Origin of the sequence: Desulfosporosinus sp. FKA (genome assembly GCF_002196785.1) — a bacterium.
GTDB classification, from domain to species: domain Bacteria; phylum Bacillota; class Desulfitobacteriia; order Desulfitobacteriales; family Desulfitobacteriaceae; genus Desulfosporosinus; species Desulfosporosinus acididurans.
Genome location: NZ_NAHZ01000029.1, coordinates 173015 through 217216, shown reverse-complemented (window position 1 = coordinate 217216; position 44202 = coordinate 173015). Strand labels below are relative to the sequence as shown.

Below are 44202 nucleotides of genomic sequence, written 5' to 3'. Positions count from 1 at the left end.
CCCATCAACCTTCTTTTTACTTCCATCACAATGGTGAGAACTTTTGTTATATAGTGACTACATCAAAAAAGCGGCCTCAGCAATATATAAGCTGAAGGTCGCTTTCGCATATTTATTCCAAATGATCTAACCACTGATAATACTCATTTTCTAACTGTATTACGGTAAACTTATTTCTTGCATCCCAAAGCTGCTCATTAATGCTACATTTGTCTCCGTCACGAAGAAGGATAATCCTTATTGGTGCATCCATAAAGATTCACTCCTTTAATATTCTAAGTCGGCTCTTGCACTATAAAGTGTAGTTGACTAAACGGGCTGCGACAGGGTATTGTGATACAAGTTAAGTAAAGAATCAATAATTTGACTAAGTTTTATTACCTCCGGATCAATAAGAGATCTTTGGACCGCTATTCTGTTTAATTTTTCTCGCATCTCCTCAATCAAATATAATAGTTCATCTAAACTCATTCACTTCACCCCCAAAATTCATACCTTTGTAATTATGGGAGTATTCTTCGTAAATAAAAATATTCCTTCTTTGTAATTAAAATTACGTTTTGCAAAGATTAAAGGGGTCTCATTAATTTATACGATGAGAAAGTTTACATAATTATTCAAAGGACAGAAAAAAAACCTCACCGAAGTGAGGGCATGCTTTTATAAAACTATTCTCAGCATGAGCAACATCTCACATGCTATAATATGCATTCAATAATAAATCGAGCCTCTGGCTAAGTTGAATAACTTCAGGGTCGACAAGTGGTTTATTTGACCCCAAAGTATTTAATTTTCCTCGTAAAATCTCAATAGAATTCAGTATTTCGATGGCACTCATTCATCGTCTCACTCCTAATGGTAATTTTTGGACAATATCTCAGCACGATTGCTATTATATTCCAAGTGTTGACTAGAATCAATGAATCCGACAATATTTGTCATCTTAATAAAATTCATAAACCAATAGAAAAAATTCATGGTTCTTATGTTATTGGACATTCTGCGATTCCTTTGATTGCGAGGACAGAAACCAAACTTTTCCACTCTCATCGTTATGAGTAAAAGGATTTCGAAGGTTTATGTTGAATATTTTAAATATTATGTTAATACCCACTAATTCCCTAAATCATAGTACCGATTAGAAAAGAAACAGCTCACCCAATAAGGACTATCTAAGAAATCTTTTGAAAGAGAGATGGATGCCTGTTGAAACAGTGTTCTTTACTAGTGGTTGATGACAATCCGGGAATTCGAATACTTTTAGAAGACCTCTTTTCCTCTAAAGGTTACAAAGTAGGCACAGCTGCTTCAGGACTTGAAGCCTTAGAATTGGCAAAAAAACAGTTTCCAGATCTAATAATATCGGACCTCAGAATGCCGGGGATTAGCGGCATCGAGCTTCGGGAGAGATTATTTAGTTTTAATCCAAATATGAAGGTTATCTTGATGTCTGCTTACGCAGACAAGCAAGAAATGGATGAATTAGCCCGTCATTACGAAATTGATTACATGTTGAATAAACCGTTTGATTTGGAACATTTAAGTGATGTTGTTGATGGCCTATTGAATAAGACGAGTGCCGTTAGTATTTTAACTAAATAAATCGGAACCTTTTTTCAATGTATAACTATTATGCCGCCCTTGCTGTGGGGCGGCTTTTATAATGGACTTTTGGAAAACACTCGTCCTAAACGTGCTCCGCTTATTATATAATTGCCTTCAGCAAGGCATCACAGAGTTTGCCCGCTTGATTAGAAAGACATATTTTTATCCCTCTATCAGCGCTGCAATGCTCTTACCCCCTCTCAATGCATGACTATATGTAGTGGGGGTTGTTGAGGGAGTTTGTCCATTATAAACGGTTGATAGTAACTTGTTCTCTCAAGTTAACAACATATATAAAATATTAACCAAACTTATAAACAAAAATATAATATATTCAAGATTTGTAAGTTATAAGTACAATTAAACCGAAAATATATAACTTAAAATATAATATCCTCTGGATAAACTATAACTTTTATGTTAAAATAATAACATTCTAAACGGGGAGGCTAACAGATTATGAACGAAAACGTGTTCCTGGGATTTTGTCTAACACTTGTAGTAGTAATATTGCTACTTCATAGATGAGGCAAATATGGGGTAATGCTGAAGAAGCATTATCTCCCAAGGAACACTAAAAGTATAAATAATATATTTCCTAAAAGGAGCTTTTAAAAAAGGCTTCTTTTTATTTTTTTGCAAGCTTAGGTAAATATCAAATAGCAAAACAACAAGTCAATATTATTCCTTTTTGGGAAACAGAAGGATTATTACCAAGGGAGTAATAATCCAAAAAATAATATTTTAAAACCAAGTTAGCTTTACACACCTTCTCATCTTAGCGTGATCTAGGCAGCCATAATTCACCTAAGCAATTTGTCACCTTTTGCAGGTTTCCGCTTTTTAGGCTTTGCGGGATTATTTCTAGATGCCAATAAAGATTTCAGCGCCCATTCCGCTAACTGTTCTCTGTTTTCCAAAATATCAACAGGAACCTCATAATATGGCATTACCATGGACTTATCATCAAATGGTTTGAATGGTTTCATTCCTGCCATTATATAATCTGACTTATTAGAGTCATCCACCTTAAAATAAAGGGTGTCATCGGCAAGTAAACCGAAAATCAAACCGTCATAGTAAATACCAGCCCCACCAAACATCTTTTTGACCGTAACATAACCCAACTTTCCAAGTTGGTCTACTACATATTCTTTGAAGCTTTCGCTAATTACCATGATGTTCCTCCAGTATTAGTCTTAGTCTAGAATCTTCACACAACAACTCCGCTCCCTCGGCCCATCGAATTCACAAAAATAAATCCCCTGCCAACGGCCTAGGAGTAATTTACCGTTATGAATAATCACGGTTTGGGATGGTCCAACAGTGCTGGCTTTCTGGTGAGCAGCGGAGTTACCTTCGATGTGACGGCCTTTTGGAGTATTTCAAAGGTTAACGCATCGCAGATCAAAACCATTCGAATTACTCCCAAATATCATATACCTCTTCGTCCTCATCGGTTATAAAGTAAGCATAGTTTTTTCCGGCTTCCTCATCTTGTGTGATTATTTTTCTTGCATATTCCTTAGCCTTTTCTAAATCGTTAAAGGTGCATGTAGCAATTAAATCTTCCTTACCCTCATTCGAATCATCCCATACCTCAAAGATAAACATGTTAATTCCCCTTTGTTAATTTATTTTAGGGTTCTCATTTTAACTATTTACAAGACCCAATTTTATGTTTCTTTTCACCCTGAATATCTCTAAGCTTCCCAAGCTCCGCTCTAGTAATCGTTATTCCCTTGCCCATCTTAGTGTGATCCGGCGACCATTCGCGGATATTATTCGTTAAAACAATATTCTATTCCCAGTTTCTCAAAAAATGGTTCATAGTGACTTTTTTTCATTTGTTCAATTATCTTTTTTGGCCTGACATATGATTTCCTCTTCATTAAGAATACATCTTCGTTTTGAAATTTGCACAACAGGGCTAAAATAAAGACGGCTGAATCTATCCAATCAACATCTTCTGAAAAGCCAATTACTCCTAACGCTCCAGAAGTTTCTAAGAAGTCTTGCAAATTTGATCCTACTGAGCACGAATCTAAAATTATAATAGTCCTATGTAATAATTCTTTAATTTTATTATTTTCTATATTTAAGTTGATTTCGCCATCAATAGCAGACAATTTTCTATAATGTACATTATGCTCTTTAAGTTTAACTTTTTTGATACGACCATGAGCACTCAGAATTACAATATTTATGCCTATTGTTTTATTTGAATCAAGATCAATAAATTGTTCGATATCTTTAACAAAGCGAGATCGCAATAATGGTCTCTGAATAATTTGAACCGGACTATCATTTACAGACAACAGAGTTTCAATCGAAGTATATATTTTAGTTGTTGACCGAGAGTCTTTTATATAACTATCGTCATCTTCTGCCCAATTAGATTCTAATATTAGTAATCTTCTGTTCATTCTAATCATCCTTCATTCCGTTCCCTTAACCTACAACCTTAACCGCATTCTCCCTAATCTGCTTAACAACTTCAACAATCAGTTTTTGCTTAGTACTATCAAACAGTTTCATCAAGCTTTGCGGTTTATCAAATGGCGGCTTCATTAGCTCTAATGGATTTTCAATATACCCATTTTGCACAATGTAATCGATGACTTTCTTCACAAAAACAATTTGAGCTTGACTAAGGGACTGGTCATTGATGAATTCGGAAAATGCTTTATGCGCAGCCTCATAATCCATTTTAGCGATTTTACGCACAAGTAATCCAAACGGCGTATCTTTGAATTCTCTCTTATAATCCTCTGCTGTCCCAAGTTCTCCGGTGAAAATACGCTCCAAACTCTGATAGTCTAGAGCTGTAAGAGGAATGTTATTACGCAGTTTATATATAGCAATCTGGTCACGGTTATTTTCAATGTAACGGTTGACCTTTAGTTTATAGTCCTCAAAGTCATAGGCTGGATCTATACCTTCCCCTTCTTTAACCATAAGTATTTCATCAGCAAGGTTTGTATAAATTGGGCTTCTCTTGCCATCATCGATAATAAATTTGATCAAGTCGCGCAGCTCCAGTCGGACCTTCTCAAACGTCAATACGTCCGGGTTCTGCCAAAACTCATCGGTCCCTATGGTATTAATAAGCTCCAGCTTCTCTTTAATTTGCGGAATGGTAGCCCGGCTTGCAAGAGCAAAGCTTGTATTAATAAGTTGCTTTTTACCTTTCTTGAACTGGGGCAACCCTTCAATTTGGGTCAGCATTATTCCGTACATAAAATTGTCAAATCGTTTGGCGGACTCGTCCGTGTCATCCATATAAACAATTGGTGCCAGCTGAGCTATCAAGTTGTGTTTGTCGATATCCGAAAGACTAACAAAGGCATCCGCATGTTTATATTTTTCTATATGTTGTAGCTGCAATTTCACCGATACAAGTTCAGTATTTAATGCATTTATTTGCTGCAAAACCGTTTCAATCAATCCTGAACGCATTATCTGATACGGCTCATCAATAAATGCAGATTGCTGCAGGTGATGAATCAAGCGTACCCGTTTTGCAAAAATAGCTTCAGAAAGGCTCTGAGTTTCGTTACCCAGTAAGCCTTCTTTATGTTGCCGGAAAAACTCAAAGTTTCCGAGATAGTCAAAAATAACAAAGTGAGTCTTGTCCTGTCCGTCTCCAAACAGGCTTTTACATAACCTTGTGCCACGGCCTATCATTTGCCAGAACTTTGTTTTGGAGCGAATTCGCTTAAAGAATACCAAATTGACGAGCTCCGGTACATCAATGCCGGTGTCCATCATATCCACCGAAACGGCAATGTGGGGATCTTTTTCAGCCACTTTAAAATCGTCAATAATGCTTTGGGCGTAACTATCATCGCATATAACACGCTTTGCAAGGTTGCCGTGATACTGAGGATAAAGTTTATCAAAACGCTGGATGATGTATTCAGCGTGTTTTTTGTTTTGGGCAAAGATGATGGTCTTCCCTAACCTATCGCCGCCTGCAACTTTTATACCTTTTGTCATTAAATCTTCCAGGACCATATCAACTGTCGCTTGGTTAAAGATGAACTCATTAACCGCTGGTGAGGGAATAAAATCAGGCATCTCGCCATCTTCATCAGCGAAATCTTCCTCGTAACGTGCCTTATCCTCATCAGAGAGTTCATCGTAGACAATGCCCTTCTCCAAGAACTTTGTTTTAACTTCAATATTATAGTAAGGTACTAAAACATGATCCTTTTCTACTGCAGTTTCGTAATCATAGGCATAAGTCGGGACACCTTTTTCCATCTCAAAAAATTCGTAGGTATTACGATCAACCTCAGTCTTTGGGGTCGCTGTCAAACCAACTAATAGTCCATCAAAATACTCAAAGATAGCCCGGTACTTCTTAAAGATACTTCTGTGAGCTTCGTCAATCACTATCAAATCAAAATGGGCAGGCGTAAACAGACGCTTGCCATCGTCGCTCTTTGCAGAATCGATGGAATTAAGTATCGTTGGATAGGTTGAAAAGACAATTCTTGAGGTTTTATCATCTTTATTTCTTAGAAGGTTGCATAGAGACATATCCGGCAAATAGTTCTTAAAATCATCCTTGGCTTGTTTTACCAAGGCCGTTCTGTCTGCCAAGAATAATGTATTGGTTACATACCCAGCACGGGACAAAACATCGGTTAAGCTGGATGCGGTTCTTGTTTTACCCGTGCCTGTCGCCATAACAAGCAAGTTTTTTCTATGGCCGGTTGTAATGTTTTCACAAACTGCCCGAATCGCTTCTTTTTGGTAATACCGGTCGGTAATCTTATCGTCAATGACAATTTCATCTAAAGCTTTTCGTTCACTTCGACGATTCATTAGCTTTTCGAGGTCAGCTTTGGAGAATATACCGCTCACTTTGCGCTGCGGTGAAGTTACATCATCCCAGAGATAGGTTTCGAAGCCATTGGTTGTAAACATCATGGGCCGTCTACCCGTCATTTTTTTCAAACAGTCGGCATATAACTTGGCCTGATGGGTACCAATCTTTGGATCTTTGGAAGTACGCTTGGCTTCAATAATGGCTAGAGGCAATCCGTCTTTACCATAAAGTACATAATCAGCATAGCCTTTTCCCTCAGGATTAGGCATACCATAAAGCTCCACTTCTTCACGTACATCATCGCCGAATACCCAACCTAGAAGTTTTAGATCTACATCGATGTATTTTTTACGGGTGAGAAATTCTGAAATATCCTGGGCAGTAAACTTACGTTCTTCTTTATGTTGCTCCTTTTCAGCTGTTAGCCGCTCACTCATGGCGGCGATTTTAGCTCGTAAAGCTTCGATTTCGGATTCTTTTTCCTTGATTTTCTCTTCATCAATTATGACCTTTTCAGAAGGAATACTTTTTTCATCGAAATGGCGTTCTTGATAATTTGAACCATAGTAATAATCAATCCACTGCACGAATTCAAATAATGAAGAAAGTGACAGGATAGCATCACTACTGCTGATGGCTTTTTCAGTATGTACAGCAAGGTTACCCAGTTTAATAATATAAGGCAGCTTGCTCCAGGTTTGAATATCCACCGCAAATTCAAATGACGGCTCATGAATCAATGCCTGCAAGTTGTCCTTATAAGGCATAAAGATAGTGTTATCGGCTGAATAGACCCATTTCACAGCAAGTTCTAAAGCCTTACGGCTTCCCACTGCTGCCATTGCAGGTGATGTGGTAAACACTCGCTCAGCTTCAATGCAAGCAGGTGCAAATAGTGTATATTCAGTTTGTCCCTTTAGGAAATCAAAGTTTGCAGACATTAAATCACCTCAGTATTTAATCAAAATACTTGCTCATCAAGCTGTCAAACAGGTATTGGGTTTCGTCGATTGTCTTTTTAACGAGAGCTTTTTGTTCTTCGATTTTAGTGACGATGGAAGCGAATTGGTTCTGTAGTATAAGCGGTGGTAAAGGAATCTCAAAACTTCTTATCATACCTAAATTTAAATTCTTTTGACGCACTCCTCGTCTGTTTTTAAGAAAATATTCTCGCATTATCTGAGCGCAGTCATATAACCATTCAATATTAGCCATATTCTTTTTGACATCAATATTAGCACAAGCCTGATTAGATGATGAGTTATCTGTTAGGATTCCTAATTTAAAAGCAGCTGTATCGTACATTCCTATAAGCATACTTCCTTTTTTGAAAACCTTTGCTGCACTATTTGATATTGCTTCCTCTGTCAGCTTTTCTTTTGACCCTTTAAGATACCTTTCATTTAATTCACCTGCTGAGTACCAATCTATATCACCTAAAAAATATTCCCGGTTAGTTCTTGTAGGCGTACCCCCACTATTAAGTTCGCCTATATCACCTAACCTTACTAATTTCCATTTTTGGGGGTTAGTTATAGGATCTCCAAACATATCGTAGAACACTGATTTAATAAGATTATCCATCTCTACCATCTGCTGTTTGCGCTTGGCAAGCAGTTCTGCGGCGGTGTCTAAGGTTTTTGCAATGTGCTTTTGGGTTTCGAGGGGTGGGAGGGAAATTTGTAAAGGAGCAATATCCCCATTGTTTATTTGAGGAACAGATGATCCACTCCCGAGCATACCTAAGTCAACACCTTGAAAATAAAAGTATAAAAACTCAGGAAGTATTTTCGAGCCAGGAATTACTCCCATAATATTTAGGTCAGCGCAAATTTCACAAGTGGTAAGTCGCTTTTTGTTCGTAGCAATGGCCCCACCCCTTTTAGGGAATATTGTTGTACCTACGGGAAAAAGTTGTCTTCCTACATCTTTTCGGTATGCATATCTTGTGGAACGTGTGATTCGAGTCTCATTATTTTCTATCGATAAATCCGAGACCTTGATATAAGGGATTTCTCCGTCTTTTAGAACTATCTCCTCAGCTAATGAATTACCGCTTTTTAGTGAACAAATATCTCCTAGCCTAACCATTTCCCACTTACTCACCAATAAGCCCCCTCAACTCCTCCATCTTGGAAGCTATATCGAGGTTCAGCTTATCGAGTCGATCCATAATCACTTGCGGTGGATCATACTCCACCTTTTCATAAACAACCTCTTTATATCGATTTATGGACAAATCGTACCCATTCTCTTCGATGGCAGACTTATTAACAAAAAAGCTCTGTTCGGTAGGCTTACGATCAGTTTCACCCTCAAGATTATGAAAACGGGCAATAATATCTGGAATATCATTAGCTTCAATAGCCGTACGCTTATCGTCCAAGGAAAAACCATCGGCTTTCATATCATAAAACCATACTTTATCAGTACCTCCCGCACCTGTTTTGGTAAACACAAGTACGGCAGTGCTGACGCCAGCATATGGTTTAAATACACCACTGGGCATGGAAATAACTGCTTGAAGCATATGATTTTCAACTAGCTCTTTTCGAAGGGCTTTATGTGCCTTAGTTGTACCAAACAAAACACCGTCCGGTACAATACAAGAACAGCGGCCACCTTTTCGTAACATCCTTAAAAATAGAGCCACAAATAGAAGCTCTGTCTTCTTGGTATCACAAACTGCCTTTAAGTTATCGTTAATACTCTCAGCATCAACAGTACCTGTAAAAGGTGGATTGGCGAGGATTATATCATAAGTAGAAGAAACGCTGTTTTGTTTAGAAACACTGTCAACATAGTCAATATGAGGCTTAGTAATTGAATGAAGCATTAGATTCATAGCTGAAAGGCGAAGCATAGTTCTGTCAGTATCAAAACCTGTAAACATATCGCCCGCAAAATCTTCCCATTGCTTACCTGTCATTTCAGCTTCAAAATGCTCACGAATGTACTCCGCAGAAGACACCAAGAAACCAGCAGTACCACATGCCGGATCACATATTTTATCTTTCGGGGTCGGGGCAAGCAATCGCACCATCATATCTCGAATGTGTTTAGGAGTTCTAAATTGGCCATTTTGACCTGCGGTCGCCAGCTTTCCAAGCATATATTCATAAAGATCGCCTTGCATATCAAGGTCTTTGATATCATGTTCGTAAAGTTCGTCTAGCCCTGTGATGATCTTTTGCAAAACTTGAGGAGTTGGAATTAAAAACATTGCATCTTGCATGTATCGAGAGAAAGCAGTGGTATTTTCTCCATTCATCCCCTTGATAAATGGAAATACCTTTGTACCAACAATATCATAAATCTCACGAGAATCTTTAGTTTTGAATTTACTCCAACGCATAGACTGTCCAATTTCATCTTGTGTGAAGATCTTTGGCATGTTTTCACCACTAAGAGCTTCGAAGCTTTCGTTTTCCAGTTCTTTTTCATCCAAAGAGCGAATGAACATCAAATATGTTAGTTGCTCAATGACAGTTAACGGATTAGTAATACCTCCAGCCCACATATCCGTCCATATTTTATCAACCTTGTTGCGAATTTCTCCTGTTAGCACTTCTTTTGCTCCTATCTCTGTTGAATATAAATTTAATTATACCACTGCTTCTGGACAAATTGTTATAAAAAGGCATCAGTACTTTCTGCCTATAATAGTAAAAATCCAGAGCAACACGCCCTGGATTCGCAAAGCCGTTTAGATTGTTTGGTTTTTCATGGGTGAGGGGGAGATTAAATTTGTTGTATTAAATAGCAATCTTACGCGAGTTAGATAGTAGGCAAAGCTTATAATTTCTGACAAAAGTGATTTGGGGAGCTTTGTCCTCAAGAACTATATCTCTATTTATGTTATCCATGATAACATGTTTGTTGGTATTGGACCTTGAAGAGTCTAGATATAATGGTTTGTTCCATCCGCACGCCGGATCTTGGCATTGGATATAACCTCCATCATAAATTAAGGTATCTCCACACAAAGGACACGTGTTTTTATGATCCACCATAGTCTTCACCTCATTTTCACTTATCACTAAGCAAAATATTTTTTCTCTTCATGTTTAAATCTTAGCATAAAGTTCTTAATAAATTTTGAAATACGCGTGAACATTAGCTGAATATTTGGTGATAATTTTATTAACACTTGCCAAAGCTCTGGTGGATGGTAGTATATACTGAAAAATTACGCCTCTATGCCCGGACGAAATATTGTTCGACCTCACCTATTTTATAAGCAAAAACCCAGAGCAACACGCCCTGGATTTGCAAAGCCGTTTAGATTATTTGGTTTTTCGCAGTCGGGATTTATTTTGTCTTCCGCTAGCAGTGGAGGTCTGACCTAATCAGCCTGCACTTGACTATTGGCTAGATTGTTTTTTGCAATCGTTTAACCAACACAGCTTAATCTTCGTGGTAGTATCTGTTTCCAGTTTGAGGATTGTAATAGACTCTAAGTTTTTTACCGCTAACAGGGTCAATAAAAACTTCATCCGTAACTACGTAACCATTGGGAATTTCTCTTCCATGATTCCTTCGATAGCGTTTATCCCAAATAAACCATGAAAGTAATGCAATAATGAGTAGTCCTCCATAAATTAAAAAATTGAAGCCCAAGACTATTCCCATGCTAATTTTCTTTCTCCACCACTACTGCAGTCCCATAGGCGACAATCTCACTCATTGTCTGTCCAATTTCGCTAGAATCGAATCTCATCATAACAACCGCGTTAGCTCCCATGGCTTGGGCATTCATAACCAACCTGTCAATCGCTTCTTTTCGGGTGTCCTCCAACAATGCTGTGTATTCATGGATTTCCCCGCCAACAAGACTGCGCAACCCTGCTACCACATTTCCGCCTAAACCCCGGCTACGAACAACAACTCCAAATACCTGGCCTTTAACATCAATGACTTTGTACCCTTTGATATTCTCAGTGGTAACAATTAGCATATTTTCGCCCCCTAAAATTTCTAATACTATTTTACTTCATCTCAACTTAATAAATGTAATAATTTTGCGCAAATTTACATACCATTCGAGACTCGGTACTTGACTGCTGGCTAGGCATGGCGGCTATTTCTTCTTGAGGTTTGCAAGGCGCGTGGGGGAGTTGGTGTATCCGTAATAAGCCAAGATAGAAAATGCTTGGATACAAAGTCCGGAGTTCCATCTTAATGCACAGTATCAGAATAATGTACCCTAACTTCAACTACTAATTATGTAGATAATCTCATAGATAAATTGAAATTTGTCGCTCTTTTAAAGTTCCGCGAAAGTATTAGGCTTTATTACATAAACATCAACAATCCTTCCAATGCTCCATTGGCTTTATTTCAAGAATATCCATAGGCGGTATCTGAATATGATTTTTTATCAGAAGTATATTTTCACTCGGTTCACCAAAGGCAGTCAAATATGCCTTTGTCAAATAGTTGAGAACCTTATCCTCTTCGTTTTGATCGTCATCACTATCATAGATAACCTTTTCGCCACTTACCTTGGCTACTATCTCATAAGAATCATGAGTAGACATCCACTCTCGGGACAAATTCAATCCGAGAAGATTATCGATATCCATCAAAATTTCTGGTCTACGATGAACTTGTCCGCGATATGTCAGTATTCGTTCATCCAAATTGATATGGATATCGTGCTTTTCCAAGAACTCTCTCAGCTCAGAGTCATGGCACGAATAAGATTGCTTTAGATCTAATATTCCATACTCCCGAAAAGATGCGCATCCGTTAGCGCTTGTCGTTACATGAAAGTAGACAAATTCGAAATCTCTGTAGCTACGGGGAAGATTTCCATGAGAGTTGATCACGTCTGCCACAAGATAGTCTGTATATTTATATTCGCGCTCGTGCCCAAGATATTGCTTCCACACTGGGATTGGTACGCCTGTGAGATTGGTCAATGTCTGTTGAGCGTATTCAGTTGTGCGAATATCGTAAATCATATTAGGCATAATCATCTATTTTTCTCCATTCCTTCATCCAGTTTCAAATAGACAAATTCCTATTTTTTGGTATGATAAACAGTTGTTAGTCCTTAACTTTTTACTGTTGAACACGTGCAATACCGCCTAATCAGACTCCCTTCCCACCGCCTTCCCCTATCCGTCAGGTAACTTCATCCCTGCGGGATTGAAGGAGTCCGGTGGCTTGACCGGCGGGCTGGAGGGTTATAGGTGTTTGGGGTGTGAGGTGGGGGCGAAATTTTAACAAGGAATTATATGTAAATAACACTATCATTCTAATTCAAATCTGAATACATACACTGAATCGTTATCGCTAATCAAATCTTTAAATGCAGTTACTTCTCCTGTAAATACGGTCTGCGGTATAATCGGGCAAACTGATTGATTGTGTGTCATCACCGCTAAAATTACAGGTTTACCTTTAACTATGTCTGAGCCGTTTGTATTCGCTGATGTTGTTGCTCCATCCTTATCTATTGGTATGCTTGATTTTAATCCGCTGGAGCCACTATTACCGAAGTAAGAAATAATCCATTTTTGCTCATTTGCACCTTGATCAGCCTCTAATGTTGCCAAAACTATCTTTTCGGTATTATCTCCATTGGTATTAAATAAGCTATTTCCATCCATTATTCTTTTAATTACACCCTTATGATGATAATCTATCCAACAATGGGCTTGACCACTTTCCCCTTTTGGCAAACTTACCTGAAAAACAAAGTATTTCTGCACTCCAACCGCATTGAGCAATTGTTTTTCGTCTTTTGACAGTTCTACTGGTACAATCTTTCCATTTTCGGTTTCGGTTGAGGCCTTATTGTTTGAACATCCAGACACAATTAAAATAATGCTGAACACTGTCAGGACAATAAAAACTTTCGCAAATTCTTTAATATTTCTCTTTATCATGTTCAGAACCTTTCTTCCGAGTGGTGCTGTGACCCGATATAACGCATCCCTTCCCCTATCCACCAGACAACCACATCCCATCCTGCGGGATTGAAGGAGTCAGGTGGCTTAACGGGTGGCTAGGGTTATGTCATGGAGGGTATTTCACGGGCATAATAAGTTATTCTCACATGTTAAAAACTTTAACTTCTTATATAAACAATCATTTCCACGTTGCTTGTTCTCACTCTTTAGGCCAAACTAACTCTAATCGTTCTTGCCAAACTTAAGTAAATAGATATTGTACAAAGTTAACGATGTGATCATCACCACAAGATATGAATATTTTCTAAAAGAGGAATCAACAGCTACAAAAAATGTTAACAGTGTAAAAAAATAGCTACACACAAAACCTCGCTTAATAGATTTCCTAGATTCTCTTCTAGTTAATATGATTCCTATACATAAATAGAGTAACGATATCGAAATCAAATAAATATAAAAACTCACATACACCCGCCTCCTATTTTTCTGTGAATAATGCTTTCATATTATTCTACATCTTAGTAAGTCCCCGATTCATGGTAGAACACTTAGCTATCGAATGCAAAACATCCCCCACCTTCCCCAGGGTATCCACTAGGTCAGCACATCCATCCTGCGGGATTGAAGGAGTTCGGCGGGTTGACGGGTGGCTTGGGGTTTATGACTTGACGGGTTTTGGGGCTTGAGAATAGCGAAGGCGATTGGTGGCTGAGGGATTTTCATCGAGATTAATTAGCAATCAATTTTCTCCAGCTTAAAAACCACTGGTCTAATTCCGTCGGTGCAACAAGCTATCATGGATTTATCATCTTTCATCCAATCTTCAAAAGCATCTGTTGAAAAGTTACCGCCTGAAAGCAATACCACGACATATTTGTGAATATCATTCCATGCCCAATCACAGAAATTTTGAGGTTTTTCAAATCCCGCTATAAACTCTTGTCCTTCTTCAAGACAAGGGCAGGTCGAAATATTGGCTTCACAATATTGTTGCGCTAATTCATAATTAAGCGTTTTCTTTAAAACAGTGATTTTACATTTCCGCATAGTAACCTCCAAACCATATTTTATTTGGTATGTTATTTAATCCAATAATTCTGTACTCTCCACATCATATGCCGCATCTTCCACCCTCCCCGGTATCCACCAAGCAACCACATCCACATCCTGCGGGATTGAAGGAGTTCGGTGGTTGACTGGTAGCTGTGGTTTATCTTGGCGGCTATTTCTATATGAGGTTAGTGGGAGTGCAGGGTAATGTAGTGCGGATTGGCAATTCCCGGTAGCAGAAACCTGAAGTTCCATCTTAATGCACAACATCAGAATAATACAGTAATAACATTACAGATTTACTTTTTTACTAGCTTTATAATCATTTTTAATTCTTTTAAAGTCAAAAATAAATATAATCACTTGATTAGTCAATGCTACTATAAAATCTGTAGAGAGCTTATTGTCTACAAAATAATATAAAATCAAGGTCAATATACCGACATATATACCAGCTTTAATAAGTTCCTTCAAAATAAATGGCATGTGTATCCTCCTCCCATAACTATTGCACTAAATCCTACAAACGTGCAATACCGCCTAATGAGACTACCCACCACCTTCCCCGTATCCAGCAGGTAAGTTCATCCATCCTCCAGGATTGAAGGAGTTCGGCAGGTTGACGGGTGGCTTCGATTTATTGGCGGAAACTTGGGGTTAAGGGGTAGCAGACGGTACAGGTGGCGAGAGTTGAGAAATTGAGATCTGTTAATCCGAGTATCTTTTGATTGCTATGATTGTCTGCTAGTTATGACTTTCAAAATTTCCTTTAAAGTTTTATCAATACTGTTTAGCTTTCGAACGTACCAGACTACCACTATTATTAATGCTACGGGAATTACAACAATCGGTGATATAATTCCAAATTCTAACGGGGATATAAAAGCTGGGAAAAGGAACATCGATACTACCTCCTTCAATTTCGCTTTGGAGTCCAGATTAGTATTAATTCACACAGCTAGTTACCCACTCCCCCCTTACACCAACCTATCCCCCACCCGCCTTTCACATATCCGCCAGGTAAGATCCCATCCTGCGGGATTGAAGGAGTTCGATAGGTTGACTGGGTGGCTGCGGTTTTATGACATTGGCGGGTATTTCTATATGAGGTTAGTGGGAGTGCAGGGTAATGTAGTGCAGATTGGCAATTCCCGGTAGCAGAAACCCGAATTTCCATCTTAATGCACAACATAGGAATGATGCGACATATTCAAGGCTATAATCACTAATCAATGTTCATATTTCAACGGTGTTCTTTTTAGATAGCTTTTTTGTTAAGGTAAGCCCAACAATATATAAAACTAAATAAATAGGAATATAGCTATATGCAGTAAAATTATACAAAATAGCAAACAGTCCAAAGAATGCTATAGCTATTATAGCTGCATTCACCCATGACTTTATTTTTAGCTTGAACGTTAATATTCCCAAGAAAATCGATAATAAAGGATAAATCATAAATAGAAGCATTAAAATAATGCCCTCTCCAGCAGAAGGTGGGAGGCTAAATGCATAGTAGCTAGGCGAAACGATGACCAAGGTTTCAACCAAAATCACTAATATTCCTTTAAGGAAAATATCTGCTATCGTATTCTTCACTAAACGCCCTCCAATTTTTGGCTGATTCTAATCGCACCATTCTTACATGGCTACCCCTTAAATATAAATTTGCTACGCTTTATCCTACAAACGTGCAATACCGCCTAATGAGACCACCCACCACCTTCCCCGTATCCAGCAGGTAAGTTCATCCATCATGCGGGATTTAAGGAGTTCGGTAGGTTGACCGAGGGCTGGAGTTTATCACATTGGTGGGGATTTGGGCTTGAGGGTAGCGGGGGGCGAGATACGATGTATTTGTTATTGATTAGGTATTCCAAAATGCCCAGCATATTTATTCTTTAGTTGGTGCAGGCATATTATGTTCATGCATATAATCATTTATTTTATTTGCAGAATATTTGTCAATCTTCGGTGGTTGAAAACATATCCAAATAGTAACAAGCAACGTAGTTACTACAAATACGGCGATTACGGCAATCTTTAATTGTATCTTCATCTTCTAATCACTCTCCACATTAGTGATAATGTTAATCATCCGTATTCATATGACCAATTCCCCGCTCCATATCCCTCCACATTCCCAATATCCCCCAGACAACCACATCCCATCCTGTGGGATTGAATGAGTTCGGTGGGTTGACTGGGTTTATGCGGATTTGGGGGTGAGGGTAGCGGGTGCGGCTAAATGGCTAGGATCTGAATTGAGAATGGCCTTCTATAAATATAGAAGAAATTATTCCATTCGTTCAATGCTCTCTTGCACTATGGCCACCATATCTTCTTCCGCACCTAGACTGAAGTTAAAAAGAACACCTTTCCCTCCACCAGCACCAATCGCAGAAATAAAAATATTATCGCCATGTCCCACTACGGTGAGGCTTAAACTCGCTCTGTTTCCATTTCTCATAAAATATTTATCGTAAACCCGAACGGCTATATTTGTATTTCCAGAAATGTAATTGCTCTCATCGACTAAATTCATAGTTAATCCACTATTTCCAATATCCTCTTGCAAATGGTTAACCACTTCCTCAAATTGACCAGTAATCGTTTTTTCATACTTAGCCATTATTATCCCATCCCTCATATTGAGCCGCTATACCCATCCAGCTTTCCCTCCAAATAACTATCGATCATATTGTCCGGAACATTGCCACGTTGAGCTGTCCGCCAACTGACGGAATTGGTGTACGGGCCAGTTCTAACCGCTCTTCTTTCCTAATTATACCACCGTACCTCGACAAATTGTATAAATCCAGAGCAACACGCCCTGGATTACATTCCCGCAAAGCCGTTTAGATTATTTGGTTTTTCATGGGTGGGGGGTATTTATCCTATAACTTGAACACCAGCTTGGCGGGTTGCACTGTTCGGAACAGGACTGGAGTTCCATTCTAATGCATAACATCAGAATATTGAGCAGTATCTCTCCCTGAATTTATATTTTTGGCTCAACTGCTTTGAATATAAATCTTAATGTCATAATGACAGATGCAAGTCTATACTTTATCTCAATTGGTACTGTGTTAGTGTCATTAATAAAATCTAGAACATCCTGCTCTTTAATTTTAGCAAATCTTGCAATAGTATTAGCACTTATCTTATGCACTTCAATAAGCACTTCTAAAAATGCTTTGAATTTAAAATCTGGTTCTTCATTTACAATATTGTCTAACATTAGCAGTGAGAACAGAAAAGAATGCAATTCATAGCCTGTTGGTATTTCAAACTTATGTCCATCATTTTTTACTCCCAACAAATTCGATAGGCATTCTGTGCTCATTCCGAAATCGTCCGTCAATGTTCTCAATTTTTCTTCTAATTCATTAAACCCTATATTATTCTTAAGCTTAATCATCTCTGACATTTTTTCACCTCACGAAATTTCAAACTTAGAAAAGTTAATGTACTAAATCCTACAAACGAGCAATACCGCCTAATCAGACTGCCCCTCCACCTTCCCCAGTATCCACCAGGCAACCACATCACATCCTGCGGGATTAAAGAAGTTCGGTAGGTTGACGAGTGGCTGGGGGTTAAAGGGATTTGGGGGTGAGGCTATACAAGGGGTAAGATAACTTAATTTCTGGGTATACCAGCAAGTCTGTATGCACACATCGTAACTGTCCCTGCAGAAATAGTTATATACATTCTACACTTGTTAAATAGAGAACGACCGTACCCAATTAAAATGGAATACAACTCTTACTCAAATATTTCGCCAAGTATTCAGAAAATATCTTCTGATATTCTTCATTATCTTTTATGATATCTATTACATCACTAAAAAAAATATTTTCAATGTCATCATAATTTATTTTTTCTAATGTAATAGAATTCTTTTTCACATTTGTTAAAAGATCTCCTAATTCTGTAAATATATTTACGTAAAATGTTTTCAAACGACTATCATCATAAATCGCGTCATATTCTTGCGCGATTGCTAAATCATCACTCATTAAATATTCCTTAGTAATAAAATCTGCCACCGCGATCCAATGTTTATTTTCAATTGTTCCTCCGTACATTTTAAACTTTAATGCTATTTTTTCTGCGGCATATTTTAATACTAATTTATTCTGATTAAATATGACTTCATCATATTCAGAAGACTCCTTTGTAAGAATTTTTTCACCAACTTTTTGTATCATCTGATTCATCTGTGCTGTTAGACTCTTCAACTCGTCAATAGTGGTAATAACTTCAGCTTCACCTTTAATATTTTGAAGATCTTTTAAGTATAAATAGAACATTCCAGCTAATTGGCTTTTCAACTGGATCTCTATATCCTCGAAATTTTCAAACATGTATATAGGCAATCCAAATTTTCGAATCTCATTAATAAACTCGAAAACATATATACTATCTACATGGGCAAAAGAAAATTTTGGCTCTTCGTTATTTTGCAATAGTTCGCGAAATAATTCTTTATTTTTTTTATATGTTTCATATTCCGTATGAACATTTTTATCAATAAAAATAAAAATAGGTAGATTCTTTTCTTTTGCAGTTATAAATTCTTTTCTTGTAATAGATATATATTGCTCATAATTATCTATTAGTTTCTTGCCATCACTTTCATTTGAAGCTTTTGATCCATATCTCCCGCCAACAATCAATACCATCATATGGCATGTTTTAACTTCATTATAGCAAGATTCATCTAATTTTTTTTCATGTTCAAATGTTATGCTTCCGCTTTCAAATAGAACTGGTTCAAATCCATAAGAATATATAAATCTTTCCACGTTATTTCGAATATATTTTAGATCGTAAAATGTCGAACTCACAAAGACCCTGGGTTTCAAACGGTATCATCCCCTAAAATTTTTTGATAGCAAAATAGGGTAACAAAAATAATTACAAACAATTTAAAGATGCTTTGTTCGATTATTCCTGGACATCCATAAAACAAATCACCAACCACATGCCTCTTAAGTTCAAGAAGCCGCCTCGATCCATTATTTTTACAAAAGAAGGTGGGAACCATCTAGCGCTTAAACAATTTGCGGTTATGCTTCCGTTTTGAGGGGAGAAAAAGAAGCCCAGGGTAATAAATACTGGACATCATCTTGTCACTACTGGGAGGGGACAGATTTTTCAGAAGGAAAGGAATTGATATATATAGGCACTATCAAGTAATATGGTTTCAAGATTGGTCATATTGGATTAATAGAAAATTTAATGTCTTATTTCTGAAATTCGATTGTAGAGCGGTATCTAGTTGTCTATCTTCTAAGACAAATGATGTCATGTTTTTGGAATATACGTTGCTTTCATAATGTTTTTAAGCAAAACCTAGATTTATCCCACTCCCGATGATTAAAAAAGATATTATTATGGATCTGTCATATTTTCAAATACTTATACTTATGTTCTCTTTTTTTAAAGGCATCCAAGCCCCCTTCCATTATTTCACAGATTCCTTTTTTAATCATTTTTTCCTCAATACATCCTGTTGACTTGTTGAACTTTAACGCGACGTCCCCGTTATCATTTCTATCTAGCATAATAATTCCTTCTGCATCACCCAATACTGGTATGTTAGGGTTATGAGTAACTATAATTATTTGTCGCCTAGATTTCTGTTTTCTAATATTATCAACTACTAGCTTTATAATTAGGCTATTGTCTAAATCATCTTCTGGTTGATCAATTATCAGTGGCTCAGTCCCTTGATTTAAAATGAATGCCAATATTGCAGCACTTTTTTGTCCAGGAGAACCTTCATTTATGCCTATCTCCTGGTTTCCATTTATAATTTTAATATCTATCCTATCTTCTATGTCAATACCAAATAACGAACTAAGTGTATTGTCTTTAAATTTATTAATCCATATGGTTTTGAATTTTGGGTCAAGTTCCTTGTCTATTAGAAATTCGTTTATATCTCCTGTATTAGTAGTCAATATAAACTTAAGCCATTCCTTATATTTATCAAGATCCAAAACATCATTTTCAAATAGTGTATTGTAAATATGTAAAAATATCGAATCAAAATTATCTTTCTTACCTACATCTCTCCTAATATTTTGTAACCACCTCATACCATGTGATAAAGGATTTATAGTTAACCTTATATTTTCTGCGCTCAAATTTATGTTCTGCAAAATTTCTCTGCGTTTATTTGTAAGTTTTATAGCCTCTTCAATGTATTCATCTACTTTGGTTAATATTTTCTTTTTAATCTCATCTTTATTAACCTCCTCATTTTCTAATTTCCTTAAATTATTAATATTTTTACTATTGTTATCAAGTATTTCTTTGTATTTATCGAGTTGTATGTCTTTATTATTATTCAGAAATTCTTTATACTCTTTTTCTACTTTTGCAATTGAATTTAGTAATTTGCTATTTCTGATGATCTCATTTATGGCACTGAAACGTGAATAAGACTCATTTTTAAATTGCTTTAAAGATAATTCAACCTTTCTAATTTCAATCATAATTTCAGAGATTAAAATTTTGCCTTCATCATAAGAAACACTATCTGTAAAATTTTTAAAATCTTCTATTTTTTCAACAGTTTCATATATCAATCTTTCTTTTGTTTTAGACAGTTCTTCTAACCAGTCACTGATTGTTTTTAAAGTACTGTTTAGTTTATCTAATTTTTCCTTTTTCTCTAGTATTCCGCTCGTTCTAAACTTCTCAAGCTTATTGTTGCTATTTTCTAATTCTGCTTTGACTTTGGGTATTTCTTTAAGTTTTCTTCTAGTATTATCTAATTGATTCACTAAATTGAGAATTTCATTCTTTTTATCCCTGATCTTCTCTTGTATGTCGATTTTGTCGGCAATTATATTGTTATCTATAATTTCCAAAAGAGGACTGGATTCATTTTTTTCAATATCATCCTCATTTTCAACAAGGTTATATATTTCCTTCTGACCAAATATCGTTGAACTAAATTCAGGAGGGCTTTCGATCTCACTTCTATTAGAATCTACTATAGTCCATTTGGGTGATGTCCGAGAACCATTTATGGTAATCATGTATGGTTTACTGGACCCAAAATTATAATATAAATCAATTTGACTTCCTGCTTTATAAGTTTTATAAAGCACCTTCGAATTTTTCAAATCATATCCCTTATTTAAAGCAAGCTTTATACTTTCAACTAATGTTGATTTTCCAGCGCCTCTAGGTCCAACAATACAATTTAAATTTGGCGAAAATCTTACATTAATTTTTTCAATATGCTTTAATTTATGGATGGTCATACCCGCCAAATAGTTATGATTAACTCTGTTGGGATCTTCTTCATCAGCAGTTCTTTCTACAACTTTAATAATCCTGCTTTCGGGATCCAATAAGGCCTGCCGTAAACCCTCTAATGAGGGTTCGCTCATTTTTACCCATGTATACTTTTCTCCTAATCCATCAACTGAATGCTCCCCCTCCCTTTCACCAGGATTATCCGAACCAATTATTGTGGCAACAGCGGGCAGTACTTTACTTTCTATTTTTGAATTTACTAAGTCTTCCCCACCTTGGTCTCTTACTTCTATGGCGTCTATACTGATCTTCCTTAAAAATTGTTTTATATCTTCATCAGTTAGAAGTCTTCCCATTCCTTTATTTTTATCAAAATGTGCTGGGATAATAATAATTTTCTCTTTATATTCTTTTTTAAAATATTCAATTGCCTCTATTAGGTCATTCTCACTAATATATTTAATGGTATCTCCCCAGCTAGTAATAGGTATCTTACATTGTTCAATAAAAGTGCGATGCATATCTTCAGTGGTAGAAGGGTCGAATATAACTATTACATGCATTCTATTAATTGTTAAACAAATCTCTATCCCTGGAAAAATGATTACTTTATTCTCTAAGCTCTTATTAGCTTCTCTTATTGTTTCAATCCATTCCAATGAATTGTGGTCGCAAACTACAGTTGCTTGAATTCCCCTTTCAATACATTTACTAATCCATTGCATAGCTAGATCTTGTTTACTTCGTATATCCTCGTTTACCACTTTATAATTTTTAAAACATCTGCTTGCAGGTGTATGTGTATGAAAATCGACTTTCCACCATTTTGCAACTCCCACAAAACTCATCTCCCAAAGCTTTTTACTAGCTAAATTATACCAAAAAATGACTCAAAATTTTTATTTTGGAGTCATTTTTGGTTATCTTTTTTATATTTATAACAAATGAGAACCTCTTTAAAATCTATTTTTTTGTTATACACTTTGCACCAAGCAATATTTTCTACGATAATTTTATTCACGCAAGATGCACAACCAACTATTTTCATACGCCAACGCTCACCACCTTACTCTTACCATTTTATTATTAGTAGTATTATTAGATACCAACTAATATTAATTTGTTAACTTTAATAGACGTATCAAACGAACAAAAGCTCTTAAGTCTTTTTCTATCGATTAGTCGGATCAATTATAGAAACAACATGTAAGACTTTAAAACTTATATCTGCCATTTCCCATGTTTGACAACATGCATGAAAATTTCCGTCATACGACTTCCATCACACGCACACACGCACAAAAAAAGCCCCTGCCAGCATAGGCAGAGGCCAAGTAAAAATTGAGTTTATGGGGCAGAATTGAGAATGTTTTATGTAAAAAAACGCCATTTTACATTAAATATGTTCCCTTGGACGCAGTCTTAACACATTCTTGATATTTTTAGCCTATTTCAAAAATATCCCATCCCCGAAACCCTTGGTACAGGCGGATCTCAAAATGTAGATGTTTTCAAACTTACCACGGTCTCAACGTGGTGTGTTCATGGGTACATGTTCCAAAAATGCTGTTTTCTAGACCCGACCACAATTTCGGAGGCCTTGTTCTAAGGCGGTATATAATTCGTGACATGCTGCTACAGTTTAGGATCAGTTAGAAAAGAGACGATTGAATCAAAAATGAATATCTCCACTAAACTAAAATGCAACTGACCTATTGGCCAGTTGCATTTTCCTTATCGATTGTTAATCCTTTGATTTTACACGTCAACCGGTAGTCTAACTGTTGTCTTAGTGTTACACCTTAAATCCCATCATAAGCTTTTTGCAAAGCGTCCACATCAAATTTCTTCATTTTCAGGAACGCCTCTGTCACCCGCTGTAATCGTTTTCTGTCACCAGATTTCATCATTTCATCCATTATCGCAGGCACAATTTGCCACGATACTCCAAACTTGTCCTTGACCCAACCGCATTGTTCAGCTTCAGGTACGGCAGAGAGCCTGTCCCCGACGTAATCAATCTCCTTCTGGTCCTCACAATTTATCATGAGTGAAAATGCTTCATTAAAACCATAATCCACATCAAAGCCGTTGTCCATCGCAGAAAAAGCGATATCGTTCAGTTTGAATGCAGCATAGTTTATTTTTGCCTTTGGTAACTCAGCTTCTCCTTCTTTATATCTGCTGATTGTCCCTATTTCCGATTTTTCAAAGACCCCAGTGTAGTACCTTACAGCTTCTTCAGCTTTCCCGCATGATTCATCTGAGAAAAGCAAGTTGGGGGTAATCTTTGGAACACTTTGGCCATGGTCGGTAAGCATCAACTGCCAGGATAAACCGTACCGGTCCTGAACCCAGCTATACCGCTTACTAAAGGGGTATTCACCCAATGGCATTAATTCCGTTCCCCCTTCAGATAATGCTCTCCACTTGCTATTCACCTCTTCTATTGAGTAGCAAGCGACCATCAAGGAAATAGAAGGGTTGAATTTGAAGAAAGGGCCAGCACTGATCGCCTTAAATTGCTGTCCGGCTAACTCAAAACTTACACTTTCTGCGTCACCTGATGGGGTGTTTTCTATAACTGTTACATCCAATAGTTTCGATTGGTCAAATAAACTGGTATAAAACAGGGCCGCTTCTTTGGCCTCCGTGTCGTACCATAAATGCGGAACAATTTTTTGCATAACAAGCTCCTCCTTAACACCACTTAACTGGATTTTATGGAGTTCATTGCATGGGGACTACTGGTAACAAATGTGGCAAGTGGAACTCAACTTGTTACGTTTATCAGAAGAATGCGCCTTGCCATGATTTCTAAATGTTTTATTTCAAATTATTCCATTCTTTTTAAGACAATACCAAATGTTAATTACTAATGCGACACTAGTTACTATAGTTATTTCTAAAATTAAAGGAATAGTTATTGGAGAAGAACGCTTTTTAACCACGTAAAGTATAATACTATCATTTAACGCAATAACGAGGACCCCTCTGATTATTAGCTCTGTAAATATACTCATTAACATCAAACCTCCTTTTACCATTGTTCTTCTAATCTATTATCCAAATAATTTCTTAATTCAATTCGCATTTTCCGACATACTCCTAAGGTTCAAAGTAACGGAGTTTCATAATTCTGATGCAAAACTGTAAAAAAATGTTTCCCCACACTACTCTTGCAGTACAGAGAAACACATAATTTTTTGCCAAAACCGCTATATATAGTGGTTACACCACTGGACCTTTTCCATATTTAGTCGTTGTGTTTTCTTTCGAGGCGAACGATGCTCTCAACATGGTGTGTGTTCGCGGGTACATGTCCGAAAAATTTGTTTCTCTTAGCCTACAGCACAATACCCGAGGCCATTTTATCTAATCATTTTCCTCTTTTATCCTCGTAAGTATTCCTTGATATCTATCCAAGGCAGTATGTAATTCTTGGCATGCTGCCACAATTTCGTCAGAGCTTTATTAACGCTTTAAAATTCTCCGGTACTTCTGTTTCAAAGCACAGCACCTGATTAGCAAAAGGATGCCTAAATTCCAGTTTGTGCGCATGCAACCCTAATCGCTTTAAAGGATTAGTTCTAGCACCATATTTGGTATCGCCCACGACAGAATGCCCTAATTCTTTCATATGCACTCGAATTTGATTCTTGCGACCTGTTTCCAGTTGAATATTCAACAGCGAATAGTCTGGGGTTTCATTGATCACTTGATAATTCGTAATGGCCTCCAAACCGTCCCCCGCCTTTGGGCTGGAATACACAAGCAGCGTCTTTGTTTCCTTAAGCCAGGAGCGAATTCTACCGCTTTTTTCTTTTAGTCGTCCCTCCACAATCGCCACATAACCCCGTTGCGTTACAAGGCCGCCCCAATTATCTTGCAACGCTAGTTTCAACTTTTCATTTTTGGCAAACATCAGCACCCCGGAGGTATCCCGGTCCAGACGATGAACAATAAAGATACGGGCTTTCGGGTTAGCCCGGCGCACATAATCCGTCAGCAAATGATAAGCGGAAACCCCATTTTTATTATCAGCTATAGCCAACAAGCCAGCCGGCTTATTGATTACGATCAAATCAGCATCCTCATATAAAATTTGCAGCACATCTTTCTCTTTTTGCCCCCGAATTACCGAACGGACTATCCGTACCGTCTGTTCTTCTTTCAGAGGAAAGTCGTGCTGCGTAACGACACGCCCATCCACATTAACCTGTCTGTGTGTGAGCAAAGACTTTATGTTATTTCTTGAATGATTAGTTAACTTAAGTGTTAAAAAATCTAATAAACCACTGCACTCTGTTACCACAAATACTGTATCAGCTATTGTTTTGCTTTTCTTGTTATCCACACTTTGTGCCAATTAACTTACCAACTTTCTTATCAAAAAAGCAAGAGGCGAACGATGCTCTCAACGTGCCTTGAGAATACAAAAAAGATGCCGTCTTGAGCTGGTAGCTCCTTGGCGGCGGGTTGTATTTATGAAACTATAGCCTGTTGCAGGCTTTTTTTGCCGGAATAATAGCTGCATTTTGCTCACACCTAAGTTAATTGTAAGCAACAAAACCTTCAAAAGCGGTTCTGTCTCTTGAAGGCTTTATTCGATACACCTAGCTATTCTTATCTTCTTTGTCAGATTCCTCAATGACATCAGTAATAAGTCGAGAGAAATCAACAGCGTTCTTTTTTGTAATAACAGGCTTTCCTGTATCTGCTTCGATTTCTTTGCGTGTATTTCCAGCAATTCGACCGCCACGCCGTGCTACTTGCCTATTTTCTTCGAAAGTTTGCGGTTCTGTTGCCTTGGAAATCTCGGTTGTAGTGGCTTCAGCAAGCATGTTCAGAACCAGTTCCAATGTTGACATGTTGTCGCGGAGATTTTCCTTTTTTAGCCCTTTAATTTTTTTGTACTGACGAGTCGTCATGCCAGACCATGCTCTAGTAATTTCATCGGTAAGGATAGCGTATTCTTGCCCCCGCTTTACGCCATGGTCATCCCACTCATCGGTAAGTTCCTTGCGCACTTGAATAGCTTGCAATCGTTGGTTAATCCACTCGCGAGTATATCCTTTTTTCAGGTATGTAGCAAGGGCACGATCGATGGTAAGTTCCGGATCAATTGTTTCCTCTATCCGCTCACGACCCACCTGAGCAAGCCACATTTTGAATGGTTCAGCTTTCTGTGACGGAATGGACTGTATTATGCGCAAAAGTTCCTCTGTATTTGCAACATCAGTGTTGTAACGTTTTCCATCCGCGGCTTTCAATTTCAGTTGCTTACAATTTGTAAGCAACTGAAATCCTTCTTCAATAAGGCGTTTTTTTAAAACAGCCCAGTAGGTACTCGCATTTCGAGGCGTTGCTTGGTCGGTCAGAATTGACACTACATCCACCACGGAAAAGTACCACTCTTGTTCCTCTTCATCCCAAGCTGTACGGATGCGCTTATCTTCAAAAAGTTGGATCTTATTATTTCCATCCATATTTTGTCCTCCGTTATTGATTTTTTTCCAATGGAAGACTAATTATAACCCGCACCAGATCGGATACTTTGTAGTCATTTTATCAAACATATGTTCTATTTGCAATGCAAAAATAACTGTTTATCTTTGTTTTTACGTTCTTAGCATAAAAACACACCCGCAATTACAATAACATTTCTTCAATTGTACCTATCAGTTCATTCGCAATATTGATACTATCCAGCCTCATTATGCTTTCCTCCGAGCTGCCAAAGCTCAGAAGATTTATGCTTCCATACCAAACAATTCTCTGATCAATTATGGCAAACTTCTGATGTATATTTGATTTGAAAATGAGATTTGCTCCAGTTAATCGTACGGAATTAACCATATCTGAAAATACAGACCTGTCCTTTTCTTTATAATACTCCTCCGGCCTTGTAATTATTGTGAACTTAGCTCCGTTATTAATACCAGAAGACAGAATATTCAGCATCTGAGATAGCCGCTTTTTTGTCATATATGGGCTGACTATCACAATATCCGATTTGGAGGATGAAATATCATTGCTGAATACTGTCATGAAATTATGATTATCAAAAATTGCATTCGTAGCTTCAAACGGCTTACTGTCACTTTTTGCTGAATACCCTATGGCTGCATATCCTTTGAGCCTCTTATGGTACATCCGTTCAAGTACGCCAACATGAACATCCACGTAATCATAAATCCGAACTTCATTCTTGTTTTGATACAACCTATGAAGCCGCCCGGCATATTGCTGCACAGTTCCTTTCCAGGCAACAGGCATTGCCAGAAATAGTGTATCTAACCTCGGCTCGTCAAACCCCTCACCGACAAATCTGCCGGTGGCAACAATAACAAAAGCATTACCCTGCGGAATGCTTGAAAGCTTTTCCAGCTTGGTTTTTCTTTCTTTAACTGTCATTCCGCCAGTTAAATCAATTACATTCGTAATGGTTTTCGATAATTCCTCAGCAATAAGCCCAACATGAGCTGTCCGCTCTGTCAGTATAATAGGATTCCTGCCTTCTTTTACACACTGAATTACATCATCAATAATCAATTGATTGCGGATTTGGGAGGTGCTGATTTCAGAATATATTTCCCCGATAGACCATTGCTTTTCATCTTGGCTAACCTGTTTTCTAAAAGGCGTAAAACGTGGGATGATATAGTGTTCAAAAGGTCTTTTTTCAGCTTGCTCTCTCGCATTCACTTTGTATCGAACCGGGCCGCAATGCATGAATATTATGGGATGATGCCCATCCTGCCTTACTGGCGTTGCAGTCAGACCATATACATATTTTGCTGAAACGTTTTTAAGAATTTGCTCAAAGCTAAATGCAGGAACATGATGACATTCATCAACAATGACCATGCCATAATCACGGACAGCATCTTTTACTTCGTCTCCTTTTACCAATGACTGCATAACCGCAATATCAATAACCCCACTTAAATTCTTCTTTCCTCCGCCAAGCTGTCCAATAATACTGCGAACCTTTTTCCTGCCTCTTCTTTTAACAGGATCAGCAGGCAACTCCTCATTAATTATCAAGAATTGGGTCAACCGTTCTTTCCATTGCTCCAATAATTGCTGCGTATGAACAAGCACAAGCGTATTGACTTTTCTTTCAGCTATAAGTTTTGCTCCTATTACAGTCTTTCCGAAAGCAGTAGTTGCAGATAAAACCCCGTTATCATATTGGAGCATTTGACTTACAGCATCTACCTGTTCGTCACGAAGCTGACCATTAAATTTTATCTTTATGGTTTACCGGAAAAGGTTTCATCTACCCATTTGATATCGGCTTTCAAAGGTTCTAATAAATTTGTTAAATCAATCTCACAACCTCTCGGGAGGCAAAGATAATCCGGAGTTTCATCAGACAATGAAATAATTCTGGATTTACCAAAGGTTGGCAATCTCATAGCTTGTGCTTTATAAAAATCAGGATTCCGGAAGGCAGCAAGCCGTTTCAGCTAATTTAATGCCTTATTGGCAAATCCATTTTTCTCAATGTATAGCAAATTTGCTTTCGTTATATGTATTTCGTTGGGAATATCTGACCTATTTAATATGCTATCCACTTTTTTCTTTTCCCAAGGTTTAGCTTCTTCATCTTCAATTTGCCTTAATTCCCCCAACTCATTCCCGAGACTAAACTGCGTAATATATTCGTCAATTTCCTCTTCGTTCATCTTTCGGATGCTGCTTAAAAAGCGCCACTGATCATTATATGGCTGAAAATTCTCATCAATAAATACACTGTTGTTGCTTTTTCGTGCAGCGGCTTGTAGGGGCAGCGCAATCAGATTCCCAAATCCGCCTTTAGGAAGTGTATCCTGGTTGGGAAACAACCGGTCATATGAACTAAATTTAATCTCATGCCTTTTAAACATTGCATGGGTTAGAAGCAATGTGCCAAATTTTCTGGCTGTTGTTGCACTAATTTGACCTTTAAAAAAGAACCACACATGGGCACCATTACCTGACTGAGACAGTTCAACAGCAAAAGGGATGTTCTTTTCCATACAGGTATTTCTTAATACATTTATATCCTTCTGCCAACCATCGTCATCAAAATCCATTGCAAGAAAGTAACAGGTTTCATCCGGCAGCATGGGATAAACGCCAAATACTGCCTTACCTCTTAAATGGCTGTCAATTGCAGTAGAATCAAAATTTGCATAATTCTTATTTTCACAGTCGGAACATTTAATTTTCGGCTTGTAACATACCCCCTTAACCCATTCATTTAGACAAACAGGGGAATATCCTGACTTACCTTCTTTGTTCTGCCATCTTTTTGCATATACATCATCTCGACCCCTGAATAACGACAAGAATAAATTGATTTTTTCCTGTGGAAAGCTGCTGTTGGTTACTTGTTCTGAGTCATTAAATAGGTCTGGTATGTCTCTTTCTTCTATTAAATGAATTTCACTGCCAAATAGAGGCAATGCCAATCCCAGCTGGATTTTGAAATCTTCGTTTTCAATCTTCAGCCTTTTATTTTCTCTTAGCAGCTTTTGATATTTTTCATAAAGTTCTTCATAATCCATTGTTTTACGTATCCTTGTTATTGATCTCTATAGGAATAGAAATTGGTAAAATTTATAAGTACTATTTTATTTGTTTGTATGCAACAATGCAAGGCTGTATCAAAAGCAGACTTTAGCCTGCTCTCCGCTTCTATAGTAAATCATAATATATAATTTAAAGATCCGAATTCTATCCACTTCACTCCTGATTATTCCTTCATCGTAAACGCCATTTTCGCATACTGTTTCACTAAGTGTCTTAATAATCCGGTCTTCATCCAAAGTTGGGGAATGAGGGCATACTTCTTTGCCTTTTTCCATTCTTGTTGCGCAACGCCAGACCACCTTGCTTCTTTCAGTTCTTCTCCGATAAGATGCGCCGCAATCGCCGCATACAAGCAGATTCCCAAGAATGTATTTGCCACTATATTTGCTTCCGCTAATTTCTGCTGTGCCATCCTCCTTACTGACAAACCTTGAACGCTTGGCCATTTCCTCTTGTACCTTATCGAATACTCCAGCAGAGACAATAGCTGGATGACTGTCTTTCACGTAATACTTGTTTCGCTGCCCATCATTTCTTCTTTTCTTACCGGTCATAAAATCCTCGGTAAAGGTCTTTTGAAGCATGGTATCGCCTTTATATTTCTCGTTCTTTAGCATGTCACGAATCGTTTTCACATTCCAATCATCTTTGCCTGTTGCTGTTTTAATACCCTGAGATTCTAGATAAGCCTTTATTTGTCCCAGTGACAGACCATGCAAATATAAATCAAATATCTTTCTGACCACCTCTGCCTGTTCCGGTACAATAACAATCTCACCGTCAACGCAAGTGTATCCCATGAAGTTCTTATACTTGGTATAAATTTCGCCTTTTTCGAACTTACGCTGAATTCCCCATTGGATATTCTCGCTGATATTCCGGCTTTCGTCCTGTGCCAGCATACCCCTCAGCGTAATCTCAAATTCTTTATCCGCCTCGATTGAGTCCAGTTTCTCATTTTCAAAATGCATATTGATTCCTCGCCCTCTTAAAAATCTTATAATCTTCAAAACCTCCAGCGTATCCCTCGATACCCTGCTGATTGACTTTGTGATAATGTAATCGATCTTGCCTTTCGCCGCATTCCTGAGCAGTTTGTCCAGACTTTTTCTGCCGCTCCGTCGAAGCCCGCTTTCAATATCATAGAACACACCGGCAAAAAGCCAATTGGGATGGCTTTTTATCATCTTTGTAAAAGCCTTTATCTGAATCTCAAGGCTGCGCAGCTGCTCCGGCCCGGAGGTGCTGACGCGGCAGTAAGCGGCAACCCTGAGTTTTCTATTTTCTTTGGGTTTAGGAGGTATGATTCGAACATTCTTCATCTCTTTAATTTGTGTAAACATAATCTGGATAAGATTCACGTACAATTACATTTTACAAAACAAAAGACGTGAAAGATAGCCTTCACGTCAAAACACATTTCTGTATTCATCCTTGCAAACCCTTGGTATATCAGCGTTACAGCCTCTGCAACAGGATTATTACCTCCGTATGCCTTGAGGATACAAAAAAGATGCCGTTTGACTCTAGTATCCCCCTGGCGGCGGGGTATCTTTCAGAAATCACAGCCTGTTGCAGGCTTTTTTGCAGGATTAAGAACCGTATTTTGCTTTACAACCTTAGTAATTGTAAGCAATAAAACCTTCAAAAGAGTGTTGACCTCTTGAAGGCTTTATTCGATACAATTTCATACCAACAATTTATTGCATAAAATCGGCGGCTATAAACGGAACACCAGATTTTAATAGTCTCTCTCCTCAAGAAATTTTATATCATTTTTTCTTAACAATCTTCCTATCTCATATATAGCGCCTAATTCAAAATTCTTGACCTCTTGAATAACTTGGTTACTGTCTACATCCCGATAATACATTCCATCAAACTTAATCTTTTCATATAGCGAGGCTAAATTAACCATCTCTGTTGGATGGATTATACCTTCTCTTTTTATAATACCACTCAAAATTGAATGATTTCCATTATGGACAATGGTAACCCCGATGGGCAAGAATAACTTTGACATGTGATTCAATTTTTGAAATTCAAATTGGTTTCCACAATCAGTACCTATTCCTGTAATAGTAGTTTCGAATCTGCTCATATTCCAAGCAACAGGAATGACCAGGTTATCTTTCAGACTTATTGATATTTTTTCATTGTTTTCGATAGTCTCATAATCACTAATATAATTTTCATTTTTTATATAATGACACAAATCATAAAACAAAACATCTACATGGTCGACTTCTTGACCAGTAAATAATTGCATTAAAAGCCTCTGTAGAACCGAAGAACCTATTGCATTAATATATCTATAAATTGGATGCAAAAAATCGCCGGACATTTCCGATTTATCAATAATGTTTTGAGCAATAGCAATGATACTTTGCAAATGCCTTTTCATATCTTCATTTTTTTTATTTATAAAAAACATTGCCCTTATCTCCTTGCGGTGTATGCACTAATAATCATTGGTTACTTTTACCTATATTTCTGTGCCAAATATGTTGATATAGTCTATAAGCCTGTTTTGAATCTTTGCAAAGGGCTTTTAAGACCATATTCGACACTCGAGAGTGCTTTTTCAAAAAGCTAATTAGTCGGTCTTTTTTTATGAATCTCCAATCCTCTTTTAATTGAGACGCTAAGGTATCAATTTGCTCTATGCTATATTGACCGTTTATTTTGGGATTAACGTATCCAGTTACAACATATTCCTCGTTGTTATAACTGAAGGTAAATTCTGGATCTCCATAAATACTTGGTTCAACTGACTCCAACTTATATTTACAGCATACTTCTTTGAAATGAAGAAAAGTCTTGTATTTTTCATCATTTCGACTATAATAAGCAACATCTGCCTTTATAAACGGGGCTCCTATAACATTTGCATATAACGATCGGTGATTTCCGTCACGTCCTACCTTGTACACATCTTCATCGCTAAAATATATGAGAGCGACAGGATCATATAAATTTTCGTACCAAGCATAAAGCTGTCCAAGGGCATCGTCTCTTATATGCTCTATTGCTGTAGCCATCCTATATACATTTAATTCTGATTCATATCTTCCGGTCGCATTATCGTAAAATGAAGCACATACATTAGCCCTGGAAATACCTATAATTTTTTTTGTTTCTACCAATACTTTATTTTTGTCGTTCTCCGATATGTGCTCATAATACTCGTAATACTCAAAGAAATCTTTTGGATTATTGGCCTTGAGATATGCTATATGTTCTGCCGATACTCCTTTTTGTACTAATGCTCGTTCTAAATCAACATTATATACTATATCGTTTGCCTCCATATAATCCATAGATTATTCCCCTTATAAAGATCAGGCATTAGATTACAGTTGATTGAGTAACTGTTGCCCGTCAAACATCTCTAATGATGCTTCGAGTCAGTTTTGTGTTTTATTTACCTATAAATATGAGATAATACTCTCCGATGCTGAACCGGCCTGGGCAATTTTAATATATTTCAAGTAATCGATGGCTTGTTTCAAAAATGCACATTGGTACTTCGTTTCCCTTTAGTACACTTAGCTCATTAATACAGTGCCTCAAACTTCGCTTTAGTTGCTCTACCGTTTTAATATCTGAGATGAACGGAGCATCAGACTCTAATAATAATCGTTCAACAGGAATTCTCTGTATTATCGACTGCCCGTTTCGAGAATTAAGCATATACTCATTGACCGAGAAAAAGCAACCAAGTTCTATAGCTCTATCTAGCTGTTTTAATGTTCCAGAATACCAATGCAAGATACATTTATTATGTTTTGTGCAATCATATTTTTCTAAAATATCCAGTACATCTTTATCCGATCGAACAGAATGTATTGAAATAATCTTCATGGGTGATCTTTGGCACCATTTGATGATTTGTGAGAATACATCTATCTGAAGTTCTTTGGAATGATAGAACTGCTTATTAAAATCCAAACCAATCTCACCAACGAATTTTGTTACGTGTATATATTTTTCAATAAGACCAAGCTCCTGGAATCTATCGAAAACAAGTTGCGGATGTAAACCCAAGGCAACTTGAACATTAGAAAAATTTCCAATCCTTTTCTGCTCAATCTCAAATGCCTTTGGCGTTGTTGTCATCGCCAATAGATTGATTCTCTCTTCCAGAGCTGCTTTGCTGAATTCATCCATGGATTGCATCAAATCTACATGGCAGTGCATATCATAAACATCCATAACCAGTCACCACACCATTCTTCTTTATACGCTTTCTTGTGTCTGCCTCTCACTTTCGGAATTTTTTATTATGAAATTGTCAACTTCCAATAGCCCTCTCCGATATACTTCCGATAACTCTTGCAGATAAGCACTATCGCCAGGAAGGGGACCACTCTTGTGTATCAGAATTTTTGCCAGTTGCGGTTGCTCCTTAATTTTTTTAATTGCAATTTGAAAAGAACGAAGTTGTACTCCTTTTCCTTTTGCATGATTGGCAATTATTTCTGAAACACTGTCTATTAGATAAGGAGTACAGTCCTTTTCTTCCCTGAAAGCCTTATTCATTGCTGCCCTGCGGATTATGCAAGGTACACAATACCCACAATGTTGAGGAGCAGAACCACTCCAACGAGCTTTATGAGGAGAAGAACAAGAAATTGAATCTTGTATCACTTGCAGTAGAAATTCTTTGTTTAAACACTCGTCAGCCATTTCACCTTTTGTTTTATTCCAGTATGGATTCAGAACGGATAAGTTAATTCCCAACCCATTTAACGCCCGATTCCACGACTCCAAGTAGAAGGGATGTGTCGTACGTGTACTGTGGGAACCAATACGCAATTCATCCAACGGAACATTCAATGCTATCAAGCCGTTTTCAGGAACTTCCAGGGTCGACACCCCTTTCATTCCACTCATGGCAAAGATACCAAACGCTATGAATAGAAAAGACCGGCTTCTTGTTGAGTTTTCTATTCCCCCACCAGGAATTATATTTTTATCAAAAACCATCCATAAATCGAGATATAGCGGATAGAGATCAGGGTATTTTTCACCAAAACAACTCAACAGCTTGCTTTGGGCGTTTTTTGTATATCCGTCTCCAGCATGGCTTATAAGGGCTATTTTATTATGGTTTTCGAGGTGATTGATTGTGCTGATTAAGCTATCCATTCCACCAGAAAAAAGAGTAACCGCATCAAATTCCGGCGGCTTTGCATCATCTTTGGGTTTCTCTGAAAGCTCTTTATCTCTTTTTTTGAACGATATTATCCAACGATCTCCCGTTAGGAAATTTAGCTTCCTTGTAAACAACTCTCCAAGAGGCACCCACTTTTCAAGGTGAAAAACGGGTATTTCAATGGCGATTTCTCTTGTCCAACTGTCTTGTGAGTGGAGACTTCGTGAAATTCGAGTATCGGCAAGATAGATCAAACTAGCGAGGCTGAGAATATCAATGCCCTCTTCGGTTGGATATAAACCATTCTCTTTAAGTTTTTCCAGAGCATGACCTATACCAAACCGAAGAGAATTATCATTACCCGTGAAAGGTATGATAACCTCTATGTAATCTTCTTTTTTCGTAGACACAACTTCTTTGCAATCATAATCGCCGACAAGAAGGTATTTATTCATACGCTATTCCTCCAGTTCTGATAAAATATCATAAGCTGTTCGATAGATGGAATCCACTATAGCTTTTGTTTGCGATGTATCTATAGATCGAATGTCTATTTTAAGCTTGGAGACAGCATCCGAAACCGCTCCTTTTATATAGTCTTTGAGTTGCCCCTGAATGCTTTCGACTTGAGCGACATCTTTGGGCAAGGCAAATAGTTTATTCCCGATGTCATTTACAAGCCTTCCCTCAATAACATTAGCCATATAAATCTCAGCAAAAGCGAGAAACTCAGGAGGGGTGAGGGATTCAATCGGCTTGTTCTCCCAGTCAGGCAATGTGGAAAGTGCTTCGACATAAGAGTTTCTGGCAATCCCTTCATCAGTACTCCCTCCGTCGGGACAAACAAAATCCATAATACGGAGTAAAACATCAGACGCACTTTTCCCAATAATATCCCCAAGTTTATAATCTCGGCTTGTGTCAGCTACACCACGACTCGCAAAACTGCTAAACACAGAAAGAAGGCGAGTGGTACTATTTCGGGCCGAACCCAACCGGGTAGTCGCGTTTTGCGAACCTCCTAATGAATGCCGGACGTAATTAGACGCTGCCCGATGTAATTTTCCGTTCCCGCTACCACCGCTATTTACATATCGCGTAAAGTTACTACGAGGCGCTGAAAAGCGTTTGGAGTCCGCTGGTTGAGGTTGTTCCGGTTGGGGTTGCGCTGGCTGAGGTTGTTCTGGCTTTTGATCGCCATCATTATTATCACCCAGCCAGGAAGGTACTAACGGCGTATTGCCGTTTTGTCCCCGATTACTTGTTGATGTTCCCATTTCCAGCACCTCACTTCCGCGTATTTTTCAAAGCTGTCTTTACAATGATGCCGCCTTCTTTAGATAGGCTTTCGTAATACTTACTCAAACTTGATTTAGATTTTTCCGAAGTTAAGCATTTATCCCATCCAGTACAAATCCAAGCCCCAACTCTCTTGCAATCAAAAGTTTCAATCAAACCAATCAGCGACGGCTCTAATTCGGCATGATGGGAAACAAGTGCTTTGATCCCTTCAATTCCATTAGGCTTATTAGCAATGTCGCCATTCCTGAAAATCTTTGAGGATAGAACCTCGAAGACTTTCTTAGCGTCTGAAGGAGACAACGCCTTAATCTCATCATTTGCGCTGGCTATATTCATTTCGCCGCCCATAAGCTTACTAATGAGGTTCCGAAGCTGTTCAGATTTAACTTGTGCAAAGAAAAAGTCTTCTTTTTCTTTGCTGGCAAAAAAGTATGGACGCAAGTCAATTTCGCCCAAGTAGGGTTCACTGGATGCCCATGCGGTAAAATCGGCATTACTTTCCCATGCGACTAAGTCTTTGTCTTTTTCAGGCTTTGATATTAAAGTCGGTGTTTTTGTTTTTTCTTGTTTCGATTTTTCCGCATCCTCATCCGCTGTCTCAGACTCCTTTGAAAGCTGCTGCTTTTGAATTTCAAAGGTATGAAGCAAAGAACACTTTCCATTGTCATCTGTTAAAGCTGCTATTTTCTTATATTCGTCTACGAAGAAATATTCCGCGAGCATCATTTTTGCCAGGATAGGTATCTGTATGGAATCTCCAAAACCCCTGGCTCCGGCAATTTTATCTCTCAGCAATAGCATATTGATAAAACGTTTGATTTTTCGCGGATTACCTTGGGTGTTCTTCGCTAATATATCAGCTATCTGGTTCGATACGGTTATCTCATTTAATACAGATGTATATTGATCTCCGAGAGCTTCCTTGAGCTGTTCAATTGTGAAGCCTAAATTCTCCCACGGCTTTTTCATTTTATCAATCGCGACCGTCAAGAGCTTATCAAACTGCGCGCTATCCTCTTTTAATCGTGACCCTATCAGAAGTAGAGTTATATACATTCCGGACTCAATTTCACCCAATGCGGGAATTCTAAACGGCACTTGAATCAATTTTTCTAAGTAACGCTTTGAGTATTCAAACCCCGTCCGGATGTCGCCCTCATCGGGCAAATCAGGGAAGTGATTTCGAACTGCGTATTCTATCATTGCTTCGTCTGCGGCTATTACGAAAGCCGTAGACTTAGAGAACATAAATAGGCGAACAGCCTCCAATGTTTCGATTGTGACCTTGGGCAGACATCTGTCCAAATCATCTATGAGCACCACAAGTTTTTTAATCTTCGATTCTTTTAACAGATCTTCAAAAGAAGTTTGGAATTCGGAGAATTCCTTTGCCAGAGAATTGTCTTCAAACACTTTGGCGTCCGCGAGATATTCGCCCACGCTCTCAATAGCGGTCGTTACTTTTTCTTTATCGGTTACTGAACCTTTTAGATTCTCCATCAAACTGCTTAGTAACCCAATGGGAGGAATACCAGTAGCGGCAGAAAAAGCTACACCACCTGCGGCTTTTGCTACACTAAGCCAATTGATGTTCTTCCAGAGCTTTTTCAATATATCCTTTGCCTTTTCAGTGGGTTTTCGCTTTTCTGTTAATTCGGAAACAATCGCGCTCATCAAAGCTATCTTAGCATCTTCGAAGCCTTGATGTTTCCAACCGTTGAAGCGAATGCACTCGATGCCATCTTTTTGCTTTGAAAGCTCATCCTCGACCATTGCCAAGATGCTCGATTTTCCGGCACCCCAATCCCCATGAACCCCAATAGAAATAGGACGGTCGTCACATTCTATAATAAGTTCAGCAACCGTCTTGGCGATGGCACGATTGTTTATCATATCAATTTTTGTTTCATTATCTGATAGAATCATACTGATACCCCCCAAAACCCCTTAGCACTTAATGCTCGGAAAACGCTGCTTGAATCGCCGCTTTGCCTTAGCATATATCTTTGTCAATCCGTCAATATCCTCTCTACTTTCCATTAATACTATATCTACACATTCATCCGGTGTAAAAAGATGTAACGGCGCACTCAAGCGGTTCATCCGGTCAAGCATTGCTGTTTTAAGTTCATCATCAGTTAAACTGAGTTCTTTCTGACAATGTATAACAGCGCTTGTGATGCCAGGCGCCATTGTAACTGTAGAATCTTTGTAAGGGAAAAAATGCTTAGCAAAAATATCCAGATACTGCGGATCGTAGTTGTTACCAAGGCCGCTCAAATCATAAAACACCACTTCTGATAACATGCCTAGCGCATCTTTTATCTTCTTTTCTTCCATCAGAAAATTATGCATATGATGTCGGCAGTTTCTATATAATCCAAAGTTACCGGATGCAAAGTGTTCCATGCTACGCCTATTTAGATAACCCCATATTTTATCTCGGTATGGCATATGGGGCGGTTCATGCATTATTTTATTAAGCGACCAAATATCCAGATCTTCAAGCGTATGCCGGTGTATATATGGCACATAACCTTCTTCAGCAAGCGCTTGCTTTCCAAGTTCGGTTAATTGATATGTTCTTTTTGTAAAACGAGAATTAAGTTCTTCCTGAGATACCTCTGCCATCAGACGCTGTACCAGTTCGTCTTTTTTACCGCTCACTTTAAGCCCGTATTTTTTCAATTCATCCTTGAGGACTGTTGCGGTTTCTTTTTCAATGGCACTCTGCAGGTTTCCGACTTGCAGAAATCCTCGTTCAAGCAGGGAACGAAGACATTTGTCAACATCCCTCACACCGTATCTGTACCACCAAAAGCCTTGAAAAGAATTACCTTCCGTATAGTACGAACCAGCATAATCAAGAACCAGCACCTCATGAGGATATAACCCGTGTTTGCTTGCAATGGCGTCTTTGATTCTTTTCTCAGCCGGAATAACTTCCTCTGCTGCAGAGGGTATTATTTCTGAAGTCACCTTTATAAATGATGATATATTGGATTTAGTCAGTTTTGATGTTTCGACCGGCACTATATTCTGTGTAGGTAGCTTTTCAGTATTAGCTGGTTTCGGTTTCCTTCTGAAAAGATCGAAGAATGACACGGTATACCCCCCTCTCCGTTTATATCAATACGAAAGACCGTCTTCGTGTCATTGCTAGGCGGTAGTCATTTTATCTGTTAGTATTAAAGAAATTGTGCAAATAATCAGCTACACGCTGTTCCAACTGTTCTGCCGTAAATTGGCAAGGTTGTAAGCGTTCAGCCCATCTACGACCGGGATGTAAGCAATCCCATGGTGATTTTTGCTGATTGTATCTTCCGCTGCCAGGATCATGATTTCCGAATCCATCAAGTACCCGGTTCCATACGGGCTGAAATCTCTCAATAAGCAGTGATTCGGTTAGCGGTATCCAAATATCGTCCACAACGAGAAAACGGCAGAAAAAGTGGTTAATATCCAAATTACCAGCAGCAGATATAGACTCTCCGTGCTCTGCCAATCTTTTTTGCAGAGCTTGTCCGTGGTCAACATCCAAACCTAAACCGCCTTTTCGTGCCCCAGCCGGTACCGCCTTTCCTACATAGATCGGGCATCTGAATTGATTATCCCGATTTACAGCTGCAAGTTCTCTGTAAGCAGAAAAAGGGCCAGTATAGTATAAAGCATATACACCCGCGCCTATAAAAGGTTCGGGTGGTATGGGATGGACGTTTGTTGCAAGTAATGCTTCGGCTGCGCTTTGGCCAAGCTGCTTCTTGTCGAGTGGGTTAAACGGCTTTATAACCGGAATGTCTTTGTTTTTCATATTCATTCAACCTTTCAAGTTGATAGTAAACAGAGCCGCCAATAATATTGGCTAACTGTACGGGTACTGCGTTTCCGATCTGACGCATGCTTTCTGTCCACGAGCCGTGGAAGATGTAATCGTCAGGAAATGTCTGCAGCCTTGCGCTTTCCCTAACTGTATAATATCTGAGCGAACCATCATCCAATATGATCATATTTTCGCCCCCCGGAACGCCGTGCGCACCAGCCTTCAATGTTTTTGAAGGTTCGTCCATGACACTTCCGGAGTGCCCTGGGTATGATTTGGCACCTGCTCGGAATTCATGGTTCTGGAATCCGCTTTCTCCCTGTTCTTTTTGAGGATTTGGTAACCCGACGAAGGCATCCCGCACGGTTCTCCATCGTTTGAGCATATCTTCATGGTCTGTGGCTTTGAGGATACGCATACGCTCCGTATCAGATATTGTCGGTCGTTTTGCCTTTGCTATTTTGTGCTCTTCCCAATATTCACCGCTGATCCATTTTGAGTAGCGCAGGGCGTTTTGAGAATGCGTAGGGTTCGGGAACGACCAGTTAGCGTTCAAATCATTTCTGAAGCCTACTATAATTACACGGTGTCTTGCCTGTGGGATACCATAATCAGCTGCGTTAACCAGCCGGAAAACTACATTATAGGAAAGTCCGCGATCACCAACAGATGTATGGTATTCCTCTAAAGTTTTTAAATGATCGAGCCAAGTCATTCCTTCTTTGATTGTAACTTCAGGGTGAGACAATTGCAGAAGAATATAATTGAAGTATGTACTGAAGGATTTTCTCAGTAAACCCTTCACGTTTTCAAAGATAAACGCTTGAGGCCGCAGCTCACGAACAGCCCGCACAGCTTCTGGGAACATATCCCTTTTGTCATTATACGCCTGATGTTTGCCACCTAAAGAAAATGGCTGGCAAGGAGGTCCGCCGGCCACTAATTTGATATTGCTACCAAAATCATCATAGTGAACCAACCTCACATCAGTTTGAATTACATTCCAGTGTTGAATAAGATGGTTACCCCTCTGAATATTTGCCTTGATATTGTCGCACGAGTCCTTATCCCATTCAAGCAGCGCTCGATGGCTAAACCCGGATTGCTGTAAACCTAACGCAAGACCGCCGGTTCCACTGAACAATTCGATTGAGCTGTACAATGTGAACACCTTCTCTTTCTGATTGTCTTTATAATCAATCTTAATCTTCTTCCATTTCCATGATGTCTGAAATATCACATTTTAGGGCGGTGCAAATCTTTACAAGTACGTCTGTAGTGACGTTTTCATTTTTCCCTAATTTAGCCATAGAAGCAGGGCTGATACCAGACAACTCCCGCAGATCTTTTTTTTTCATATTCCTATCAATAAGGAGCTTCCATAGCTTCTTGTAGCTTAATGCCATTCTTTCCACCCCATAGATTTCGTTTATACGATAATAGCATAATATGGGGTTGTTTTCAATTAATAAATTCGCGAACATGAATTAAAAATACGCGAAACCTACCCTGTACAATATCACTGCCAACACTAAAGCCCTCAGTAACACTGAGGATTTTAGTCTTAACAGATGCTATCTTCAGGCAAGAACAGCTTTTATGCCGTTCCTGCCTCTGTGTTAATCAAAGTATGAAACCCGCTGGTTCATCACTTCATTTTCATACCAAATAGCTCATCCTCGTCATTCGACATATCCAGATGATCTACCTCAGTGAAATTGACGTACTCACCTGATATCCAGGGCTTCCCCGTAACTGCCGGAAGCAGTGATTCTCTGACACATTTGGTTAGCCTGCTCCGGCATGCCTGCCGCTTTTAATGTGCATGAGGTAATCCCCATCAGATTGAAGATGTTTCCGTTGGCGCCAATGAGCGGAGCATTCGGCTTCTCCGTCCGTGTCTGTACCGGCTCCGGTCGTGAGATGGCAGAGAAACTATCCTCACCGGGAACAAGGGCAAGGGTTCTGCCATTGTCCCAGGTCATTTGAAGCTGACCGATGTCATCTACAAAATCCACCGTCCCCATCAATCCTGAAGGCATGTCCATTTCTCCAAACATTGCAGCTAATCGAATGCGGGTTCCTTTAGGATACATTTTCTTAAGGCGTTCAACCATATTTCGTTCATTTAGCATGTTCTATTCCCTCCTGTGTTTTTATAAACGAACAGGGATGACCTTTTTAGCCGTCCCTGCCTCGTTTTAATCAAAGTATGAAACCCTCTGGTTCATCACGATTCCGGATTTGAATTGGATCTCTATCAGATCATCCTTGACAGCCTTGATGCTCTGCAGTAGCCTTCTGACCAGGTCGTTGTCAAATTCCCTGACCTCGCAGGTGGTTTTCTTCAGGCAGGCATCCATATCGTCGAGCCTCTGCTGAAAATTCGCCGCCATTTTTTGCTCCCGCACCAGCTCCAACTTTTTCTGCTTCAGTTCGTTGATCTTCTCTGAAATTCTCTTATATCTCTCGTCAAAATCCTCCGTGATGGAGCCTTGCTTGGCGTTTTCCTCTATCAAGGCCAGCATTTCACCCTGCAGCTTTTCAATCTGCCCGTCATAGTCGGTGGTCATGTTTTTAGTGGAATAGCTGCCGATGACTCGGATTACGTTCTCACGGAAGGCTCCGACAAACTCGCCACGGTTTTCCACGACGCTGTTTATGGCGGTCATTATTGCTTCATGCAGGATATCCTCTTTGAAAGTGGGGGAGTGCTTGCAGTTCTTAGTTCCGTTCTTCAGGCGGTTCTCACACCGCCATACTGCGGTTTTCTGGCCATATTTAGACCATACCTGCCTGCGGTAAGGCTGGCCGCATTCTTTGCATATCATGATGTCACTTAAAGCGAATTTGGAGCTGTATTTGCTTTTCTCTTTCTCTTGCTTTGCCCTTCGGGCTGCCGCAGTTTTACCAAGGCTTGCCCGCCTCGCTTTTTCCTCCTGCACCTGATAATAAAGCTCCTTTGGGATAATAGCTTCATGATCATCCTCTATGTAATACTGGGGGACGATGCCTTTGTTCTTCACCCGCTTTTTTGTGAGAAAATCAATGGTGTAGGTTTTCTGCTGCAGGACGTCGCCCATATATTTTTCATTGCTCAGCATCTTTTCGATGACTCCGGGGCACCACCTGGTCAGGCCAGTGACGGTTTTGATACCTTCCGATTCTAATATCTTGGTAATCTGTATGATACTGCTCCCTTCAAGGTAAAGGCGGAAAATACGTCTGACCAGCTCCGCTTCCTCCGGTACGATGACCAGCTCGCCGTTCTTATCCTTGGTGTAGCCTAAAAACTTATTGTGGTTGACCGAGACGATGCCATTCTCAAACCGTCTGACAAGACCCCACCGGGTGTTCTCACTCAGGTTCCGGCTTTCCTCCTGCGCCTGGCTGCTCAGGATGGTAATCAAAAGCTCCCCGGTCCCCTCCAGCGTATTCACGCCTTCTTTTTCGAAGAAGACGGCGACGTTCTTTTCCTTGAGCTTGCGGATGTTCTGCAGGCTGTCCACCGTATTTCTGGCGAACCGGCTGACCGACTTGGTGATGACCATGTCAATTTTTCCGGCCATGCAGTCCTCGATCATGGCGTTGAAGTCGTCACGCTTTTTGGTGTTTGTAGCGCTCTTCCCGTCATCGGCGTAAATTC

41 protein-coding genes and 1 pseudogene (1 of these 42 running past the window's edge) are annotated in these 44202 nt (G+C 38.7%); 1 reads left to right on the top strand and 41 read right to left on the bottom strand.

Going from position 1 to position 44202, the window contains the following annotated elements:
* Positions 1-112: 112 nt before the first annotated feature.
* The 3 genes from B5771_RS24345 to B5771_RS13880 all read right to left on the bottom strand — a co-directional run bounded on the left by B5771_RS24345 (position 113) and on the right by B5771_RS13880 (position 838).
* A complete protein-coding gene (locus tag B5771_RS24345; RefSeq protein ID WP_172408275.1) occupies positions 113-253 on the bottom strand; it encodes a hypothetical protein in 141 nt (46 codons plus the stop codon).
* A 56-nt stretch (positions 254-309) separates the two neighbouring features.
* A complete protein-coding gene (locus B5771_RS13885) occupies positions 310-471 on the bottom strand; it encodes an aspartyl-phosphate phosphatase Spo0E family protein (RefSeq protein ID WP_088188055.1) in 162 nt (53 codons plus the stop codon).
* A gap of 220 nt (positions 472-691) precedes the next feature.
* Entirely contained in the window at positions 692-838 is a 147-nt protein-coding gene (locus B5771_RS13880) for an aspartyl-phosphate phosphatase Spo0E family protein (RefSeq protein WP_088188054.1), read from the bottom strand.
* 368 nt (positions 839-1206) lie between these two features.
* Here B5771_RS13880 and B5771_RS13875 point away from each other — a divergent pair, with 368 nt between their 5' ends.
* A complete protein-coding gene (locus tag B5771_RS13875) occupies positions 1207-1602 on the top strand; it encodes a response regulator (RefSeq protein ID WP_088188053.1) in 396 nt (131 codons plus the stop codon).
* 806 nt (positions 1603-2408) lie between these two features.
* Here B5771_RS13875 and B5771_RS13870 read toward each other — a convergent pair.
* The 38 genes and pseudogenes from B5771_RS13870 to B5771_RS13690 all read right to left on the bottom strand — a co-directional run.
* Positions 2409-2783, bottom strand: a complete 375-nt coding sequence (locus tag B5771_RS13870) for a TfoX/Sxy family protein (RefSeq protein ID WP_088188052.1) — start codon at positions 2781-2783, stop codon at positions 2409-2411.
* 21 nt (positions 2784-2804) lie between these two features.
* Positions 2805-2981 (bottom strand): annotated as a pseudogene (locus B5771_RS13865) (secondary thiamine-phosphate synthase enzyme YjbQ); the annotation flags it as partial.
* Positions 2982-3027: 46 nt separating this feature from the next.
* On the bottom strand, positions 3028-3219 hold the full coding sequence (locus B5771_RS13860) for a hypothetical protein (protein WP_088188051.1): 192 nt from the start codon (positions 3217-3219) through the stop codon (positions 3028-3030).
* Positions 3220-3262: 43 nt separating this feature from the next.
* The gene (locus tag B5771_RS23895) at positions 3263-3385 is read right to left on the bottom strand and encodes a hypothetical protein (RefSeq protein WP_282433344.1); all 123 of its coding nucleotides are present in this window, start codon (positions 3383-3385) and stop codon (positions 3263-3265) included.
* Position 3386: 1 nt separating this feature from the next.
* On the bottom strand, positions 3387-4031 hold the full coding sequence (locus B5771_RS13855; RefSeq protein WP_088188050.1) for a hypothetical protein: 645 nt from the start codon (positions 4029-4031) through the stop codon (positions 3387-3389).
* A gap of 25 nt (positions 4032-4056) precedes the next feature.
* Positions 4057-7383 (bottom strand): DEAD/DEAH box helicase family protein, encoded by a 3327-nt coding sequence (locus B5771_RS13850; protein WP_088188049.1) that lies wholly within the window; start codon positions 7381-7383, stop codon positions 4057-4059.
* A 16-nt stretch (positions 7384-7399) separates the two neighbouring features.
* Complete coding sequence (locus tag B5771_RS13845; RefSeq protein ID WP_088188048.1) at positions 7400-8548, bottom strand: restriction endonuclease subunit S; 1149 nt, start codon at positions 8546-8548, stop codon at positions 7400-7402.
* Positions 8541-10010, bottom strand: coding sequence for a class I SAM-dependent DNA methyltransferase (locus tag B5771_RS13840; RefSeq protein WP_088188047.1), 1470 nt, complete (start codon positions 10008-10010; stop codon positions 8541-8543). The genes B5771_RS13845 and B5771_RS13840 overlap by 8 nt, the downstream gene beginning before the upstream one ends.
* Before the next feature lie 839 nt (positions 10011-10849).
* A complete protein-coding gene (locus B5771_RS13830) occupies positions 10850-11074 on the bottom strand; it encodes a hypothetical protein (protein WP_088188045.1) in 225 nt (74 codons plus the stop codon).
* A 1-nt stretch (position 11075) separates the two neighbouring features.
* Positions 11076-11399 carry a heavy metal-binding domain-containing protein gene (locus tag B5771_RS13825; RefSeq protein WP_088188044.1) on the bottom strand — a complete coding sequence of 108 codons (324 nt, stop codon included), beginning with the start codon at positions 11397-11399 and terminating at the stop codon, positions 11076-11078.
* Positions 11400-11748: 349 nt separating this feature from the next.
* Complete coding sequence (locus tag B5771_RS13820) at positions 11749-12423, bottom strand: hypothetical protein (RefSeq protein WP_088188043.1); 675 nt, start codon at positions 12421-12423, stop codon at positions 11749-11751.
* Between the two features lie 276 nt (positions 12424-12699).
* Positions 12700-13338, bottom strand: coding sequence for a hypothetical protein (locus B5771_RS13815; protein WP_088188042.1), 639 nt, complete (start codon positions 13336-13338; stop codon positions 12700-12702).
* Between the two features lie 756 nt (positions 13339-14094).
* Positions 14095-14409 carry a TIGR04076 family protein gene (locus tag B5771_RS13810; RefSeq protein WP_088188041.1) on the bottom strand — a complete coding sequence of 105 codons (315 nt, stop codon included), beginning with the start codon at positions 14407-14409 and terminating at the stop codon, positions 14095-14097.
* A 294-nt stretch (positions 14410-14703) separates the two neighbouring features.
* Positions 14704-14898: a hypothetical protein gene (locus B5771_RS13805; RefSeq protein ID WP_088188040.1), complete on the bottom strand. Its 195-nt coding sequence runs from the start codon at positions 14896-14898 to the stop codon at positions 14704-14706.
* 750 nt (positions 14899-15648) lie between these two features.
* Complete coding sequence (locus tag B5771_RS13800; protein ID WP_088188039.1) at positions 15649-16011, bottom strand: hypothetical protein; 363 nt, start codon at positions 16009-16011, stop codon at positions 15649-15651.
* A gap of 697 nt (positions 16012-16708) precedes the next feature.
* Entirely contained in the window at positions 16709-17044 is a 336-nt protein-coding gene (locus B5771_RS13795) for a DUF6054 family protein (protein WP_047810237.1), read from the bottom strand.
* A gap of 369 nt (positions 17045-17413) precedes the next feature.
* The gene (locus B5771_RS13790; RefSeq protein ID WP_053006401.1) at positions 17414-17842 is read right to left on the bottom strand and encodes an HTH domain-containing protein; all 429 of its coding nucleotides are present in this window, start codon (positions 17840-17842) and stop codon (positions 17414-17416) included.
* A 319-nt stretch (positions 17843-18161) separates the two neighbouring features.
* Entirely contained in the window at positions 18162-19283 is a 1122-nt protein-coding gene (locus tag B5771_RS13785) for a DUF4062 domain-containing protein (RefSeq protein WP_088188038.1), read from the bottom strand.
* A gap of 540 nt (positions 19284-19823) precedes the next feature.
* Complete coding sequence (locus tag B5771_RS13780) at positions 19824-22532, bottom strand: TrlF family AAA-like ATPase (RefSeq protein ID WP_172408274.1); 2709 nt, start codon at positions 22530-22532, stop codon at positions 19824-19826.
* 71 nt (positions 22533-22603) lie between these two features.
* Positions 22604-22741 (bottom strand): hypothetical protein, encoded by a 138-nt coding sequence (locus tag B5771_RS24340; protein WP_172408273.1) that lies wholly within the window; start codon positions 22739-22741, stop codon positions 22604-22606.
* 754 nt (positions 22742-23495) lie between these two features.
* Positions 23496-24380 carry a VOC family protein gene (locus B5771_RS13775; RefSeq protein WP_088188036.1) on the bottom strand — a complete coding sequence of 295 codons (885 nt, stop codon included), beginning with the start codon at positions 24378-24380 and terminating at the stop codon, positions 23496-23498.
* Positions 24381-25156: 776 nt separating this feature from the next.
* A complete protein-coding gene (locus B5771_RS13765; protein ID WP_088188035.1) occupies positions 25157-26062 on the bottom strand; it encodes an RluA family pseudouridine synthase in 906 nt (301 codons plus the stop codon).
* A 247-nt stretch (positions 26063-26309) separates the two neighbouring features.
* Complete coding sequence (locus B5771_RS13760) at positions 26310-27182, bottom strand: BRO family protein (RefSeq protein ID WP_088188034.1); 873 nt, start codon at positions 27180-27182, stop codon at positions 26310-26312.
* Between the two features lie 163 nt (positions 27183-27345).
* A complete protein-coding gene (locus B5771_RS25225) occupies positions 27346-28899 on the bottom strand; it encodes a DEAD/DEAH box helicase family protein (protein WP_348982952.1) in 1554 nt (517 codons plus the stop codon).
* A 269-nt stretch (positions 28900-29168) separates the two neighbouring features.
* On the bottom strand, positions 29169-30251 hold the full coding sequence (locus tag B5771_RS25220; RefSeq protein WP_348982951.1) for a hypothetical protein: 1083 nt from the start codon (positions 30249-30251) through the stop codon (positions 29169-29171).
* A gap of 99 nt (positions 30252-30350) precedes the next feature.
* On the bottom strand, positions 30351-31619 hold the full coding sequence (locus B5771_RS13750) for a recombinase family protein (protein ID WP_348982950.1): 1269 nt from the start codon (positions 31617-31619) through the stop codon (positions 30351-30353).
* 398 nt (positions 31620-32017) lie between these two features.
* Positions 32018-32710 carry a DUF6710 family protein gene (locus tag B5771_RS13745; protein ID WP_088188033.1) on the bottom strand — a complete coding sequence of 231 codons (693 nt, stop codon included), beginning with the start codon at positions 32708-32710 and terminating at the stop codon, positions 32018-32020.
* A gap of 34 nt (positions 32711-32744) precedes the next feature.
* A complete protein-coding gene (locus tag B5771_RS13740) occupies positions 32745-33596 on the bottom strand; it encodes a hypothetical protein (RefSeq protein WP_088188032.1) in 852 nt (283 codons plus the stop codon).
* 157 nt (positions 33597-33753) lie between these two features.
* On the bottom strand, positions 33754-34491 hold the full coding sequence (gene qatD / locus B5771_RS13735) for a Qat anti-phage system TatD family nuclease QatD (protein ID WP_088188031.1): 738 nt from the start codon (positions 34489-34491) through the stop codon (positions 33754-33756).
* 24 nt (positions 34492-34515) lie between these two features.
* A complete protein-coding gene (qatC, locus tag B5771_RS13730) occupies positions 34516-35889 on the bottom strand; it encodes a Qat anti-phage system QueC-like protein QatC (protein ID WP_088188030.1) in 1374 nt (457 codons plus the stop codon).
* Between the two features lie 3 nt (positions 35890-35892).
* Positions 35893-36711 carry a Qat anti-phage system associated protein QatB gene (gene qatB, locus B5771_RS13725; protein ID WP_088188029.1) on the bottom strand — a complete coding sequence of 273 codons (819 nt, stop codon included), beginning with the start codon at positions 36709-36711 and terminating at the stop codon, positions 35893-35895.
* Positions 36712-36721: 10 nt separating this feature from the next.
* Positions 36722-38662 carry a Qat anti-phage system ATPase QatA gene (gene qatA, locus B5771_RS13720; RefSeq protein ID WP_088188028.1) on the bottom strand — a complete coding sequence of 647 codons (1941 nt, stop codon included), beginning with the start codon at positions 38660-38662 and terminating at the stop codon, positions 36722-36724.
* 21 nt (positions 38663-38683) lie between these two features.
* Positions 38684-39841, bottom strand: coding sequence for an SAP domain-containing protein (locus B5771_RS13715; protein ID WP_088188027.1), 1158 nt, complete (start codon positions 39839-39841; stop codon positions 38684-38686).
* Positions 39842-39911: 70 nt separating this feature from the next.
* A complete protein-coding gene (locus B5771_RS13710; RefSeq protein ID WP_088188026.1) occupies positions 39912-40547 on the bottom strand; it encodes an Eco29kI family restriction endonuclease in 636 nt (211 codons plus the stop codon).
* Positions 40510-41727: a DNA (cytosine-5-)-methyltransferase gene (gene dcm / locus B5771_RS13705; protein ID WP_242966839.1), complete on the bottom strand. Its 1218-nt coding sequence runs from the start codon at positions 41725-41727 to the stop codon at positions 40510-40512. Before dcm ends, B5771_RS13710 begins: the two co-directional genes overlap by 38 nt.
* A 31-nt stretch (positions 41728-41758) precedes the next feature.
* Complete coding sequence (locus B5771_RS13700) at positions 41759-41962, bottom strand: helix-turn-helix transcriptional regulator (protein WP_088188024.1); 204 nt, start codon at positions 41960-41962, stop codon at positions 41759-41761.
* A 321-nt stretch (positions 41963-42283) separates the two neighbouring features.
* Positions 42284-42691, bottom strand: coding sequence for a DUF4314 domain-containing protein (locus B5771_RS13695; protein WP_088188023.1), 408 nt, complete (start codon positions 42689-42691; stop codon positions 42284-42286).
* Between the two features lie 66 nt (positions 42692-42757).
* A protein-coding gene (locus B5771_RS13690) for a recombinase family protein (protein WP_088188022.1) crosses the window boundary here: on the bottom strand, positions 42758-44202 show its 3' portion. It continues 211 nt past the right edge of the window; the window shows 1445 of its 1656 coding nt (coding positions 212-1656); its start codon lies beyond the right edge, outside the window; its stop codon occupies positions 42758-42760.

Bases quoted from the DNA above. Each gene is read 5' to 3' on its own strand.
- B5771_RS24345 (WP_172408275.1), bottom strand. From the start codon at position 253: ATGGATGCACCAATAAGGATTATCCTTCTTCGTGACGGAGACAAATGT.
- B5771_RS13885 (WP_088188055.1), bottom strand. From the start codon at position 471: ATGAGTTTAGATGAACTATTATATTTGATTGAGGAGATGCGAGAAAAA.
- B5771_RS13880 (WP_088188054.1), bottom strand. From the start codon at position 838: ATGAGTGCCATCGAAATACTGAATTCTATTGAGATTTTACGAGGAAAA.
- B5771_RS13870 (WP_088188052.1), bottom strand. From the start codon at position 2,783: ATGGTAATTAGCGAAAGCTTCAAAGAATATGTAGTAGACCAACTTGGA.
- B5771_RS13860 (WP_088188051.1), bottom strand. From the start codon at position 3,219: ATGTTTATCTTTGAGGTATGGGATGATTCGAATGAGGGTAAGGAAGAT.
- B5771_RS13855 (WP_088188050.1), bottom strand. From the start codon at position 4,031: ATGAACAGAAGATTACTAATATTAGAATCTAATTGGGCAGAAGATGAC.
- B5771_RS13850 (WP_088188049.1), bottom strand. From the start codon at position 7,383: ATGTCTGCAAACTTTGATTTCCTAAAGGGACAAACTGAATATACACTA.
- B5771_RS13830 (WP_088188045.1), bottom strand. From the start codon at position 11,074: ATGGGAATAGTCTTGGGCTTCAATTTTTTAATTTATGGAGGACTACTC.
- B5771_RS13825 (WP_088188044.1), bottom strand. From the start codon at position 11,399: ATGCTAATTGTTACCACTGAGAATATCAAAGGGTACAAAGTCATTGAT.
- B5771_RS13820 (WP_088188043.1), bottom strand. From the start codon at position 12,423: ATGATTATGCCTAATATGATTTACGATATTCGCACAACTGAATACGCT.
- B5771_RS13815 (WP_088188042.1), bottom strand. From the start codon at position 13,338: ATGATAAAGAGAAATATTAAAGAATTTGCGAAAGTTTTTATTGTCCTG.
- B5771_RS13810 (WP_088188041.1), bottom strand. From the start codon at position 14,409: ATGCGGAAATGTAAAATCACTGTTTTAAAGAAAACGCTTAATTATGAA.
- B5771_RS13805 (WP_088188040.1), bottom strand. From the start codon at position 14,898: ATGCCATTTATTTTGAAGGAACTTATTAAAGCTGGTATATATGTCGGT.
- B5771_RS13795 (WP_047810237.1), bottom strand. From the start codon at position 17,044: ATGGCTAAGTATGAAAAAACGATTACTGGTCAATTTGAGGAAGTGGTT.
- B5771_RS13790 (WP_053006401.1), bottom strand. From the start codon at position 17,842: ATGTCAGAGATGATTAAGCTTAAGAATAATATAGGGTTTAATGAATTA.
- B5771_RS24340 (WP_172408273.1), bottom strand. From the start codon at position 22,741: ATGAAAATAGTTGGTTGTGCATCTTGCGTGAATAAAATTATCGTAGAA.
- B5771_RS13775 (WP_088188036.1), bottom strand. From the start codon at position 24,380: ATGCAAAAAATTGTTCCGCATTTATGGTACGACACGGAGGCCAAAGAA.
- B5771_RS13760 (WP_088188034.1), bottom strand. From the start codon at position 27,182: ATGGATGGAAATAATAAGATCCAACTTTTTGAAGATAAGCGCATCCGT.
- B5771_RS25225 (WP_348982952.1), bottom strand. From the start codon at position 28,899: ATGCTCCAATATGATAACGGGGTTTTATCTGCAACTACTGCTTTCGGA.
- B5771_RS25220 (WP_348982951.1), bottom strand. From the start codon at position 30,251: ATGGATTATGAAGAACTTTATGAAAAATATCAAAAGCTGCTAAGAGAA.
- B5771_RS13750 (WP_348982950.1), bottom strand. From the start codon at position 31,619: ATGTTTACACAAATTAAAGAGATGAAGAATGTTCGAATCATACCTCCT.
- B5771_RS13745 (WP_088188033.1), bottom strand. From the start codon at position 32,710: ATGTTTTTTATAAATAAAAAAAATGAAGATATGAAAAGGCATTTGCAA.
- B5771_RS13740 (WP_088188032.1), bottom strand. From the start codon at position 33,596: ATGGATTATATGGAGGCAAACGATATAGTATATAATGTTGATTTAGAA.
- qatD (WP_088188031.1), bottom strand. From the start codon at position 34,491: ATGGATGTTTATGATATGCACTGCCATGTAGATTTGATGCAATCCATG.
- qatC (WP_088188030.1), bottom strand. From the start codon at position 35,889: ATGAATAAATACCTTCTTGTCGGCGATTATGATTGCAAAGAAGTTGTG.
- qatB (WP_088188029.1), bottom strand. From the start codon at position 36,711: ATGGGAACATCAACAAGTAATCGGGGACAAAACGGCAATACGCCGTTA.
- qatA (WP_088188028.1), bottom strand. From the start codon at position 38,662: ATGATTCTATCAGATAATGAAACAAAAATTGATATGATAAACAATCGT.
- B5771_RS13710 (WP_088188026.1), bottom strand. From the start codon at position 40,547: ATGAAAAACAAAGACATTCCGGTTATAAAGCCGTTTAACCCACTCGAC.
- B5771_RS13700 (WP_088188024.1), bottom strand. From the start codon at position 41,962: ATGGCATTAAGCTACAAGAAGCTATGGAAGCTCCTTATTGATAGGAAT.
- B5771_RS13695 (WP_088188023.1), bottom strand. From the start codon at position 42,691: ATGCTAAATGAACGAAATATGGTTGAACGCCTTAAGAAAATGTATCCT.